This is a genomic window from Bacteroides sp. An322, assembly GCF_002161765.1.
Taxonomy (GTDB): domain Bacteria; phylum Bacteroidota; class Bacteroidia; order Bacteroidales; family Bacteroidaceae; genus Phocaeicola; species Phocaeicola merdavium.
Genome location: NZ_NFIN01000021.1, coordinates 1 through 57,671, shown reverse-complemented (window position 1 = coordinate 57,671; position 57,671 = coordinate 1). Strand labels below are relative to the sequence as shown.

Genomic DNA, 57,671 nt, shown 5'->3' with positions numbered 1-57,671 from the left:
CAAATGATTAAAACATTCCCCATTTGTATGTATGAATAACCGGTTTTTTGCACGTGTTATCCCCACGTAATAGCGACGCATTAAAGATGCATTTTTTTGATAATTATCTGCTATAAGCATATATACGTCATCAAATTCCTTCCCTTTAGCTTTGTGAATGGTCGATACCACCACATCTGTTCCTGATATATCACAGAAATCTTCTATCGATGATTCAAACACAAACTCCTTAAAATCACTGATGTACTTTATTTTATAGGTTTTCTCGAATTGTTCCACACAACGCTTCACATATACTAAACTTTGACTTCTATCATATATAGAAAAGGTTGTATGTTTTGCTTGTTCCCATACATTTTCCGGAATCAGAGGCGTATCCGTATTTTGGTCTATATATTTTAAGAAATATCTCATTTCAGCCAAATTCCAAAAGCGGAATCCATCCAATGATTGTATTAACTTAGTGTTGACACCACATTTCCTCAAAAGAGCCATTATAATAACAGCCTCTTCATTGGTTTGAGTAAGTACACAAGAAGTGCCTTTCTCTCGATAACGGAGTAATTCTTCAACAAGCGGCTGATACATATACACAGAATTATGCCGTATCACTTCAACCCATCCAGCTTCTTTCCTCATAGATCGGATAGGGTTGGTTTTCATTCTTTTACCGATATTTTTTACGAATCCATTAGCAAAATCTACGGGATGACGTGCACTACGATAATTCTCTATCATCTCTATAAACCGGCTTTCGGGTGCTTGTGCCAGTTGATACATATACGCTGAATCAGAACCACGGAATTCATAAATATTCTGGTCATCATCGCCCACCGCTATCACACGCATTTCTTCATTATTAGCCATAAGTGCTTTGACTAATGCATATTCTTCTGCGCTCATATCCTGAGCCTCGTCAATAACCAATACCGTTTTGCCTATTTTATTAGGCTCTACCTCTCCTCGATTTATTCTTTCAGCTGCATTCGCAACAACATTTTTAACCTCTTCAAGATTCCCAATCCGTCCCAAAAGGTCAAAACAATAAGAATGAAAGGTATTTATTTCAACAAAATGTGCAGCGTTGCCAATCAATGCCATTAGCCGTTGTTTAAATTCAGTAGCAGCAGCTCTTGAGAATGTCAACATTAATAGTTGTTCATGTTTTACATCTTCCAGCAGAAGGAGAGAAGCTAGTTTATGAACCAGTACACGTGTTTTTCCACTCCCTGGACCAGCTGCTACTACGATACAACGCGATTCCTTGTCTGAAATAATTTCCATCTGGCGTTTAGACAATTCCCCGAATAATTGCTTATATTTCTTAGGTGTCAAATTGCGCTGTATCTCACTTACCCTTTCTCCTTTAAAGTATTTTGCGATGAACTTCTTGTAATCCATTTGGAAATAGTCTTGAACATATTGCAACGCCGCATTATAATCCTTTACCATCAGATTGGCGTATTCACCCACAATGTGCACTTGTTGAATCTTCTGCTTGTAAAATTCGTTAAGCATTCGATAATCATCCTGTTTATACCTTGATTTGTTGTCTTTTATACGCTGGATATCCATTGCATTATAAAGGACTAAAAATCCGACTTCAAGTTTGAGCGCACCGATTTTCGACAAATATAAAAGTGCTTCTTCTACATCTTCTAATTGCAAATCGTTCAAGCCGCTGAAAAGTGATTGCGGATTAGCTTTGATTTGATTGAAAAGCTCTACTATGGAAAATTGGACAGCCTCATCCGGTTTATTTTCTTTTGTCGTTCCATTAATTGCTTTATACAACCATTCCACAGTAAAACGGCATATTTCCAATCGCTTTTCAAAACGCTTTATAACAGAATCCGAATTTACTAGACTAACAATTTCCATATTGTGTGCTGCATCTTCTTTTTTGCGGATATATCCTTTAACGACAAGAAAATACAGCAATGTCCGAATGTCTTTTTCACGGGATGTCTGGATGCCATTGTTCACAGCATCATCATTCAATTGCTTACAAGATATCCGTAATGGTCCGTCAGATATACGATGAAGAATATATTGTTCAAGTTTGACAAAACGGTCAAGAAGTATCCGTGACTTCCGTTCCGAATCCCCTGTATCCATCAAATAAGCAGAGATGTCTTTGCTATCAGCTAATATGCCTTCTTGGCGCATCCGTTCCACAACAGATATAACTTCACCTTTATTAAGTCCTAATATATCAGCTAAATAATCAATCCGCGACTCTGCCTCTGCATCTTGAGCCTTGACTATGTGTTTTTGGGAAATCAAAGATTTGATAATCCGTACAGCATTTTCAATTTCATCTTTATCAAATAAAACAGAAGCCGACAAGCGCATTCTCGCTTCATCCACATTCTTTACCGTAATGCCTGTAGCATAGACATGTGGAACATTATTGCCTCTTATCAAATATCCGCTTTGTTCCAATGTCGCTAAAGCAATCCGTACACGTGTTTCTATATCAGACACCGAATCATCCCATCCTGCTTGACGCGCAATTTCCAAAGCCGAACAATAGACCCGCTTACGCTGTATGGTCAAATCTTTTACAGCTTTCCATACTTGTTGTATTTCGCTGATACTTAACTTAGTTTGATTCAATAAAATAAAATGCTTATCCAAATCGTTATCACTATAAAGCACATAACAACGGGCACTAAGATTGGGGTCACGACCAGCTCTTCCCGCTTCTTGTACATAATTTTCCAACGAATCGGATATGTCATAATGCACTACAAGGCCTACATCTTTTTTATCGACTCCCATACCAAAAGCCGATGTCGCAACGATGATACGCACCTGATCATTCATAAAAGCATCTTGGTTGGAGATTTTCTCATCGGCATCCATTTTTCCATTGAAAGGCAATGCCTTATAACCGTCACGAGTCAATTTGCCAGCCAGTTCTTTTGTTCGTTTGGTACGCGAAACATAAACAATTGTCGGACAATCGAATTCAGCTACAAGTGCTCTCAATTTCAAATATTTATCATCATCCGTTTCGGTATGTATGACAGAATAACGTAAGTTTGTCCTCGAAGCCGCTGAAGCAAACAATTCTAAATCTATATCTAAAATCTGTTTAAAATAATCACAGATGTCTTGTATCACTTTTTGTTTTGCTGTAGCGGTAAAACAAGATACAGGTATCGGACGTTTACATCTTTTCTTTTGCTGATATTCCCGAATGAATTTACCAATGTAAAGATAATCAACCCTAAAATCCTGCCCCCATGAAGAAAAACAATGAGCTTCATCAATCACAAACCGAACGACATGACGCGCCAACAGGATTTTTTCAATAGTCTTAGACCGAAGCATTTCAGGAGCTATATACAAAAGGGACGCTTCTCCGTTTTGCACCCTTTCTATTGACAATGCCCTTGTAATCGGATCCAGCAATCCATTAATGGTCACTGCATCCGCAATACCTTTATCTGCAAGATTATCTACTTGGTCCTTCATTAGTGATTGCAAAGGAGATATTACAACAGTAAGTCCATGTACGGTATGTCCTTCCATAAGCGCAGGCAACTGGAAAGTAAGCGACTTTCCTCCTCCTGTAGGAAATATAGCCAGCAACGATTTCCCGTCTACCGCTGCTTGTGCAGCTTGTTCTTGAAGCGGCTCGCCTTCGTAGGTACGGAATCGGTCATACCCGAAAAAGGCTTTTAAATGATAATGCACATCCAATTGGGTATTGCAATAAACACACCCTTGACCACAACGAGTATGACGAAGAAGTTTTACAACATACTCTGTTTCAGGATAATTACGAAGCACCCATGCAGGAGTTATGGAACGATAATCGGTTGTGTCAACTAAAGCCAATGCGTATGCTAACTCACATGGATATCGCTCAATCAACATTTCGATGTCGGCATGCCAGCAGATTTTCTTCTCGTAAAAGTCCCTTATTTGTTTTGCCAATCCTTTATCAAAGCGTTCCGCTCCCATCATATCAAAGAAACCTTCGAACTCTTTCTTACCTCTCAGTAAGGAAGCAAATACCTTTCGCTTTTCATCCGGTAACGCACGCCAACACACTATCTCGTCTTGCAACAAATCTCTGGCTTTTTCACAATCATTCACCGGATTGTTCATTTGATCGCTTACCAACTTATCGTCTTTCACAAGTCTATGGTAAGGACGTTCTGGAAACAACAAAGGTGAAATGTAAAGCGTGTCGACTAACTTCCAACGACAAGTGTCATTAGCAAATAAATAATTGGCATCATGATGAATGATGTTGTGACCGCAGATATAATTTACATTCTTAAAAAACTCAAATAGTTCCGGCTTTGAAGTCTTATGAAAAACAGCACCATCGTCACGGAGTGCTCCGATGTCATGAATTTTATGGTCTTTAAAACCAACCTCCACATCTACCACGGCGTAATGCGGTACACAGTATGGAACAGGCGCAGCATTTCTGTCGATGGTATTATCTACACCTCCGGCGTTTCTGATTTTTTTTATTCTATCCCATATAAACATTTATCACAACTTTATTTGAGTTATTTTACTTCATTTGCAAAAATACAAATTTTGTAATTTATTCCAACTCCAATGCAGCCTCCCCCTTGCGTTCCGCCCGCAATAATTTGAGTTCCGTGCGGCGGTCTAAATTTTCTTCGAATGTGGCACCTTGACGGAGGTCTTTAAAGGTTTCGCCGGGAGTCCAATGCACCCGCAATTCCTTGATGTGCTTGTCCGGATTAAAGTCGTCCCTGCTTTCCGCACCTTCGCAACCCAATGTGACATAAAATTCACCCAATTCACCCAAATCTATACGATACCCCTCCTTCAGCAGGTCTGCCGTAGCTTGTGCAAGCATGTCGGTCATGGCTAAAAAATCGCCTACATTATACGCACAACCGTGTTGTTTGATGTACTTTGCCACCTCTTCCAGCGACATTTTCTTGATACTTTGCGCCGAGGCGAAAACCTGTTTCGGTTCTTCCGGTTTGCCCGGTTTGCCACGCATCACTAAACTGTATTTTATCATAATCTATCTGATTTAAAGTTCAACACATCTATCCCCTGTTTATAATGAATTTAGCCGCTTCGCCAATACGATTAGTAATCGTCACGCGATACGATTAGTAATCGTACCGGTGTAGCAGCCGTATTGGTTTGGAAACGCAACTATATGCCTGACGCTTCCCTATTGTCTGCGTTGACAGGTTGAAGGGAATAAAAAAACCGGCACTGCATAGAGAGCCGGTTTCTTTATGTAAGGAAATAATAGAATCAGTATTAGTTAGCACGCTTTTCCTGAATTCTAGCTTTCTTACCGGTAAGTTTACGCAAGTAGTACAATTTAGCACGGCGTACTTTACCAATTTTGTTTACGGTAATGCTGTCGATAGCCGGAGATTCCAAGGGGAAGATACGTTCTACACCTACAGTTCCAGACATCTTACGTACAGTGAAACGTTTCTTTTCGCCATGTCCGCAGATTTTAATCACTACACCACGGTACATCTGAACACGTTCTTTGTTACCTTCAACGATACGGTATGCTACTGTAATCGTATCACCTGCTTTGAATGAAGGATGCTGTTTGCCAGTAGCAAATGCTTCTTCTGCAATTTTAATTAAATCCATTGTTTTTTTTGAAATTAAATTGTTTGATCGTACCCAACGCAACATACCAAGTAACTCTTCTTGACAGCGATTGCGCGGAAGCGGTGCAAAGTAAGTGATTTTTCGTGACATAGCAAAGCCTTTGCTCTTTATTTTGATTAAAATCTTGGCATCATGGGCTTTTTTACCTACCTTTGAACGGATTTTATCAAACATGAACATGAAGAAAACGATTTTATATAGCGTATGTGCCGGAATGCTTGCCTTATCGGCATGTCGTTCAGGCTATTCTTTAGCATCGGTAGAAGGCGAACGGATACCGATGACCAATAGATATGATACAGACCAGGACATGAAGGCATGGCGTCTTTTGCAACCTTACCAGGCGCAAGTGGACAGCATCATGAAGCCGGTCATCGGACATGCAGGACGGAAACTGGAAGCATATCGTCCGGAGTCTCCTTTATCAAACCTGCTTGCCGATATTTTGCGGATAAGTGCCCAAGAGAAAGCAGGCATTAAGGCAGATGTCGGAGTGATGAACATGGGAGGCATCCGGAATCTGCTGAACGAGGGAGAAATAACAATTGAGTCGGTGTATGAAATCACTCCTTTTGAGAATAAACTGGCTATTGTAGCTTTGAAAGGAAGCGATTTGCTGGAATTGTTTTCCCAAATGGCTGCTGTCCATGGCGAAGGAATAAGCGGAGCCAAGCTGATTATCTCGGAAGAAGGAGAGCTGCTGGATGCTAAAGTAGGCGGCAAAAACATTGAGCCGGAAAAAGAATACCAGATAGCTACGATTGATTATCTGGCAGAGGGGAATGACCGTCTGGAAGCATTCAAACGTGCTACGGCTAAGATTGAGCCTGAAAATGCCACTTTGCGTGACTTGTTTATCGAATACGTAAAGCGGTGTGAAGCGAAAGGGAAAGCGGTTGACGCCCAAACGGAAGGGCGTATTGTAGAACGATAAAGGGAGGAATCGGATATGAAAAGAATCTATTTCATCTTATGGCTATGCCTGGTTTCGGGAATTATAGCCGCCCAATCAACGAAAGAATTGCATTTGTTCCATACCAACGACATGCATAGCCGGATAGAGCCTTTCCCGGAAGAATATCAAGACACGTTGTTGGCTGGGAAAGCCGGAATGATACGACGGGCTACGTTCATCCGCCAGCAACGCGAATTGCATCCCGACCTGTTGTTGTTCGATTGCGGAGATTTCTCGCAGGGTACACCTTATTATAATATATTCAAGGGGGAAGTGGAAATCAAGTTAATGAACGAAATGCGCTATGATACCGGCACTATCGGAAATCATGAATTCGATTTCGGCTTGGATAATTTAGCACGCTTGTGTAAGTTAGCGGAATTTCCTATCGTTTGTGCCAATTACGATGTCGCTGGCACTGTATTGGAAGGTTTGGTAAAAGAATATACCGTGCTAAACAGAGACGGGATAAAGATTGGCGTATTCGGATTAGGGGCGCAACTGGAAGGGCTGGTGGCTAAAGAGTCGTATGGAGACGTGAAGTTTGAAGACCCGGTATCTGAAGCACAACGGATTGCCGACCTGCTGAAGACGCAAGAGAAGTGCGACTTGGTCATTTGCCTGTCCCATTTAGGCTGGCAAGGAGAGCCTTATTCCGATGTGGAATTGATAGAAAATACGCGCAATATCGATGTGGTATTGGGCGGCCATTCGCATTCTTATTTCAATGCGCCTAAGTATTACAAGAATCTGGACGGGGAAGAAATCCCTCTCCAGCAGATGGGCAAACACGCCGCGTTTGTTGGGAAAATGGTATTGCATTTGACGAAAGATTAAGCCATGAAAAAGACAATCATTCTATGCGTCACAATGCTTATATCGGTTTCGATGTTCGCGCAAACCGCTATATTCAGCCAGATAAAGGATACGGCAGATTGCCGGAAATGGGTAGAAAGTCAATTGGCAACTATGACCTTAAAACAAAAGATAGGCCAGTTATTCATTCATACCGTCGAGCCGAGCTTGATGCAACGGAACAAGACGAATATCCAAAAAGCCATTGAAGAATACGGACTGGGCGGACTTCTTTTCTCGAAAGGGAGAACAGAAGACCAAGTGAAGCTGACTAACTTGGCGCAACAATGGAGCAAAGTGCCTTTGCTTATCACGTTCGATGGCGAATGGGGCTTGGCGATGCGCTTGGCGGGCACTCCCGACTTTCCGAAGAACCGGATATTGGGATGCATTGAAGATGATTCGTTAATCTATCGGTACGGAAGGGAAGTGGCACGCCAATTGCACGAAATCGGAGCACAAGTCAACTTCGCTCCCGTGGCAGATATCGACAATAATCCGGACAATCCGGTGATAAATATCCGCTCTTTCGGAAGCAATCCGAAAGAAGTGGCTCGGAAAGTAATAGCATACGCCCGCGGGCTGGAAGACGGAGGCATTTTAGCCGTATGCAAGCATTTTCCGGGACATGGCGATACGGAAACCGATTCTCATGTATCTACTCCGGTATTGAATTTCGACCGTGCGCGTTTGGACTCTATCGAATTATATCCCTTCCGTGAAGCGATAGAAGCGGGCATCGGAGGGATGATGGTAGGACATCTGCAAGTGCCGGAAATAGAGGACAAACCGGCTTCCATCTCTCCCGAAGTCATCACTTCGATTTTACGTAACGAATTCGGATTCTCCGGATTGGTCTTTACCGATGCGCTCGAAATGAAGGGCATACGTCATGCCGAACATGTATGTGCACAAGCCTTGATAGCCGGAAACGACATGGTGCTGGCTCCACGTAGTTTGAAACGGGAAATGTCGGGGGTATTGAATGCCGTCAAGAAAGGATTGCTAAGTGAAGACGCGATAACGGAAAAATGCCGGAAAGTGCTGACTTATAAATATGCGCTTGGATTGAAAGAACGTCCTTCGGTAAATGAGAATGGGATTGCCCAACGGATTTCCACGTCCGAAACGGAACGTTTATTGGCAACATTGAACAAGGCTGCGGTAACGGTATTAAAGGATTCCATCGAAATGCTTCCTTTGGAACTCTCTTTGTCTGGTAATGTCTTGCTTAGCATTTCTCCGACACTGACCGAAGCTTATCCGTTCTATAAGGAATTGAAAGCATCCGCATCGGTTAGCTGGATTCATGCAAAAGTTGATTCTTTGGCATTTATCCGCGAGCGGCTCCGTACGGCACAACAAATCATCGTAGCCCTGCATCAGAAGGATTGTAAGGCTTATCTTCCTTTGATTCAAGAATTTGCTGAAGATAAGCCCTTGGCTATCGTGTGTTTCCAATCTCAAGATGTATTGGCGGATATGGCACAAGAGCTTCAAAAAGTTTCCGCTATTGTCCTTGCCCATACGAATGAAGACTATATTCAACGGTATGTAGCCGATGTTATGACGGGCAAAGCCAAAGTCACGGGCAAAGCATCGGTAGGTATTGCCGGCTTATGCCCGGCAGGTACAGGCATTGTGATTGATCCGGATCATCCGCATTTGTATACTCCCGAAGACTTCGGAATGGACTCACGCACATTGGCACGCATCGACTCGATAGCCGAAGAAGGCATTGCAGCACAGGCATACCCGGGATGTCACGTCTTGATTCTAAAAGAAGGGTATCCCGTTTATAATAAATGTTTCGGAAGATATACGTATGATGCTGGCTCTCCCGAAATAAAGGAGAATAGCTTGTACGATTTAGCTTCGCTAAGCAAGGCGACCGGAACCTTACTTGCCGTAATGAAATTGTATGATGAAGGCAAGTTCGGGCTTACTGACCCGATAAGCAAGTTTTTGCCTTGGCTGAAAGATACGGATAAGGAAGACATTACCATACAAGACTTGTTGTTTCATGAGTCGGGATTGCCCGCTTATTGGCCCTTCTATGAAGAAGCTATCGACAAGAAGACTTGCAAAGGGGGATTGTTCCGGAAACGGAAAGACAAACATCATCAATTGCAAGTGGACGAACATTTGTATGCTTGCACCGATTTCGCTTACAATGCGGAATGGGTTTCTGGCACTCCTTCGGCTAAATATAATCTTCCGTTATCGGATAGCCTGTATCTGAATGGCGGCTTTCGGGAAGAGATGCGGAAGCAATTGGCGGAAGTTCCTTTAAAGGGACATTCTTATCGGTATAGTTGCTTGAACTTCATGCTCTTGGAAGCAATGATAGAAGAATTGGCTCAGATGCCTATGGATGTTTACTTGGATAGCGTGTTTTATAAACCCATGGGGCTGATGCATACGGCTTATAATCCTTTACGGCATTTCCCGAAAGAGCAAATTGTGCCAACGGTAGAAGAAGATTTCTTACGCAAAGGGCGGGTACAAGGCTTCGTACACGATGAGATAGCCGCTTTTATGGGAGGCGTTTCGGGCAATGCCGGGCTTTTCTCTACGGCTCATGATGTCGGCATTATTTTCCAAATGCTATTAGATAAAGGAGTGTGCGGAGACCGCCGGTACTTGACACGTGCCACTTGTGATTTGTTCTTGAATATGCAATCGAATATCAGCCGGCGAGGATTAGGATTCGATAAACCGGATGCCGATGACACATCTAAAAGCCCTTGTGCCCGCGAAGCGCCTCGAAGCGTGTTCGGACATACCGGCTTTACAGGGACATGCGCATGGGCAGACCCCGATAACGGATTGGTATTCGTATTCTTGAGCAACCGCATCTATCCACGTGCGTTCGACCATAAAAACCTGATGAAGCTGGATATACGTCCACGTATGCAACAAGCAATGTATCAATCAATAAAGCCATGAACCTATTTAGACTATGTACAAATTATGCAAATATTGCTATGTAGACGTTACAACTTAACATAAAAACCTTACCTTTGCAATATCAAAATTAGTACTAATAATAACTTTAACTTTTACAACAATGGCTTACGTAATTAGTGACGATTGTATCGCTTGCGGTACTTGTATCGATGAATGCCCGGTTGGCGCAATTTCTGAAGGTGACAAATATTCTATCAACCCGGATATGTGTACAGAATGCGGTACTTGCGCAGATGTATGTCCTTCTGAAGCAATCCACCAAGGATAATCGATTCAATCGTCTATTTTAAGATTTATAGAGGATGTTCTTTCAGGAGCATCCTCTTTTTTTACCCTCCCCCATACACAAATTACGCTATTTTGATTATTTTTGCAACCAAAATAAACTTACATGACAAAACTGAACCATAAGTTGACAGGCTATTGCCTTCTCATATTTTTCTTTTTGCTGGAAAGCCTGAATATTCAGGCACAAACATCGGAACGCTGGATTCCTTCAGACTCTGTTTTCGCCCGTTACCTGCAAAGTCAACATATTTCGATTATCAATAACAACAAGTTGACATTGCTACCCAGCGGAAAAGAGAAATTCACGCACCTTTTCTCTGAAATCAGAAAAGCAAAGCATCATGTACATTTAGAATATTTCAATTTCCGAAACGATTCAATTGCAAACGCTTTGTTCGACCTGCTTGCTCAAAAAGTCGATGAAGGAGTCGAAGTACGTGCCATGTTCGATGCTTTCGGCAACATGTCGAACAACCGCCCTTTACGGAAACGCCACCTTGAAAAACTAAGAAATGAAGGCATCGAAATCGTAACGTTCGACCCAATAACGTTCCCATACGTTAACCACGTAGCAAGCCGCGACCACCAGAAAATCGTAGTCATAGACGGAATAACCAGCTATACAGGCGGAATGAACATCGCCGACTATTACATCAACGGACTACCCAAAATCGGTCCGTGGCGCGACATGCACCTTTGCATCAAAGGACCCGCCAGCGAAGAATTGCAACGCGCTTTTCTAATCATGTGGGACAAAGAAACCAAGCAACACATCAGCGGGAAAGCATACTTCCCTTACGGAAAAGATTCACTAGAAGCCCTTCCTGCCCATTCTGGTGGACAAGTGGCTATTGTGCAGCGCGTCCCCAAAGTAAGCCCCAAAGCCATGCGCCGTGCTTACATTGCCGCTATTGATGCCGCCGAACACAAAATACAAATCATCAACCCCTACTTTGTACCTACCGTCAGCATCCGCCGGGCTATCGAACGGGCACTAGAACGAGGTGTAAAAGTGGAAATCATGATTCCGGGAAAATCGGACATCTCATTCACTCCCGATGCCGGTTTTTACTTTGCCAACAAATTACGCAAAAAAGGCGCACGCATCTATATCTACAACGGAGGCTTCCACCACTCGAAAGTCATGATGATAGATGACCGTTTCTGCACCGTAGGAAGCACCAACCTAAACAGCCGAAGCCTACGCTACGATTATGAGTTGAATGCTTTTCTATTTGATTTACCCATCACCGACCAACTAGCTACTATATTTGCCCAAGACAAGCAAAACAGCACCGTAATGACCAAAGACGTATATCGCGACCGCACTCCGTGGAAACGCTTCGTAGGCTGGTTTGCCCATTTGCTTACACCCGTATTATAAGAATACACTTACAAAGCTTTATCCCCTTAACATCCCTATGGCTTGTAAGAAATCATACGATAAAGATAATGCATCCTTTTCATACGGCAATGGATTCAAAACGGATGGTGTGAATATCTGTTAACAGATTGGACGTTGCATCAAGATATTGCATAATTCAAAAATTTTCCGTACCTTAGCAGAATAAATAACGATACCCCAGAAATAGCATGAGCGACCTCATGACTACAAAACACGATAACAGAGAAAAAAGAAATGAAAGTAATTGAATTAATCAAATCGTCGGAGAAAACCGCTTTTTCATTTGAAATCCTTCCTCCACTAAAGGGGACGGGCATCGAAAAAGTATATGAAACCATCGATCTCCTCCGCGAATTTGACCCGAAATACATCAACATCACCACCCACCGGAGCGAATATGTTTATACCGAACTGGGAAACGGACTGTTTGAACGGAAACGCATCCGCCGCCGTCCGGGAACAGTAGCCGTAGCCGCTGCTATTCAAAACAAATACGGCATCCCCGTAGTGCCCCACGTATTGTGTAGTGGATTCACGCGCGAAGACATCGAATATATGTTGCTCGACCTGCAATTCTTGGGCATCACTGACCTGCTGGTGCTCCGTGGCGATAAGGCGAAACACCAGTCTGTCTTTACCCCCGAAGAAGGCGGATACAGCCATGCTATCGAACTGGAAGAGCAGATAAACGACTTTAATCAAGGTATTTTCGTGGACGGTTCGCCTATCAAACAACCGGTACATCCTTTCGGGTACGGTGTTGCATGCTATCCTGAAAAGCACGAAGAATCCCCTAATATAGAACAGGATATTTATTGGCTGAAGAAAAAGATAGAAAAGGGAGCACAATATGCTGTAACCCAACTCTTCTATGACAACCAAAAATATTTTACCTTCGTAGACCGCCTCCGCTCGGAAGGCATTAATGTACCTATTATCCCCGGCATCAAGCCTTTTGGCAAGCTTTCACAACTCTCGGTGATACCGAAAACTTTCAAAGTTGACTTGCCCCAAGAACTGGTTTCAGAAGCCATGAAGTGTAAAACCGATGCCGAAGCCGCCGAAGTAGGTGTGGAATGGTGTGTCAACCAATGCCGCGAACTGATGTCACATGGCGTACCCAGCATTCATTTTTATACCGTAGGAGCGGCACAAAGCGTAAGCCGTGTAGCTAAAGCTATCTATTGACATGTATATGAAGGACATCATAGGGCAAAACGAAGCAAAGCAGCACCTTCTGACCCTCGTACACGAAAGGCGCGTGCCTCATGCTATGCTTTTTTGCGGACCTTCGGGATGTGGAAAACTCCCCCTGGCATTGGCATTGGCAAGATACTTGACGTGCGAAAACCCTGGTGAAGAAGATGCGTGCGGCAAGTGTCCTTCATGCCAAATGATGAATAAATACGCCCACCCCGATGTGCATTTCGCTTTCCCCGTCATCAAGCGCAAAAGCGGGCGCGATACGGTTTCGGCTGACTTTCTGAACGAATGGAGGCAACAACTGCTGGACACGCCTTACTTTACGCTTCCCGAATGGTTGGCACGCATGGGTACAGAAAACCAGCAAGCCCAAATATTCGTGAGTGAAAGCGATGAAATCCAGCGTGCCCTTTCGCTGAAATCATCCCGCGGAGGATATAAAATCATGATTGTCTGGCTTCCGGAAAAGATGAACGCCGAATGTGGAAACAAGTTGCTCAAGCTTTTGGAAGAGCCTCCTGCTCAAACAGTATTCCTGCTGGTAAGTGAAGCGCCTGACACATTGATGCCCACCCTAACAAGCCGTATGCAACGGTTTCATCTTCCTCCCCTGCACGAAGCGGACATCGCCTCTATGCTTGCCACTCGCTATATGCTCTCGCCAGAAGATAGCAACGAAATAGCCCACCTTTCGAAAGGAAGCGTTATCACTGCTATTGAAAATATACATCTAGGCGAAGAACACCGGATGTATTTCGACCTGTTTACCTCCCTCATGCGCTTGGCATACGCACGGAAACTAAAAGAGTTGAAAGCATGGAGCGAACAAGTCGCAGGCATGGGACGCGAACGCCAGAAGAATTTCTTGAACTATTGCGAACACATGGTGCGTGAGAATTTCATTTATAATTTCCATTATCCGGAAATGAACTACATGGCACGCGAAGAAAAGCAATTCGCCACACGGTTTGCTCCGTTCATTAATGAACGCAATGTTATAGGCATCAACGAGGAATTGCAAGAAGCTGCCCGGCATATCGAGCAAAACGCAAACCCTAAATTCGTATTCTTCGACTTTGTGCTGAAAATTATTGTGCTGTTAGTTAAAAAATGAAAGCAAACGAAAGAACTGAATACATATATGGAGAATAAATTTATACTAAAAAACGGAAGCGGCTCCCTTTGTTGTGAGGGCTGCGGAAAACAAGATAACAAGCTGAACACCTATGATTGGCTGGCAGATGTGCCGGGCAATGCCGAAACAGAAGATATGGTAGAAGTGCAGTTCAAGAACACCCGCAAAGGATATTACAAGAACAGCAATCACCTAAAGCTGGAAAAAGGAGACATCGTAGCGGTAGAAGCCAGTCCAGGACACGACATCGGCATCGTAACACTTACCGGACGGCTGGTTCCTTTGCAAATGCGCAAAGCCAATATCAAGCCCGATGCCGAAATCCGGCGCGTGTACCGGAAAGCCAAAGCTGTGGATATGGAGAAATACCGTGAAGCTAAAAGCCGTGAACACGACACAATGATACGTTCACGACAAATTGCTCTGCAACTGGGTTTGCAAATGAAAATCGGTGACGTAGAATACCAAGGAGACGGAAACAAAGCTATCTTCTACTACATTGCCGACGAGCGCGTGGATTTCCGCCAACTGATAAAAGTATTGGCAGAAGTATTCCGTGTCCGCATCGAAATGAAACAAATCGGAGCACGCCAGGAAGCCGGACGCATTGGCGGTATCGGACCATGCGGACGTGAATTGTGTTGTGCTACATGGATGACCAATTTCGTGTCAGTATCTACCAGTGCTGCACGTTATCAAGACATTTCGCTCAATCCGCAAAAATTAGCCGGCCAATGCGCCAAGTTGAAATGTTGCCTCAACTACGAAGTAGATGCTTATGTAGAATGCCAAAAACGTTTGCCCAGCAAGGAAATCACATTGGAAACGGCAGACTCCACCTATTATTATTTTAAGGCAGATATTCTGGAAGGCACTATCACATATTCGACCGACAAGAATTTCCTTGCCAATGAAGTGACCATCCCCGCAAGACGCGCTTTTGAAATCATTAACATGAACAAGCAAGGAGAAAAGCCTGCCAAACTTTCCGATGGAAGAAGCAGCGATTCGCCCAAATCGAAAGACCTGCTGGAACAAGAAAGCGTGACTCGTTTCGATAAAAGCAAAAATAAGAAAAAGAAGAAAAAAGGAGGGGAAAACCGGAATAATAATCAGGAAGCTAAAAATAACATCGAACCCAAATCCAGTGCAAATGGAGATGTGGCAACTCCTCAAGCTTCTGCCCAGCCTAATAAAAAGGCAAAAAACAATAAAGGCGAACGCCCGGAACGTAAAGGAAATGAAGCTCCCAAGCAAGCTAACGCCAAACTTCCGGCAACCATTGCCCATCAACCTGCATCCAAAAAACTTCCGATGGAAATAAAAGCTACAGCCCAGAACCAACCTTCGGGCAAAACAGAAAATAACGGGAACCGACACGGAAACAATCGGAACCGGAATAACCGACGCCCCAAAGGTAAAGAAAATGCAGGAGAAGGAGGAGGAACGCCCCAACAACCGCAAATGTAAAAACAAGCTTATAAAACATAAGGATGTGCCGAAATAAAAGAATGACATGACTTTTTGACAAGCAATTTCTATTTCGGCACACCTTCTACTCTTAACAGCCAAGAATCATGAGACATTTCAAATCCTTTTTCATTACGGCAATGCTTTTTCTTTTAATCGGATGCAAAAACGAGGCGACTGTCTATCATCAATACCGTACCGTATCATCTCAAGGTTGGGAACGGGAAGACACCCTTTCGTTTGCACTCCCCGATTCAACTCTCGCAGGACACTACTATCAATTGGAAATCGGATTGCGACATACTGAAAACTATGCTTTTCGTGATATATGGATAGCTGTCCTCCGACCACATTCTTCTTCTACAGCCTATGATACTATCCATTTAGAACTTGCTGATACAGAAGGAAAATGGTATGGAGAAGGAAATGCAAGCACATTTTATCAGTTTCAAGCTCCAGCAGGAACAATCTATCTTGCCTATACAGACACTCTTTTGCAATTGGTACATCTCATGAAAACTCCTTGCCTAAAAGGCATTACCGATGCCGGTATCCGCTTATCGCTCACGGGAAGCATCGATGCGCAAAAAGACAAATAGCAGAATCGTAAATCCCCACAACGAGGAACCTCCATAACTGAAGAAAGGCAAAGGAATGCCAATAACCGGAGTCAGCCCCAGCACCATGCCGATATTGACGAATAAATGAAAAAAGAAAATACTCAACACACTATATCCATACACCCGTCCAAAGCGCGTAGATTGCCGCTCCGCCAAATGAATCAACCTCCAAATAAATACAGCAAAAAGAATAATCACTGCTGATGCTCCCACAAAACCCTGCTCCTCGCCCACGGTACAAAAAATAAAGTCGGTATCTTGTTCGGGCACATATTTCAACTTAGTCTGTGTCCCGTTTAAGAATCCTTTTCCAAAGAATCCGCCTGAACCAATCGCAATCTTGCTCTGATTCACATTATATCCAGATCCCGTAGGGTCGTCCTCCATACCTAGCAAAACCTTAATACGAATTTGCTGATGCGCTTCCAATACATTATTAAATACATAATCTGCCGAAAAAAAGAAACCTACTGACCCTACAGCAAAAAGGAAAATATAAAAATAATTACGGATACGCTCGTGCAAAGCCTGATAAATCAGATAAATACCCAAAGCTACACACAAACCTCCTTGCACGTATGCCACATTGAATGGAATGACATAAAGTGAAAAAAGCAAACTCAAGAATGTCACTCCCAAGCCAATAGAAAGAATGTATTTGACCGGTTTCCCGCTTCCTTTGCAATACGAATTGACCAACAAGCCCGAAAAGACCAATATCAACCCCAATACAGAAAACTCACCCCATGAAGTAAGCTCGTCCGACATCATATCACCTCCGAAACGGATGCCCACAATAAAATAAATAATCGAACATACCCCCGCAAAAAGTATCGAACCGGTCATCCCTTCACGATACAGCACCAAGAAAAAAGCAAGGTACACCAATGCCGAACCAGTCTCCTTTTGACAAATAATCAATACCATAGGTACTAAAATAATAGCTAAAGAAACCAGCATATCACGCCCTCGCTCGATAGAATAAGTATATTCTCCCATAAACTTAGCAAGTGCAAGTGCCGTGGCAAACTTTGCAAACTCAGCAGGTTGCAAACTGACTGGACCTAATACAATCCACGAACGCGAGCCTTTGATTTCATGTGGGTTGAAAATCGTTCCGAAAAGCAACAAAAGCAAAACGCCATAAACCAAGTAAGCATAAGTATCGTAAAACCGCTCTTCCAGCATCAGCAAGACAAATCCCAACACCAACGAACATCCAATCCACATCAATTGCTTTCCGGCACGAGTGCCTAAATCGAAAAAATCAGGATTGCCATAATCATAGCTTGCTCCGCACACGCTGAACCAACCGCAAATCACGAGCACTAAGTAAAGCACAACGGTCCACCAGTCCACCGATTTCCATACACTATCTTTCTTGTAAGCCATAATCAATCCTTCTATGTTGAATATCGGAAGCCAATGCCTCGTCCGCTTCCGTTAAGGTTCCTGTCAAATATTTCTCTATCATCAACCTGCCAATAGGAACTCCGTAAGTAGCTCCCCACCCTCCGTTTTCCACATAAACGGCTATGGCTATCTTCGGATTATTCATCGGAGCGAAGCCCATAAAAGCCGAGTGGTCTTTTCCGTGGTTTTGTGCCGTACCGGTCTTTCCGCAAACCTCTATATCCGGAAGGTTCGCCATCCGGCACGTTCCGCCCAGTACTGCCGCACGCATACCTTGTACGACTTCTTCGTAATGCACTTTGTCTACCTTCGTATATCGCTTGGTACGATAAATTGAATCAAGTTCCTCACCTTCTATCTTTTTTACGACATGCGGTGTAACGAAATATCCCCGATTGGCAATTGTAGCACCTAGATTAGCAATCTGTAAAGGAGTAGCCGTTACTTCTCCTTGCCCAATTGAAATACTGATAATAGTCAACCCGTTCCATGAGCCTCGATAGGCTTTATCATAGAACTGTGCATTCGGTATCATACCCCGCTTTTCTCCCGGCAAATCAATGCCCAACGTATATCCGAATCCCATCGAAACCATATAATCGCGCCACGTATTCATCGCCTTTTGTACCGACCCATACTTTTGGCGTGCTCCAATCATGTGATACAATCCCCAACAAAAATAACCGTTACACGAAGTCGCTATCGCCGGAATCAAAGACAAAGGAGATGGATGCCCGTGACACCCTACATGAAGTCCTCGGAAAGAAAACCCGCCCACACAAGGATACATTGTACTTGTAGAAATAATTCCTTCTTGCAGATAAGTAAGCGCCTGTGTGGTTTTAAATGTAGAGCCAGGCGGATAAGTTCCCATAATCGCACGGTTCAGCAAAGGTTTCCAAGGATCTCGTGCCATCATCTGATGATTCTTTCCCCGGTTTCGCCCAATCATCATACTAGGGTCATAAGTTGGAGAAGAAACTAAGCACAACACCTCCCCCGTAGAAGGTTCTATCGCTACAATACTTCCGATTTTACCTTCCAGTAAACGCTCGCCCAACATCTGAAGCTCAATATCCAGACTTAATGTCAAGTTCTTTCCAGGCACAGGAGCTTTATCAAACTTCCCGTCCATATAATTCCCTTGAATACGCCCGTGCGCATCGCGTAACAAGATTTCTACGCCTTTCTCGCCCCGCAATTGCTTTTCATACGAACGTTCCACACCTAAGCTTCCGATAAAGTCGCCCGGTTCATAATACTCATCCTTTTCGATATCCCCTTTAGAGACTTCCGAGATATCACCTAAAATATGAGCACCCGCATGATAACTATATTGCCGGATGGTACGGCGTTGGATATAAAAACCAGGAAACATGAACATCTTTTCTTGAAAGACGCCACAATCTTCAGCAGAAAGCTGGGTAAGAAACACTTGATGTGTATAAGGTGAATATCCGGGATTCAAACGACGGTTCTTCAAATCCTGAAACCGGCGTCTTACAAATTCTGGAGTAAGTTTCAAAGTACGGCATAAATCGGCAGTATCAAGTTGATTTATCTCTCTCATAATCACCGTAATGTCGTATGCAGGCTGATTATAGACCAACAACTTACCCGTTCGGTCGTACATAACTCCCCGGCTAGGATATTGCACCCTTTTCAGCAACGCATTGCTATCGGCATTTTTCTTATAATCATCATTCAAGATTTGCAAGGCAAACAAACGCATGATAAAAAGAAGAACCACCGCCAGTACCGCTCCGCCAATCACATATTTCCGCTTAACCAACTGATAATTCCGGTCCACTATTTCCTCCTCCTTATTACATCTATACACATGATACAAACCACCGTCACCAGCGTATCGGTCACAATCCGAAGCAATAATTCAATAAAATGGAAGAAATTAAAAGCATCAATCACTCTTACCACAACCACAAATGCAAGTACCGCACTCGTTACATAACGCAAGAAAGGCCCAAGCCCCATACTCCGGACACTCGGTTCATAATCATCTGTAGTCTCACGCAACATCTGTGCCTGCAATAAGGGACGCCGAAGAAATGCCAAAAAAGTGCTTGCAGCCGCATGCATACCCGGCGTATTGCTGAAGATATCCACACATAGCCCTAAAAAGAAAGCCTGCAACAACAAAGACTTACGGGAAATCTCGGAATTAAGAGCTAAAATATAATAAATGAAAACTATTGGAGTTGCATATCCCATGATGTGTACATGATTCAATATCTCTACCTGAACCAAAACCAATACCACAAACCACACAATACGATGTAAAGTCTGAACCATAGGATAATATACCTTTTCTTTATTTATTTTACATGAATACTCTCTTCCAATGCAGCCTGCTCTTCCCTTCCGCTATATCGGATAACACTCACATCAGCCAATCGTGCAAAATCAGTAAACAAACGGACTTTCAACAAATAAGACAATCCGTCCTGACTATCTTCCCGATCATCCACCGTACCTACCGGAATACCTTCTGGGAATACCGCACTATGCCCGCTTGTCACAATCGTATCTCCTAACGAAAATTCCGAATGACGGGGAATATCCTTCAGCCATGCATAACGTGAAGAGCCTCCCTCCCATTTCAAGACTCCGAAATAATCGGTCCGCCGTATCTTACAACTGATACTGCTTTTTGAGTTCAATATAGGAAGCACTAAAGCATAATGTGCCGAAGCCTGATAAACAATGCCTACGATACTATTGCCGCTTAATACGCCCATTTCTGCATATACACTATCCACCCGTCCCTTATCAATCGTAATGAAATTATCACTTCGGGTTACGCTGTTATTCACCACACGGGCTGGCACTACGGTATACATTCCCGAAGCCTCATGTTGTAATTGCCTCTGAACAAGCGTATCTTTTTCATAAGCCTTCAAAGCATCGTTCAAACGTTTTACTTCCAACTCCAATTCTACATTCCGATTGACCAAATCCCGGTTTATGCTCTTCAAACCAAAATAAGAAGTAATTCCGTTCACGGTTTCATCTACACGTCCTACCACCCGATTGGCGGAAGTAAAAAACACACTTCCCTGATAGCTGTTAAAGCGGAACAATAAAGTGAAACTGACTGCTTCTAAAAGAATAAAAAGCAGCCAGTAATCATATTTCATTAAAAAATTCAGCAAGTTCCGCATAAGCCTATCACCGCATCAGGAAAGAAAAACGGTCTACATTCTTCAACGCGATTCCTGTACCTTTCGCCACACTCAACAGAGGGTCTTCGGCAATATGGAACGGAATATTGATTTTATCCGTCAAACGCTTGTCCAACCCGCGGAGTAAAGCTCCTCCCCCTGCCAGATAAATACCATTGCTCACAATATCCGCATAAAGTTCAGGCGGCGTATTCTCCAAAGCATTCAATACAGCTGTCTCAATCTTAGCAATGCTCTTTTCCAAACAATGAGCAATTTCCTGATAACATACAGGCACCTCCATAGGCAACGCTGTGATACGGTTTGGACCACGCACAATATAATCTTCAGGAGCATCATCGCCCAAGTCGGTCAATGCTGCACCTACATGAATCTTGATACGTTCTGCCATACGCTCACTGACCTTCACATTGTGCTGCCGGCTCATATATTCTTGAATATCAGCCGTCAAATCATCACCCGCAATACGGATAGAGTTGTTCGATACGATACCGCCCAATGAAATAACCGCAATTTCGGTCGAACCTCCACCTATATCCACAATCATATTTCCTTCGGGGGCTTCCACATCCAATCCAATACCGATAGCAGCTGCCATTGGTTCGAATATCAAATACACATCGCGTCCTCCGGCATGTTCAGCACTATCACGAACCGCACGCAATTCCACTTCGGTTGAACCCGAAGGCACACCAATCACCATACGGAGCGAAGGCGTAAACAAACGGCGTCCCGGATTTACCTTTTTAATCAGCCCGCGCATCATCTGCTCACAAGCGTTAAAGTCGGCAATCACTCCGTCACGCAACGGACGTACAGTACGGATATTCGGATTCTCCTTTTCGTACATCATTTTAGCCCGTTCGCCTACCGCAATCATCTTATCCGTGCGACGATCCAAGGCTACAACCGAAGGCTCGTCTACGACAATCTTATCATTGCTCAGGATAATGGTATTTGCAGTACCAAGGTCCATCGCTATTTCTTGTGTAAAAGAGAACAATCCCATAATTGAAATTCAAAATTGAAAATTGACAATTGAAAATGAAGCGTTATTTGCCTTCGAACCAATTATGGATAGCCGTATCGTATGAAGAAGATACGCCAAATGCCTCGCAAGCCAACTGGCGGCGTTCGTCACGGGTAGTAGCTGCACCTCTCTCCTTCAAGATATTCAACAATGTACCATATTGAGCCTTGCTCGCTACAATTACCACATCATTGAAATTCTTAGCCGCAGCACGGATCAACGAAATGCCGCCTATATCAATTTTTTCGATAATATCCTGTTCGCCTGCACCCGATGCTACCGTATCTTCAAACGGATACAAGTCAACTATCACCAAGTCGATTTCCGGAATCTCGTATTGTTTTACCTGGTTTTGGTCTTCTTCCAAGGCACGGCGGCAAAGGATACCACCGAACACTTTCGGATGAAGCGTCTTCACACGGCCACCCAAAATAGAAGGATAACCGGTCAAATCTTCTACTGCATGGCATTTATAGCCCAAATCTTCTATAAAGTGACGCGTACCGCCGGTTGACAGGAATTCTACTCCATCTTCCGCCAATAAGCGAATAATCTCATCCAAACCGTCTTTGTGGTAAACGGAAACCAATGCTGTCTTTATTTTCTTCGTTTCTGACATAGCTATATGGCTTTTAAAAGTTAATAATGTGTATTCGGGTGCAAAGTTACAAAATATCTGTTTATAAACATACTAACACGACGTGAAATTATCTTTCTTTTAATTTGTAACAGCTTTGTAATATGTATTAAGCGAAATTTCCCTACTTTTGTACCCGAAATATTAAAACAACTTTATGGAAACTGTTTATTTAGGAATTGTAATATTCCTCTTTATGCTGGCAGTGTTCGACTTGCTGGTGGGCGTCAGTAACGACGCGGTGAACTTCATGAACTCGGCTGTAGGAGCGAAAGTAGCCAAATTCCGCACTATCGTCATTGTAGCAGCCGTGGGAGTCTTTGTAGGAGCCATTATGAGTAATGGCATGATGGATATCGCCCGGCACGGCATATTCCAGCCCTCCAATTTCAGCTTCTATGAAATCATGTGTATCCTGTTGGCGGTCATGGTGACCGATGTGGTGCTGCTTGATGTATTCAACACCCTCGGGCTTCCAACCTCTACCACGGTCTCGATGGTCTTCGAGCTTTTAGGAGGTACATTCATCTTGGCAATCCTGAAAATCTTAGGCGACGAGACAGGCATGTATTCGTTAGGAGACATGATGAATACCGAAAAAGCGTTCTCGGTGATTATGGCAATCTTCCTCTCAGTGGCTATCGCATTTATAGCCGGTACAGTGGTACAATACATTTCCCGCTTGATTTTCAGTTTCAATTATAAGAAAAACCTCTCGTGGACAATCGGTATTTTCGGGGGAATCTCCATTACGGCACTTGGCTATTTCATCTTGTTGCAAGGAGTGCAAAGCTCACCTTATATATCTCCCGAAACGTTGGAATGGATTAACTCTCACAACGCGATGCTGATTTTAGGATGTTTCGTCTTCTTCACCGTCCTGATGCAAATCCTGCACTGGTGCAAGGTAAACGTTTTCCGTATCATTGTTTTATTAGGTACTTTCTCGTTAGCTTTGGCTTTCGCCGGAAACGACTTGGTGAACTTCATCGGTGTGCCTTTGGCAGGTTACTCTTCTTATATGGACTATGTAGCAAACTCGAACGGCGTAGGCATCCACGACTTCACGATGGATTCATTGATGTCATCCGCCCATACCCCGATGATATTCCTCTTCTTGTCGGGCTTGGTAATGGTATATGCTTTAGCTACCTCAAAAAAAGCGCAAAACGTAATCAAGACTTCAGTCGACCTTTCGCGTCAGGAAGAAGGAGACGAGATGTTCGGTTCGTCCGCTTTGGCAAGAACTATCGTGCGCCGTGCTACGGCTACCAATGAATTTTTGATTAAAGTCATCCCTGCGGGCTTGCGCAAATGGATAGATAACCGTTTTAACAAAGACGAAGTGATTCTGGAGAACGGAGCCGCTTTCGATATGGTGCGTGCTTCGGTCAACCTCGTACTTTCAGGTTTGCTGATTATCATCGGTACCACGATGAAATTACCCCTTTCTACTACGTATGTGACTTTCATCGTTGCGATGGGTTCATCACTTGCCGACCGCGCTTGGGGACGTGAAAGCGCCGTTTACCGCATCACGGGTATGTTCTCCGTTATCGGCGGATGGTTCATCACGGCATTTGTAGCGTTCACGGTATGTGCCCTTGTCACTATCGTTATGTATTACACCAGCTTCGTAGGCATGTTCATCTTCATCTGCGTAGCCGTATTCCTATTAGTGAGAAGCAACATCAAGTTCAGCGAAAAGCAAAAAGCCGAGAAACAAGACGACGATATATTCAAGCGCATGATGTCTACCAAAGACAAGGCGGAAATACTCACCTTGCTCCGCCAGCACGTGCGTGAAACATTGGCAGACTATATCGACTACACCGAAAAGAGCTATATGCAAGTGACCGACGGCTTCATCAACCAAGACTTGAAGCCCTTGAAGAAAGGCTTAAGCTCGGCGGAAGACAAACGCAAGATGCTGAAGAAACGCCGCCGCAAGGAAATCCTCGGCTTGCGCCGCATTCCTATTGCCGTTGCCATCGAGAAGAATACGTGGTTCCACTTGGGAAGTAATAGTTGCGAACAGATGCTATACTGTCTGAAACGTATCTGCGAACCGTGTAAGGAACACGTAGACAACAACTTCAACCCGATTGCCAAGGAAAGTGTGAAAGACTTCCTTCCCATCCGCGAAGAGCTCTGCAAGCTGATGGAAAGCACACGCGCCGCTATCGAAAACAACAATTATGCCGATGCGGACGAAATCCTAAAAAAAGGCGATGAGTTGAAGAACAAGATTTCCGCCTTACGTAAGGAACAGATGAACCGCTTGCAGGAAACGGACAACAACGCCCTGAAAGCCGCGCTGGTTTACCTGAATATCTTGCAGGAAACGCAAGAATTGGTAAGTATCTGGCGTCACTTGCTCCGTGCAAGCCGCTTCTTCCAAGCCGACTATGTACCGGCTGAAGCACAGATTTTGAGCTTGGCTGACTAATCAAGTACACTAAATACAATTCAAAAAGCGGATGTGCTGAAATAGATATTAACTATCATTTCAACACATCCGCTTTTATTTCATAGCCATTTACATAAGGTAAGAAGCACAACAGATTTCAATGGCAAGCAAATATAACCCTGATAAGATTGCTGTCCTAGCAGGGTGAAATTACAGTTTCATTAGGCTAGGATCGCCGATGAAGCCTAATGCATCAATCAATGCATATAGGTTCTATTATTCTCCTTCAAATTCAGCTTCCGTAATTCCACCCAAACATCATCTCCCCGCAATTTATTTGCCACAATGGTTCCGTCAGGAGCGAAAAGCATAATCCGCGGAATACCTCGAAAACCATATAGTTTCGCCGGCACTTCTCCAGCATTAAGCATCGTATTCCAATTTACCCCACAATCATGGAACATCTTGCGTGAAGCCTCCGAATCATTCTCTACGGCAACGGTCAGTATATCAAATTTTTCACCTTCATACGCTTCGTATACTTCTTTCAAATTAGCCATTTCCTCACGGCACGGTCCGCACCAACTAGCGGCAAAATCTACCAGCACATATTTCCCCTTCCCTACAAAATCAGAGAAATGAATTTTCTTACCTTGCAAATCTTCCGCCTCAAAATCAATGAAAGGCTTTCCGGGAGCCATGTTACGCGAAGCTTCGACAAAGGCTATACTGGTCTGAATATACGGACGAGACAAAATCCATTCACCCAAATGCGGATAAAGGTCATCCAACATTTCAGGAGTCGCGCCTAACATCAGAAGATTCTCAACCGCCACTGCCCCTACTTCATCATTTGTATGTTTTAAAATAAATGGTTTATACATACGGTAATGTATCCGTTCGCCCTCAAACGTATGCGTACTCAAAGCCTCAATACGTTCTTCACGACTCATCCCTTCGTGAATGACCGAACGGTAAATGGAATCAGTTATCGCATACGCACGGTCCTGAAGACGATTATATTCCCCTAATGCTTCATTCAACGATGTACCGGTCGGGAAACGATGCGTTTTCATATCCAGCCATATAGTCCCCGGTTCCAAAATAAACTCGCCATATTCACGTCCCGCCCAAACATAGCAATATCTCACACTATCCTCTGCACCGCTAAACTCGAAATTACATCCATTAACGACTGTTTTTGCCATTTCACGTCTATCATCACCACAGATAATAGCTATTTCCTTCCCGTGAAAAGCAGAATCAGATAATTCTCCTTTCACAGTATATGCAAATGGAATCTGTGCCAACAAACTTCCTGCCAACAGCAGAAAGGTTCCCAAACTTATAATCCGTTTTTTCATTTTGTTTCTATTTTATACCGCAATATTAAAGAAAAAATCAATAATGTAACGCCGAAACCTCCTAAATAATATAAACCTCCAAAGAATATATGGAAGAAAATCGCTACCTTTGCACGATAAATCATCCCAGACATGAAGAAAACAATTATTTTATTAACCCTGATAGCTTGTTGCATCGCCTGCACAGGCAATCGTAAAAAGAATTACTCTATGACAAACGAAACATTGGTGCGCCTGGAAACGACCATGGGCGACATTACCGTAAAATTATACGATGAAACCCCGAAACATCGGGACAATTTCATTAAATTGGTGAAAGAAGGAGTATATGACAGCACATTGTTCCATCGCGTCATCCAAAATTTCATGATTCAAGCAGGCGACCCTACCAGCAAGACCGCCAACGATACTGCAAAATTGGGAAGCGGAGATGTAGGATATACAATCCCAGCCGAATTTGTCCCGACGCTCTATCACAAACGTGGCGCATTAGCAGCAGCACGCCAACCGGACAATGTCAACCCCGAACGGGCTTCATCGGGATGCCAATTCTATATTGTGACAGGACAAGTGTTCAACGAAGACCAGCTTATCGCCATGGAAAAGAACATGAACCAAGCACGCCTCGACACCATATTCCAAAACTTGGCACGCAAGCACATGAAAGAAATCTTCAAGATGCGCAAAGCCGATGATACAGCAGGACTTCTTGCCCTGCAAGACACATTAGAAAGACAAGCCAAAGCACAACAAAAAGAAGAAGGCGTACGCAAGTTCACTCCCGAACAAATCAAAATTTATACGTCAAAAGGCGGAGCACCCCACTTAGACGGCGATTATACTGTATTTGGCGAAGTAATAGAAGGCATGGATGCCGTTTCACGCATCGAAGCCGTAAAGACCAACAAGGCAGATCGCCCTATAGAGAACATACGCATTTTGAAAGCAACCATCATAAACGAAAAATGATAAAAGTTAATCATCATACGCTGGACAATGGGCTGCGCATCGTGCACAACGAAGATAATTCCACCCAAATGGTGGCACTCAATATCTTATATAATGTAGGCGCGCGCGACGAATCGCCCGAACATACAGGCTTCGCTCATTTATTCGAGCACCTGATGTTCGGCGGCTCGGTAAACATCCCCGATTACGACACTCCCGTTCAAAATGCCGGAGGAGAAAATAACGCATGGACCAATAATGACATCACCAATTATTACATCACCCTCCCCTATCAGAACGTAGAAACCGGCTTTTGGCTGGAGAGCGACCGCATGTTGAGCCTCGACTTCAGTCCGCAAAGCCTGGAAGTGCAGCGTCAGGTGGTTATCGAAGAATTCAAGCAACGCAACCTGAACCAGCCCTACGGAGACGCATCCCACTTATTGCGCGAAATGGCTTACCAACACCACCCGTATCGCTGGCCTACTATCGGAAAGGAAATCAACCATATCGCCAATGCCACGCTGGAAGAAGTAAAAGACTTCTTCTACCATTTCTATGCGCCCAACAATGCCATCCTTTCCGTAACAGGACATATCTCATTCGAAGAAACGGTCCGCTTGGCAGAGAAGTGGTTCGGTCCGATTCCGGTACGCCAAATACCTGAACGCAACTTGCCGCAGGAAAAACCGCAGACACAAATCCGGCGAAAGAGTGTGGAACGGAAAGTACCGCTCGACGCATTGTATATGGCTTTCCACATGTGCAACCGCTTTTCACCGGAATATCATGTGTTTGATGTCATCACCGACCTGCTTTCCAACGGACGTTCCTCGCGCTTTATCCAAACCTTGGTACAGCAAAAGAAACAATTCGCTTCGATAGACGCTTATATCTCAGGAAGCCTGGACGAAGGATTGCTGCACATTACGGGCAAACCCGCACCAGGCATATCGCTGGAAGAAGCGGAACAAGCCATTTGGGAAGAATTGGATAAGCTGAAAACCGTCCCCGTATCCGCCGAAGAATTGGAAAAGGTAAAAAACCGCTACGAGAGCGAACAGATATTCAACAATATCAATTACCTAAACGTAGCCACCAACCTCGCCTTTTACGAGCTGATAGGCAAAGCGGAAGACATTAATGACGAAGTAGGCAAATACCGCTCCGTCACTTCCACACAAATACAGGAAACGGCACAACGGACATTTGTACCCGAAAATTGCAGCATCCTTTATTATAAAGCGAAAAACGATTGAAAATAGATGGAACACAGAGACACAAAGGCACGGAGATTATTTTTTAATTGCTTAAAAACTCGGTGTCTCTGTGCCTCTGTGTTCAAATAAAAAGCAAACCGACATGAAGCAATCACATTACCGTGCACTACTCACTTTAGGGCTCCCTATCGTTATCGGACAAATAGGCGTTATCGTATTGGGATTTGCCGATACCCTCATGGTAGGGCATCATAGCTCTACAGAACTGGCTGCAGCCAGTTTCGTAAACAACATGTTCAATCTCGCCATTATCTTCAGCACCGGATTCGCATACGGATTAACCCCCGTAGTAGGACGCCTGTTCGGAGAAGGAAAAACAGACAAGACCGGAGAAGTATTGAAAAACAGCATTTCAGCCAATACCCTGCTTGCCCTTATCGTGTGCGGCATTATGCTTGCCCTCTACCTGAACCTGCACCGTTTAGGCCAGCCTGAAGAGCTGATACCCTACATGCGTCCGTATTTTATCGTGTTGCTTCTGTCCCTCCCCTTTGTGCTTTGGTTTAATGCCTTCAAGCAATTCACCGATGGAATTACCGACACCAAAGTTTCCATGTGGATTCTTTTATGCGGAAACGTTTTAAATATCATCGGAAATTACATCCTTATCTATGGCAAACTGGGATTGCCCGAATTAGGTTTGTTAGGTGCGGGAATCTCGACATTGGTATCCCGCATCCTCATGGTGCTCGCTTATTTGGTCTTGTTTTTCCTTACCGCCCGTTACAAACAATTCCGCAGGGGATTCATGCAAGGGAAAACCAACAAAGCAGACTTTACCTTGCTCAATAAGTTAGGATGGCCCATTGCCGCCCAAATGGGAATGGAAACCGCCTCATTCAGCCTCAGTGCCATCATGGTCGGTTGGCTGGGAAGCACCGAACTTGCCACTTACCAAATCATGATAGCCGTTTCCCAAGTCTGCTTCATGATGTATTACGGCATGGGAGCCGCTGTATCGGTCCGCGTCAGCAACTTCCTTGGGCTGAGGGATTTCGAGAATATCCGCCGGATAGCCAATTGTGGATTCCACATCATCTTGGTGATGGCGGTCTGCACATGTGTTCCTATCTACCTTTTACGGAACTACATCGGAGGCTGGTTTACCGATGACGCTGCGGTCAGCCTTATGGTGACCCAAGTGATTATCCCCTTCCTGCTCTACCAGTTCGGAGACGGGCTTCAAATCAATTTCGCCAATGCACTTCGCGGAATAGCCGACGTGCGCCCGATGATGATTTTCTCGTTCATCGCCTATTTCATTATCTCCTTGCCCTTAGGATATATCTTCGGCTTCACCCTCGGATGGGGGATTACAGGCATCTGGATGGCATTCCCCTTCGGACTGACCAGTGCAGGCATCATGTATTACCTCCGTTTCCGGTATAAAGTCCGCTATAAATTAAGTGTACAAATAATCAAGTGATACGATGAAGAAACGCAGATTTTCGCAGATTAACGCCAAATGGATTAAAATTAAATTATTATCTACGTTAATCCGCGTGAATCTGCGTTTCCAAACAAACACATTAAACAGATAACAAACCATGCTTTCCACTCCAGTCAAAATAGCGTTCGGATATATCCTGCTCATAGCCCTCCTTTTCGGAGCTATCGGGTACATCTACCGACAAATGACTTTGCTGACCGCTCCATCGGGTACGGAAGAAACGATTAGCTTACGCCGGAAAACGACCCATCAGATTATCACCCAACTCTATGACGCCGAAATCATCGGGCAAACCTTACGTACGGGGAAACTGGACGAATACCCAAAGTATAAACGCGCGATGAGAGAAGCAGGAATCTTGATAGACTCCCTCCAGCAACAACTGACCGACACCCTGCAACAAGCTAGGTTGGACACCGTGCGCATGTTGTTGAAACAAAAAGAACAAAACATGCTGAGGGTATTGGAAGCTATCAAGGAAAACCCGACCGATGAACTCTACCGCCAACAACTGGATAGCCTTATCCTCCAGCAAGATTCATTACTAAACAATACTCATGTGCGCCGACGTGTCGTCACGCATCACAATTCATACACCATCCATCATAAACCGAAGAAATTCTTCCGGCGCCTTGCCGACCTTTTCTCTCCGGGTAAGCCCGACTCGACCCAAGTGGACAACATCATACAAGAAGAATATACCGATACCATCGACGAGACGTATAATCCGGTAGATACCATAGCCAGCATGCTGACCTCTATCCAACATAAGGTTTTCCAAAACCGGCAAGAACAACAACGCACTTTAGAAATACAGATAAACCAACTCCGCATAGCCGGAAGCATGCTCAGCCAAAGGGTAAACCAATTGTTGGAAAGCATTGAAACAGATGAGCAAGCTGCTATGGAAGAAAGAATCATACACGAACAGGAAATCAGGGGGCAAGCTGCCCAAACCATGGCCGTCATAGCTACCTTAGCCATATTGCTCGTACTGATATTCTTCATTATTATATGGCGAGATCTTACCCGAAGCAACCATTACCGAAAAGAACTGGAAAAATCGAAACAATATGCCGAAAACCTGCTCGTGGCACGCGAAAAGCTGATGCTTACCATCACACACGACATCAAAGCTCCAGCCGGCTCCATCATCGGCTACATCGACCTATTAATCAGACTGGTACACGACCAACGCCAGCAATTCTACTTGCGCAACATGCAAAGCTCGGCACGCCATCTGCTAGATTTAGTGACTTCCTTGCTCGATTATCACCGGCTGGAAGCAGGAAAAATGGATTTAAATTCCGTGTCTTTCAACCCGTATGAACTATTCGAACATATTTATACCAGTTTTTTGCCTACAGCCGAAAAGAAACAACTGAAACTGGCATTTAAAACAGACCTCCTTCCTCATCTAACTTTAGAAGGAGACCCGTTCCGTATTCGGCAGATTGCCGAAAATCTTCTATCGAACGCCTTGAAATTTACCGAAAAAGGAAATATTACACTCAATGTCACATATAAAGAAAATCAACTCCAATTTTATGTAAGTGACACAGGATGTGGCATGAATGCGCAAGAACAAGCACATGTATTCCAAGCATTTACCCGATTAAGGAGTGCACAAGGGCAAGAAGGTTTCGGCTTAGGACTTTCCATAACCCAAAAGCTGATCGAACTCTTACAAGGAACTATCCGTATAGAAAGCACTCCCGGAAACGGAAGCACTTTCTATGTATCTTTACCGCTCCGGCATGCCAAAGAAACACAAAACGTAATACAAGAAACATCATTCTTACCTAATAAACAATGGCACATCCTGCTTATTGATGATGACCGTATCCAATTGGCTCTGAACGAAGCTATGTTACGCGACTTATTCGCCTATCTGCCAGCTAAACAAACTCCCGTAATCCGTTGTTGTACCCAGCCGGAAGAATTGTTCAAACTCATCCAAACTGAGTCTGTAGACTTAATTCTGACTGATATACAAATGCCTGCTATGAATGGCTTTAATTTATTAAAAGCCATTCGGAAGCTCAACACGCCACAAGCAAAGACCGTTCCGATCATAGCCATTACCGCACGGAGCGATATGAACGAAGCAGACTTCCGAAAACAAGGTTTTGCCGGATGCCTCTACAAACCGTTCAACTGGGAAGAGCTACGCAAAGTATGCGGACAAACCCTGCAAGTGAAATGGGAATCTATAGAGCCAGCCAAAGAACCGGAAATATCTTCCGACGGGGCATCCCATAAATTCAATTTCGCTCCCTTGACCGCTTTCTCCGAAGACGATGAAGAAGCCGCACGCCAAATTATCCGGACATTCATCGAAGAGACCCGAAAAAACCAAAACCGGATAACGCAAGCGATAAACACAAAATCGATGCAAGAATTAGGGGAAATCGCACACAAAATGCTCCCCACTTTCACCATGATAGAAGCCCAAGAAGCACTTCCTTCCCTTCAATGGCTAGAAACCCACCGTAAGAATGCCGAATGGATTGATAAAGCACAATACCATGCGGAAATTGTTCTACAGTGTATAGAGAAAGTGATAAAAGAAGCAAAATGCGTATAACATTTGCCCCTTTATCACACCATATCATCATCTGCCTTGGCGAAGGTAACCCGGATGGTCTTATGGAACGGGATGAAGCGAGACACAACGGCTATTACTAATGTTACGATGAACAGCCAGCCCAAGATGTCTTTCAACGCCAACAGAAGGCTTTGCTGCTGAAGGGTGGAATAAAGCGAGGTAGTCGCCATTTGGGTAGCCTCGGCATACCCGTGACCCTGCCCGATTCCGCTGCTCAACGACTGGGAGAACTTCGAGGCAGCCAATGGATCGACCATTGTTATGGTTTCCGACAAGGAGTGTATGTACTTCTGCTGCAAGTGATAAAGCGTATTGCTATAAAACGAAGTCGCCATCAGCGGTGCTAATACCGAACGGCACAAAATCAAAAAGAAAGCGTTCGACAAGAGGAACTTCGGATTCAGATCTTCCACCGCAAACAGACCGAAGGCGATAATCAGCACCAACATCCCTACCCCACGGATGAAGATAGGGAAGAACAACATCTCATACGTGCTTTCGGGCGAAATGGTGAAATAGAGAATGCCGAAGAACACGGCAAAACACCCCATTGCTCCTGCTACCAAAAAGCGAAAACGCCACCTCTGCCAACGGAACCACCAAAAGCAAATGAACGCACCCAATGCATAACCCGGAAGTGCCCATATATAAACAAGGTAGGTACGTGTGGAATCTACCTGCAAGATAGTGGTCATGTAATTAGTGAGCAACGTAGTGGAGGTACTGAAGAACATCGTCAGCATCATATAGAAATAACCCACCACGGCTTTCGGCTGATACAGAGGAGCCAAACTGACGAAAGGCTTCTCCGCCGTCTTCTGCAACCAAATGAAGAAAGCTAACAGGATAGGCCCGATAACAATGTAAGCGCATATCTTAAACGAAGCCATCCAGTCGAGCATCTTGCCATAATCAGCCACGTACATCAGCATCAGCACGCCTACAGCCGCCACCATCATCTCGCGGAAATGGAATTCGGAGAGCGGAATCTTCTCTGCCTTCTTATCTTGACGATAACAGACAATAACCGTCAGGATGCTGATGAGCATCAGAATCATCATGAAGTAATACATATACTTCCAGTTATAATGGTAGGCAAGCTCTGCCGTAAGTACCATCGAAAGCTGGCCGAAGCCGAAAGCCAAAGGGAAGAAATACGAATAGAACTCGCTACGCACATCCTTCGGGCTAAAGATAAAGCGAGCCATACGGATGAACCACAGCATCATGAATCCTTTGAGGAAACCAATGACGAAACTTGCCACAATCAATATGTCAACGTTTTGCGAACGGGCGCACACCCAACTCAGCAGGAACTGCAAAGTGAGGTTGACCACTAACATCATTTTTTCGGGAATAGCCGACAAGACCTTGGGCACAATGGGATAACCGATGGCGAATCCTGCCGATGTGGCATAATAGCCCATCGTGATGTCTTCGGTATTCGTACCTAATGTGTTCGACACTTCGAGCATACTGCCCGTATACGAACCATTTACCATCAGCACCGGCAAGATAACGATGAACACACTTGCCAAAGCCAGCCAATCGGGCACCCATCGGCGGACGGGCAGCCCCAAACTTCTAACGTCCGTCATTTCCGCAATGCCTCCGTCTCTACCATCATGCCGGCACGCAAATGCCGCATATCTTCATCGGATACATTCTTCAGGTCGATGCGTACCGGGATGCGTTGCTGCACTTTCACGAAGTTTCCCGCCGAATTATCGGTAGGCACCAACGAATATTTCGAACCGGTAGCCTCGGAGATAGCAGTCACTTCCCCTTCGAATACCCTGCCAGGCAAAGCGTCTACCTTGATACGTACGGGCTGTCCGATATAGATACTCGTTATCTGTGTCTCCTTATAATTTGCCGTCACCCATTTGTCATCTCCCCGGACCAAATACGAAATGGTCTGACCTGCCTGCACATACTGTCCGGGTTCCAACGTACGCCGTCCCATATAGCCATCGTAAGGAGCTATCAGGATAGTATAAGACAAGTTCAGCTTTGCCAAGTCGAGGTCGGCTTCCTGACGCAAAATAGTAGCCTGTGCACTGGTGGTACGCTTGTTAGCCTCGGTATATTGCGACTGGGCGGCACGCTTTTGTTCCAACAAGGCTTGATAACGCGCTTGGGCAGCCTCGTAAGAAGCCTTTGCTTGTTCGAACTGTTGTTCGGGAATGGATTCTTCCTTCAGCAGCCGCTCGAAACGGTGGTAATCTTGTTCCAATTGCCATAGCTTGGCTTTCGCCTCGGCAATATTGGCTTCCTGTACAGCTATGTTGGCGTGCGATGTCTCAATACCCGAATGAAGCACATCCTGTGCACCACGTGCATCAAGCAAGGCAGCTTCGGCTTCCTTTACCTTAATCAAGTATTCGCTATTGTCCAACACCAACAACGTATCGCCCTTCTTCACATATTGGTGTTCCTTGAAGCGCACCTCCTTGATATACCCCGACGCACGGACATTCAAGGGTGCCACATATTGGTCAATAAACGCATCGTTGGTCACTTCGTAATTGAAATAACGCCAGAAATAAGTAGCGGTCCACCACAGTCCCGACCCTGCCAAGATAATGCAGACCGTATTCAAGATACGGTTACGCATCCGTAATTTCTTCAATCTGTCTCGTTTTATTTTCAGTTCTGCCATAGTTTTTGTTTTTTACAATCTTCCGCACGCCCGTTCCAGTTGATAATAGGTGAAAATCACCTGCGTGCGTGCCGAAGTCAGTTGCAATTCGGCGTTCAGCCTCACCGTATTCGCATCCAATAAATCGGTCAGGATAGCCAGTTGGTTCAAATAGCGGTTCTGCATGATGCGGTAATTCTCTTCGGCTTGTTTCACCGAAAGCTTCAACGCCTCTACCTGACGCAACGCCTCCCGATGACGAAGAAATGCCGTACGTACCGTCACCCGCACTTGCTGCATCTTCTGTTCTTCCGCATTTTGGTTCATCAATACAGCCAATTTGGTTTCCTTTACCCGATGGTTATTCTTATACAACGAAGAAAGCGGATAGGAAACCGACAAGCCAATGTTCCAATTGTTGTTATACAAATCTGCCATGGTCCGCGAAACGGGACGCGCCAAGGTGTTCGATGCATAAAGCGAAACATGAGGCAAGGACTCGGCTTTTACCAACCGCACTTCATTCTTCGCCTGTTCGGTCTGCTTACGAAGCAATTTCATGGCTGGGTCATTATCGAAAGCCTCAGCCACGTAAGCATCATACGGTTCCAATGCCACGGCACGGTAAAGCAAAGACGTATCAGGCAAAAGCAAACGGTCTTCATCGATACCCAACAAGATATCCAATTGTTGTGATACCAATGCCAAGCTGTTCTCGGTCTCGGTCAATGAAAGCCGGTCATTCGTAAGCTGCATTTCGCTCCGCAACACATCGTTGTTCGTAATCAGCCCCTCCTTCTTCATCTGCCGGATGTCTTTCAGACGCAACTCCGACTCTTCGATGTTCCGCATCAAGACCTCACGCTGTTTGTACAGGCTGAACAGGCTCATGTATTGTTCTAAAAGGCTGAGCTTTACGTCAGCACGGTCGGTTGCGGTACGGAGTTGTGCCACACGCTTTTCCAAATCGGCTTTCCGGATGGTATAACGGATTCGCCCGCCTTCATAAAGAGGTTGGGTAAAATCAATCGCATAATTCTGCGACCAATCGGGCGTATCGGGATACGTAGCAGCCGACAAACCACGTTGGAACACAATGGGCTGGCCTATCACTCCCCCGTTCAATCCGATTTGCAAATCGGGCAAACGCGAAGCACGTGCCGTGCGGCTCCGCTCGTGCGCCATAGCCTCATCCAAGGCATCTGCCTGCAATTTCAAACTATTATCCACACCTAAGCGGAACAGTTCGTCTACGGTGAGCAACATTGAATCGGCAGACAAGGCACACTCACTCTCTACATCCATTGCCCCTTGCGCTTCGAGCGACACAAACGCCAAGCCCGCCCAAAGCCACCGGTCAAATCTCCTCCAACGCATCACGAGTCAGTTTTAAGTCAGCCAATAGGGTTTTCATCTTCTCCATTCCCACCGTTATCCCCGCAGAGGCATAGATATCATCCAGTGACGAACGGAGCTGTCCGTAAAACAAAGCCCCTTCCTCACTCAAATACACCCGTTTGTTCCTCCGGTCGGAAGCGTCTTCCAGCCGGTACACATATTTCTTTTTCTCTAAATTCGCAATCAGATTGGACAAGGCAGCCTTCCCCTTGGCGATGCGCTCCGCCAATACTTGCTGGGTAATCCCCTGCTCTTCCCCTAAACATCTTAATACTTGAAGCATCTCGAACGTTATCCCTGCTTCCACTTTCCGTAGAGCACGTTGCACCAAACGCCTGAAAGCCATCCGCGTACGGAACACCTGCAACATCAGCTCCCTGAATGCAGCACTTTCTTTTCCCATAAAAACAATCTTTTTCCTTTCGGGGCGCAAAGATACACATTCTTTCGGAATTAGTCAACTGTTTAACTATTGGATTTAAATAAACGCAGAGACGCAAAAGCGCAGAGAATATAATTAGAGAAAGCAAAGGGCACGGAGTAGTTAAAAATTAAAAGTTACTTGTCACTACTCGGAGGGCGTATCAAGAAATTGTTGCTCAGCGCTTTTGCGTCTCTGCGTTTAAATTCAAACACCCACTTACAACGCTTTCAACTCTTGATAAAGCCGCTGGACGGGAAGCCCCATCACATTATAGAAAGAACCTTTCATTCCCGTAACGCCTACATAGCCAATCCATTCCTGCACTCCGTATGCACCCGCCTTATCAAAGGGACGGTAATGAGAAACATAATACCGGATTTCTTCTTCACTCAACGACGCGAAAGTCACTTCCGTCACCGAAGCAAAAGCTTTCTGGAAAGCAGATGTCGTCAGACACACTCCCGTAATGACCTGATGCGTCCTTCCCGATAACTTGCGAAGCATCCGGCACGCATCTTCCTCGTCTTCCGGCTTTCCCAACACTTCCCCGTCGATATACACAATGGTATCTGCCGTGATAATCAGTTCATCCTCCTTCATGTCTTTCCGGTATGCATCTGCCTTCTCACGGGCGATGTAAACCGGAATCTCTTCACCGCTCAAGGTGTCGGGATAAGTCTCGTCAATGCCCGGCAATACCTTTATTTCATAATCAATGCCCAACCCCGAAAGCAATTCCCTGCGACGGGGCGAATTGGAAGCAAGCTTCACTTTGTATTTTTGCAAATTCTCTAATACCATTATTTTTATATTTTATTGTAATTAAGGAGTTACCATCCGAACGCATCGGCATGCGACATCCATTTACCTTGTGCCCGCAAGACCTGCTCTATCACATCACGTCCGCATCCGTATCCTCCGTTCCGATGAGAAATATACTTGCACACCGCCTTGATTTCGGGAGCGGCATCGGCAGGGCAACAAGGCAAGCCGGTCAAACGCAAGACATCATAGTCGGGTATATCATCGCCCATATACAACACTTCTTCCGGCTTCAAATCGTACCGGGCAAGCAGGTCAGCATATTCTTTCGTCTTGACCGAAGCGCCCATGTAGATGTCTTTCACTCCCAACGCTTCGTAACGCTTCCGAATAGCGTCTGAACGTCCTCCGGTAATAATCGCTACATGCAATCCGCATTTTACGGCAAGTTGCAGGGCATATCCGTCCTTGATGTTCACCGTCCGCATAGGCTCCCCTTCCGCACTCATCGGAACGGTCTCGGCACTCAATACTCCGTCTACATCGAATACCAGTGCCCGTATCTTCGTTAAATCATAATTTATCATTTGAGTTCTAATATTAAAAAACGCAGAGACGCAAAAGCGCAGAGAATCTATTTTTGAGAAAGCAAAGGTCGCAGAACCAATGCATCTATCTGTGTGTTTACTCTCAAAAATGAAAGACTTTGCGCTTTTGCGTCTTTGCGTTTTAACAATATCCAGCGCAAAGTATAAGCCTAAGCCAACCGATGAATGCTTTGGCTAATTTTTTCATACAATTCTGCCAAACGAGGTTCATCGGCAAGCATTTCCAGATGTTTTCCGATTACATTCTCATCATACCGCCTTGCCGGTCCAGTCTGAGCTTCAAGCGGAGGCAATTCGTGTACTTTCCGTGCCGTTTCGTCGATTAAAGGCAACATCACTTCGAAAGGCAAACCGTGGGAATCCAGCAGGCGGTGCGCCAAAGCATACATGTGATTCGTGAAATTACAAGCGAATACCGCCGCGATATGCAAGTACCGGCGTTGCTCGGAAGTAGCTTCGTATACCTTCCCTCCTATCCGCTCCGCCACGGCTTTCAATGCCTCTGCCTCTTCTCTTCCCGAACCTTCTATAAAAAAAGGAACCGTAGAGAAGTCTACCGCACGGCTTTTGCTAAAGGTCTGCATCGGATAAAGCACCCCGTAACGGACGGCTTCGCCTTTCCATACATCCATCGGCATACTTCCTGCCGTATGCACGAACAAGGCTTTCGGATTACGGCGCACCAAAGGCGGAATGACCTCTGCCAACACCGCGTCTTTAACAGATACGACATAAAGCTCCGCATCGGGCACTACCTGATTGATATCCGTCGTATAAGGGCAATTCAATTTCCCAGCTAACGCCGAAGCCGATTCTTCCGTCCGGCTAAACACTTGAAGTACCGCATATCCGGCACCACGCAATGCCGTTCCCAAATGGGTCGCCACATTTCCGGCACCAACCAACACTATCTTTTCAGTTGATAATAATCCCTTTGCCGTCATTCTCCCTTATTATATTTATTAAGGTGTACCTTTTCCCACAACAATTTGCTCTCGTCAAACGGTTTCCGTTCCATGCCTTTATGACCTAAGGCAATAATAGAAAGCACCTGAAGTTGCAAAGGGATATCCAACACATCGTGTATATACTCATCGGCAGGCATGCCCGTGGCGGTATAGCGTTCCCGGACCTGAATCCAACAACTTCCCAGTCCCAAATCTTCTGCCTGAAGCTGGATGAGAATCGACGCGATAGAAGCGTCTTCAATCCATACATCGCTCGCCAACGGATCTGCCAATACCACAATGGCAAGCGGGGCATCTTTCAAGAAATCGGCTCCCGATGCCTTGCATTTCGACAACAATTCAAGCGTATGCTTATCGTCTACCACAATAAATTGCCAACAATTACTCCGCTTCGAAGAAGGCGACATCAGAGCAGCCCTAAGCAAAGCCACCACTTCATCCTGTGTCAATTCTTCCTCGGTAAACTTGCGCATGCTGCGCCGTTGCTTAATCAAATCACTGAAGTTTTCCATAAACTCTTATCTATTAGTCCGACAAAGATACTCGTAAAAAACGAGAAGGTCAAATTTACCGGCACTATTTCAAATCCATTTCAAATTTATTCGGTTTCGTTCGGAAAATCCTTTTTATTGGCATGTTTTTCCCGATTAGATATACTGTCTCAAAAAAATTTTTATCTTTGCAGTACCATGACTATTCGAATAAGCACATACGAACATTCGAAAGACATTCCGGACCTTCCCGGAACAAATATCTTTCATTCCACCGATTTGTTTCAAGTACTGGAACAAACTCCCGGCTATCGTCCTGTATTGTTGGTAGCATGGGAAAACGATACGCCTATCGGAAAGCTGCTCTGCATCACGCGCCGCAATGCACGGCTCACCGGACTCCGAAAAAAGACATACGCATACGGAACAGGTGAATATTTCAACACCTCACGCAAAGCCGATGAAATCTTTGGAAATTTTCTTTCCTATTTTACAATCATATTCCAAGACCAATCCTTCTTTTTGGAATTCAGGAACTTAGAAGAACCACTTTTCGGTTATCGCTATTTCCGGCAAAACGGATATTTCCCTATCCGATGGCTTCGGGTACGCAACTCCATTCATCATCAAACCCTCGATAAATGGATTAGCGCATCACGCAAAAGGCAAATAGCACGTGGATTGAAAAATGGCGCGACAATGGACATCGCACGCACTCAAGAAGACATCGAAGCCTTTTTCAATATGCTACGGAAATATTATGCAGCCAAGATACACCGTTACCTGCCCGACCTGCGTTTCTTCCTTTCCTTGCTGAAACGTCCTTCTGAACACGAATTAGGGAAAATCTTTCTCATCCGCTACAAAAATAAAATCATCGGAGGCTCGGTATGCCTATTCTCACAAAATACAGCCTATTTACTTTTCTCTTCCGGCATGCGCAAGACTTATCCGCTTCTCTATCCGGGCGTCCTTGCCGTATGGAACGCCATGACCTACTCCCGCCAGCAAGGTTACAGACATTTCGAGTTCATCGAAGCAGGGCTTCCTTTCAAGAAATATACCTACCGCGACTTCATCCTCCGTTTCGGAGGCAGGCAATTAAGCACCCGCCGCTGGTTCCGCATCCGCTGGAAATGGCTCAACCGGCTGCTTATTCATTTCTATATTTAATGCGAATCAGAAATGGAGGGAGTTATGCTTCGCTCCACTCAGCATCAATAAAAAACGCACTTAGCTTCATAAGCCAACGAACCTAAGTGCATCAGCCAATGAAGCCTGCTTCGATGGCTGATGAACCCGTATGCATTTTTGGCATAAGGAAAGTGACATCTTGACAGACTAAAAAAGCAATCACTATAACAGTAACAATGCGCTACAAAACCAATAAAGACATGCTTTCCATGAAATAAAATAGGGAAAAAATTTCATATATCGCACATTTTTCTTTTCTTTGTGCAATCAATGCAAATGACTTAAGAATTTAATACCCTATAAAAAACAACAAATATGAAAATTTCTCACATTGAACACTTGGGCATTGCCGTTAAGAGCATCGAAGAAGCCCTTCCGTATTATGAAAAAGTTCTCGGACTGACTTGCTATAACATAGAGACAGTAGAAGACCAAAAGGTAAAGACCGCTTTCCTGAAATGCGGAGATACCAAAATCGAATTATTGGAGCCGACCAGCCCGGACAGTACCATTGCCGGCTTTATCGAAAAACGCGGCATGGGCATCCACCACCTCGCTTTTGCCATTGAAGACGGAGTAGCCAACGCATTAGCTGAAGCCGAAGGAGCAGGCATCCAGCTGATAGACAAGGCTCCACGTAAAGGTGCGGAGAATTTGCAAATCGCTTTCCTGCATCCGAAATCAACAATGGGCGTATTGACTGAATTGTGTGAAAAGTAAAAATCTATAAAACGAAAATACCATGAGTAACCAACTTGAAAAAGTAAAAGAACTGATTGAATTGCGTGCCAAAGCCCGCTTGGGAGGTGGAGAAAAAGCCATCGAGAAACAACACGCAAAAGGGAAATATACAGCACGCGAACGCATCTCCATGCTGCTCGATGAAGGCAGTTTCGAAGAAATGGATATGTTCGTGAAACACCGTTGCACCAATTTCGGTATGGAGAAGAAACAATATCTGGGCGACGGGGTCGTAACCGGATATGGAACCATTGAAGGAAGACTGGTTTATGTCTTTGCACAAGACTTTACTGTATCGGCTGGTTCTTTGTCGGAAACCATGTCGCAAAAGATATGCAAGGTGATGGATATGGCAATGCGGATGGGAGCACCCGTCATTGGGCTGAACGACTCGGGAGGAGCACGCATCCAGGAAGGCATCAACGCATTGGCTGGCTATGCCGAAATATTCCAGCGCAACATCTTGGCATCGGGCGTAATCCCGCAAATCTCCGGCATCTTCGGACCTTGTGCGGGAGGAGCCGTTTATTCTCCGGCACTGACCGACTTCACCTTGATGATGGAAGGCACTTCGTACATGTTCCTCACCGGGCCGAAAGTGGTAAAGACCGTGACCGGCGAAGACGTGACACAAGAAAACTTAGGAGGCGCAAGCGTGCACTCCACCCGCTCGGGAGTAACCCATTTCACGGCATCTACCGAAGAAGAAGGATTGGCGCTTATCCGCAAACTCTTGAGCTACATCCCTCAAAACAACCTCGAAGAACCACCTTATATAGATTGTACCGACCCGATAGACCGGTTGGAAGACTCGCTGAACGAAATTGTTCCCGACAGCCCGAACAAGCCTTACGATATGTATGAGGTAATCGGCGCTATCGTAGACAACGGCGAATTCCTGGAAGTGCAACAAGACTTTGCGAAGAACATCATCGTCGGTTTTGCCCGTTTCAACGGACAATCGGTAGGTATTGTAGCCAACCAGCCGAAATTCTTGGCGGGCGTACTCGACTGCAATTCTTCACGCAAAGGTGCCCGTTTCGTCCGTTTCTGCGATGCATTCAACATTCCTATCGTATCGTTGGTAGACGTTCCGGGATTCCTTCCGGGCACGGGACAAGAATACAACGCCGTTATCCTGCACGGAGCCAAATTACTTTATGCATACGGAGAAGCCACCGTACCTAAAGTGACCGTCACCTTGCGCAAATCCTACGGAGGTTCGCACATTGTGATGAGTTGCAAGCAATTGCGCGGTGATATGAACTACGCATGGCCTACCGCCGAAATCGCCGTAATGGGCGGTGCGGGAGCCGTAGAAGTGCTCTATGCCAAAGAAGCGAAAGAAGCCGAAGACCCGAAAGCGTTCATGGCTGAGAAGGAAGCCGAATATACCAAATTGTTCGCCAATCCGTATAATGCGGCGAAATACGGCTACATTGATGACGTGATTGAACCGCGCAACACCCGCTTCCGCATCATCCGCGCCCTGCAACAATTGCAGACCAAGAAACAAACCAATCCGGCAAAGAAGCACGGAAATATTCCTTTGTAATTAACCCCTTTAACGCGTTTAGTTATGAACAAATACATAGCCGGAATATTCTTCGCATCTGCTATGGCGGGCGCACTCAGCTCGTGCACCACACCGGAGACGGGCAGCAAAATCGTCATCAACGAAGTATTGGTGGATAACCAAAGCAACTTTCAGGACGATTACGGCGTACATAGCGGATGGGTGGAAATATTCAACACATCTTATAATAGTGTCAACTTGGCGGGATGCTACCTGAAAGTGAGCAGCGAGCCGGGCGACACCGTATCTTATTTCATTCCGAAAGGAGATGTACTGACCGCTATCAGCCCCCGCCAGCACGCCCTCTTCTGGGCAGACGGAGCGCCGCGCCGAGGCACCTTCCATACCAATTTCGTATTAAGCAAGACCAATGACAACTGGGTAGGACTGTACGATTCGGGACGGAAACTTTTAGACGAAGTGGTTGTGCCCGCCGGCATCCTGAAGACAGACCAATCGTATGCACGCATCAGCGACGGCTCGGACGAATGGGAAGTAAAGGATGATAGCGAGACCAAATACGTCACTCCAAGCACGAATAACCAGACATTGGAAGGAAATCCCAAAATGGATAAATTCGAGCTGCACGACTCGGCGGGCTTCGGCATGACCCTTACCGCCATGACCGTAGTGTTTACCGGACTTATCCTCTTATACATCTGCTTCCGCGTCATCGGCAAGATTGCCGTCAAGCTCCGCAAGCGTAATGCCATGAAGGTACATAACATCACCGACAAGCAAGAAGCCAAGGAACGGAGATTGGGCGAAGCGCCGGGCGATGTAATAGCCGCCATTGCCATGGCACTGCACGAGGCTCAGGGAAGCGACCACGATGTAGAAGAAACCATCCTCACCATCAGCCGCGTAAAGAGAAGCTACTCGCCATGGAGCTCGAAGATTTATACCCTGCGCGAAAATCCTCATAAGAAATAACCCTCTAACGTAATGAATGACCATGAAAGAATATAGATATAAAATCAACGGGAACTTATACAAAGTGACCGTAGGAGACATAGAAGACAACAACGTACACGTAGAAGTAAACGGTACGCCCTACACCGTAGAATTAGAGAAGCACGTAAGCCCGAAAATCAAGCCGGTTGTCCGTACCGCCGCGACCACTCCGGCCGCTCCTCCTCCGGCTATATCCCGCCCCACCGTATCACAAGGCAAGTCGGGCATCAAATCACCGCTGCCCGGAGTCATCCTCGACATCAAGGTGAAAGAAGGCGATACGGTGAAACGCGGACAGACCTTATTAATATTGGAAGCCATGAAAATGGAAAACGACATCAAGTCCGACCGCGACGGCAAAGTGACCGCTATCCAAGTGAGCAAAGGAGAATCTATTCTTGAAGGTACAGACCTTATAATCATCGAATAACTATGGGAGAATTTATCAATTTCTTACAGAGCAACCTGGCGGATTTCTGGACGTATACCGGCTTCTACAATGCGACTTACCAGCATTTCATCATGATAGCCGTCGGTATATTCTTCATTTATCTTGCCGTGGCAAAGGAATTCGAGCCGATGCTGCTGATTCCTATCGGATTCGGTATGCTGGTGGGCAACATTCCTTTTAATATGGAAGCCGGTCTGCAGGTCGGCATCTACGAACAGGGTTCGGTACTCAACATCTTATACCAAGGGGTGACGTCGGGCTGGTATCCGCCTCTCATCTTCCTCGGCATCGGAGCCATGACCGACTTCTCGGCATTGATTTCCAATCCGAAGCTGATGCTCATCGGCGCGGCAGCCCAGTTCGGTATCTTCGGTGCCTACATGATTGCACTCAAATGGGGATTCGACCCCATGCAGGCAGCCGCTATCGGCATCATCGGCGGTGCGGACGGTCCGACCGCTATCTTCCTTTCATCGAAATTGGCGCCTAACCTGATGGGAGCCATCGCCGTGTCCGCTTATTCGTACATGGCATTGGTGCCGGTTATCCAGCCGCCTATCATGCGTTTGCTGACCACCAAGAAAGAACGCCTCATCCGCATGAAAGCCCCGCGTGCCGTGTCGCATACCGAAAAGGTATTGTTCCCCATTATGGGTCTGTTGCTCACCTGCTTCTTAGTACCCTCAGGCTTACCTCTATTAGGAATGCTGTTCTTCGGTAATCTGTTAAAAGAAAGCGGCGTGACCCGCCGGTTGGCAGAGACAGCCCGTGGCCCGCTGATTGACACCATCACCATTTTGTTGGGACTGACCGTAGGCGCGTCTACCCAAGCTTCGGAATTCATCACATGGGATTCGTTGAAGATATTCGGCTTGGGTGCCTTGTCGTTCGTGATAGCCACCGCATCGGGCGTGCTCTTCGTGAAGATATTCAATCTCGTATTGAAGAAAGACAACAAGATCAACCCGCTTATCGGTAATGCAGGCGTATCTGCCGTGCCCGACTCTGCCCGCATCTCGCAAATCGTCGGTGCGGAATACGACCCGACCAACTACTTGCTGATGCATGCCATGGGTCCGAATGTAGCCGGAGTCATCGGTTCCGCCGTAGCCGCAGGTATCCTGTTAGGATTCTTGATTTGATATTTTATAAACGCAGAGACGCAAAAGCGCGGAGAATATATTTTTTAGAGAAAGCAAAAGACACGGAAGAGTTAAAAATTAGAACTTATTTAAAAATGCTCAATTTTTAATTCTTTGCGCTCTTTTGCTCTCTAAATAAAGACTTTGCGTTTTTGCGTCTCTGCGTTTATAAAACTAACATTTCTTGATTTATATCATAAAAACCGTATAAGGACTGCAATTTTAACCGTTTTCTTTCCGCTTGTTTAGAATGAAAGCCCTATTTTTGAAGCGCAAAACTAAAACTAAACAAGAAAATGTCAGAAAACAAAACTGTAAAGTATCACATTCCTGAGCAAGGAATCTACTTGTATGCCCGCACGAGTGATGGTAAAACAGAAATGATTGTCTTAAACAGCACTGACAAAGAACAAGTTCTGCCAAGCCAACACTACAACGCTCTAACTCAAGACTCTAAAGAAGGTACAATCATTACAACCGGCAAAAAGGTTAATTTCACTCAAAACCTGACTATTCCTGCCAACCGTTCTTTGATTATCGAGTTCTAAAGAGCGTTTCTGTATAACAAAAGATACAAGAACCACAGAGTTTACTAGTTTTATGCGAATCGGGAGTTGAATCAACAAGCCAATTCCTGATTCGCATAAATTTATTAAATCCATGCAATCTATTATGAAAAACACATTTTTTATTTGTACCTTTGTTCTCAAAACCGAATCTTATAGTTAAAACAATGAAAAACTCGTCGGACATATCGTTCACGTTTATTTATACCAGGTACTACAAACAGGCTTTCAGATTTGCAAAATCATACGTCCACGATGAAGCTGTGGCAGAGGATATTGCTTCTGAAGCATTGATAGCCTTGTGGGAAAAAGTGGAAATAACGTCCGTTGAAGAGATTACTCCCCTTTTGTTTACTATATGGAATGATGAATAAGTTAGCAATTAGTATTATATTTTTAATAGCAAGCATCTACGCTTCAGCCCAACCGGCTTGTCAGCGTAGTCTACAATGGTTTGCCGACAATAAGTTCGGTATGTTTATTCATTGGGGGCTTTATTCGGAAGCCGGAGGCGAATGGAATGGAAAAAAGACAAGAGGCGGAGAGCATTTTATGCTTTACGAGCGGATTCCGTTAAAAGAATACGCTAAACTTGCCGAGGAATTTAATCCCGTTGAATTTAATGCGGAGCAATGGGTCAGAACAGCTAAAGAAGGAGGAATGAAATACATCGTTATCACAACAAAGCACCACGAGGGATTTGCCATGTACGATTCTCAATGCAGTGATTACAATATCGTGGATGCAACTCCTTTTAAAAGAGACCCGATAAAAGAAATTGTAGATGCCTGCCGGAAAGAGAATTTGAAGATTGGTTTTTATTATTCTTTAGGACGTGACTGGGAAGATCCGGATGTCCCGACTAATTGGCCGCAAAAGGGAGGCAGAAGCAATACGTGGGATTATCCGGATGAAGACGGGAAATCATTGCCGGCTTATTTGAAGCGTAAAGCTATTCCACAAATCAAAGAATTGCTGACCAATTACGGGAAAATTGATTTCATGTGGTTTGATACTCCTGAACTGGTGACAAAAGAACAGAGTAAAACTATCAGAGAGTTGATTTACAAATTACAACCCGAATGTCTGATTAATGACAGAATAGGCAATGGGGAAGGTGATTTTAAAACGGTTGAACAGAAACTTACAGACAATACCAGTCATGAACCCTGGGAAGTAAATCTGACCATGGGACGGAATTGGGGATATAACCGTTATGATACCTTATATAAAAAACCAGATATGATTATACGCTATTTAACAGATGTAGTTAGCAAAGGAGGAAATATGTTATTAAATGTAGCTCCTAATGGTAAAGGAGCTTTCCCTATACAGACATTTCCGATTATAAAAGAGTTGCACGCTTTGATGCAAACGAATGGAGAAGCTATTTATGGAACGAGACCTTGGCGTATTTATGGAGAAAAAATAGACCCGAACCAGCCCGATGAAGAGATAAAGGCGGAATTTGACGATGCTGTATTTAACGGATTCCCCCAACAACGTACTCCAGACGTACGCTATACGAGTAAAGGGAACAAGGTATATATAATCGTCCGTCATGTGCAAGACAAAGTCTTTAAACTAAGAGCCTTTACAAAGTTGGATAAAATAAATACGGTAAAAAGTTTATCTGGAATACAAAATGTGAATTGGGAATTAGTTAAAGACGGGTTAATCATTCACACAGACAATTCGGCGGATTCATATCCTATTTACGTATTAGAAGTTTCATAAAAAAATACTTAAAAGAAAAAGTTAGTAATGTTATCAACTCTATTAATTCGTATATTCGTATCAAAATCAGTAACTATTATGAAACATCTATTCATCATTCTATTTCTCCTATGCGGATTATCCGCTTTCGCCCAGCCGAAAGTGAACGATAAGCCTGCGACATCAACAGATTTCCCTTTGTGTGCCAACGGAAAGCCGTGTGATATTTATATCAGTTCGGAAGACTTCGAAGTGGTAAAGAAAACGGCGGCTTTGTTTGCGGAAGACATCGCTCGTGTGACGGGTGTAAAGAGGCCGGTTTCGGTGAAAAATCCAACGGAAGGGAAAAACATCGTTGTGATTGGTACCTTAGGACATAATCGGTTTATCGATGAAATGGTCAAGCAGAAGAAGCTGGATGTGTCCGCTATCCGCCACGGTTGGGAGCAATATGTGCTGAAAACAATAAACCAGCCTACCGAAAATATTGACCGGGTCTTAATCATTGCCGGATGCGACCGGCGGGGAACGGCATACGGAACGTTTGCCTTATCGGAAGCAATGGGAATGTCTCCGCTTTATTGGTGGTCGGATGTCCCCGTAAAGCGTCATGACGCACTGTATGTGGAAGCCATTGATTATGCATCGAAGGCTCCCAGCATCAAATACCGGGGCATCTTTATCAACGATGAAGGTTGGGGCATCACGCCGTGGGCTTCGAAAACATTCGATAAGGAATTGGGAGATATCGGTCCGAAAACCTATGCCAAGGTATGCGAGTTGATACTCCGTATGCGGGGCAATATGCTGGCTCCTGCCATGCACCCCAGTTCGGGAGCGTTTAACAAGTATCCCGACAATAAATTGGTGGCAGATAGTTTTGCCATTGTCATGACTTCTTCGCATTGCGAGCCGTTGCTTTTCAATAATGTGACAGAATGGGATAAGGAGACAATGGGCGACTGGAATTACCTTACCAATAAGGACGGCATTAACAAGGTGCTCGATAAGCGTATTTCGGAGAACGGACCTTACGAAAACTTCTATACCCTTGCCATGCGGGGCATTCACGATGCGGGATTGGTGGGCGTACCCAAAGAACGTGAAGTGAGCCTGATAGAAGAGGTATTAACAGACCAACGGAATATCTTGTCGAAATACATTCCGCATCCTATCGACTCCATTCCGCAACAATTCGTGCCTTACAAAGAAGTACTAGACATTTACGAACGCGGGTTGAAGGTGCCCGATGACGTGACTTTGGTATGGGTAGATGATAATTACGGCTATATGAAACGTTTGAGCAATCCGCAAGAACAACAACGCAGCGGACGGGCGGGCGTTTATTACCACACTTCTTATCTGGGTGCTCCGCACGATTATCTTTGGATATGCACCACTCCCCCCGTGTTGATGTACGAAGAATTGAAGAAGGCTTACGATACAGGGGCAGACCGTTATTAGCTTTTGAATGTAGGCGACATCAAGCCGGCAGAGCTTGCTATCAAGACGTATTTTGACATGGCATGGGATATTGACAAATACGATATTCATTCCATCAACGGGCATCAGGCTTCATTCATGGCTGGATTGTTCGGCGATGCATATAACGCCCGTTTCCAACGGATGTTGGACGAATATTACCGGTTGGCATGGAGCCGTAAGCCGGAGTTCATGGGCTGGGAACGCGAATGGGATGCACCCGAATATACGGAATTAGCTTCTACCGATTATTCTTTCCAAAACTATAATGACGCGCTCCGCCGTTTAGACGATTATCAGCGTTTGTCCGACGAAGCGGTTCGCCTCTATAACGAACTCCCGGAAAATTATCGTCCGGCATTCTTCGAACTGATAGGCTATCAGGCTTTGGCTTCGTATCAGATGAACCGCAAGTTTTTAATGGCTCAATTGAACCGTGAACTGCTTGCCGAGGGAAAGGTTGAGCAAGCTAATTGGGCAGCCCGCCAATCAGAATTGGCATACGATAGTATTGCTTCACTGAATCATCGTTACAATACGCAACTCGATGGAAAATGGAACCACATGATGACACTGGCGCCGGGATGGGTTGCCAAATACCAGAACATGCCAGAGGTGACCTACACAAAAGGAAAAGGAGAAACACCGGTAGACTTGTCTCTCCGTCCCGAACAAGATAAGCTGGAACGCTGTACTTTGGTAGATTTGACACGTTATCACATTAAATCTGCTTCTGGGCATACCTTACGCTTGGTAAAAGGATTGGGTTACGATTGGAATATCCTCCAATTAGGTGAGGCTACAGAGTCATTGGCTGACCCGACTTCTCCTTCGGCTCCTCAAATCGAGTATGAATTGCCACAGATAGATGCAGATTCGGTAACCGTGCATGTTTATTCGTTGCCGGTATTCCCTATTTATAAAGGCAGGGGCACACGTTTCGGCATATCGATAGACGGGCAACCCGTGCAGGTGACGAATAATGTTCCGGTAGAATACTCCAAATCGTGGAAAGACCATGTGCATCAGAATATTACATTAATCTATAAATATGAACATACGTAAAGCTACACCAGTTGATTTAAACCGCCTCATGGAAATATTCGATGCGGCACGCCGTTTTATGGCAAAGACCGGAAATCCGAACCAGTGGATAAACGGTTATCCGCAACGTGAACTGATTGCGGACGAAATAAGCCGAGGGGATTGTTATGTTTGCGAAAACAAAGAAGGGAAAGCCATAGGGACATTCTGTTTCGTCCCCAGTCCCGACCCGAATTACGCACGTATCGAAAACGGAGCGTGGCTGAACGACGAACCTTATCATGTCATTCATCGGATTGCCTCAGACGGAAGCGAAAAAGGAATTTTTCAAGCATGTGTCAACTGGTGTGCTTTACATGATTCGAATCTGCGGGCAGACACTCATGCCGATAATAAAGTGATGCAACACCTGTTGGAGAAGAACGGCTTTACCCCTTGCGGCATCATCTACGTAGCCAACGGCACACCGCGCATTGCTTACCAACGAGTGATTTAATTTTTCACCACAGAGTACACAGAGGCACACAGAGTTTTTATAATTATCCTCCGTGTGCCTCTGTGTACTCTGTGGTGAAAACAAAATTACTTCTGAATCAGGTAACGGATGAAGGCATAGCCGCCGAATATTTGGAGCAACATGCCGGGGATGCCCATACGGAAATCCTGAACGGCTGCATGGAAGCTATCGGCAAAGAATGCCCATTCGCCCAAAGTACCGACGCATTGATAAAATAACACGACAGCCAACAGAGCCAATACCGATACCTTTTGGAAACGATGAGCCACGAACCCGGCACCAGCAGCCAGCAGGACGGACTTCAACAAGATAACCGGAAGCACCTCCGGAGCAGGCATGCCGAACAATGCCGAATTTATCAACGGAGAAGCGATAGCGGTAAGCAAACCAACCTTCCAACCGTACTTGTAAGCGCCTACCAGGGTGAAGAAATAAATGGGAAGCCACGTCATCCCGCCTTGGGGAATCAAATGGAACAATTGAGGCAAAGCAATATTGCCAATCACGAACAACAAAGCCGCTCCGTAGGTTTTCACATTGGAGTACGGCAATGAATAAAGTTTTACAGCTGATTCCATAATACTATCTTATTTAATTATTAATGTTCATTTATGAATATTCGCAAACAGCCATGTAGGGGCGTATTGCATACGCCCGAATACACACACTTATCCATGCGGATGTTTTCAGGGCGTATGCGATACGCCCCTACAACTAATTTGGGAAAATGCGGACATTCATTTTTAGAAGGAGTTAACTTCTTCTTCCATTCACAAACCGGAGGAAGCGGTTCAATCCTTCCTCTACATTCTTTCGCGGGCAAGCTAAGTTCCAGCGCATAAAGCCTTCACCTTCCGCGCCGTACATCGTTCCGGCATTCAGCCACAACTTAGCCTTACCGACCAGTTCTTCTTCCAGTTCTTCCGACTTCATGCCAAGCGCCGAGCAATCCATCCATGCCAGATAAGTCCCTTCCAGCTTTATCAAAGGGAACTCGGGAAGATGTTCCTTGCAAAACGCTTGCATGTAGCGATAGTTCCCGGCAATGTATGCGTTCAATTGCTTCAGCCATTCGCTGCCCTCCTCGCTATAAGCGGCAATTAAAGCCTCGACGCCGAAAGGATTCACGTCGCACACCTCGTTGACATTGATAGCACGGTCTATCTTCTTCCGAATCTCTTCATCGGCGGTCACGATGTTCGCTATCTGAAGCCCGGCGATATTGAACGCCTTGCTGGGAGAAATGCATACGGACGAATGTTTCACGTATTCCCCGCCCAACGAAGCGAAAGGCGTATAGGCATATCCGGGCTGTATCAGCTCGCAATGGATTTCATCGGATATGATGAACACACCGTGGCGGATGCAAATGTCTCCCATCCGGCGTAATTCTTCGGGAGTCCATACACGCCCTGCCGGATTATGAGGATTGCAGAGCAAGAACACTTTCGCCTTCGGACTGGAAGCCTTTGCCTCTAAATCGTCGAAATCAACCGCATACGTATCGTCCTTACGCACCAACGGGCTGGACACAATTTCACATCCGTTGTTCCGGATGGAAGAAAAGAAGCAGTTATACACCGGAGTCTGCACAATCACCTGATCGCCCGGCTGGGTCATCGCCTTGATGATAGCCGATACGGCAGGGACCACCCCAATGGTATAAATAATCCATTCGCGGTTCATCGTCCAGCCGTGCCGGGCAGAGAACCAGTTGACAATAGCTTCATAATAAGCATCGGGCACTTTGGTATAACCGAATATGCCGTGTGCCACTCTTCGTTGCAAAGTCTCTACAATGGCAGGCAAGGTACGGAAATCCATATCTGCCACCCACATCGGGAGCACGTCCGCATCTGCCGCTGAATCCCATTTATACGAACGGGTGCCACGGCGGGGCACTATTTCATCAAAATTATAATCCATGTCTTTCTATCGTTTTTTTACGGTCACAAAGATAAAAAGTTACATTCATATCTGTATGACCTGAATCCCGATAATCCTACCCATTTTACAGAAATTTATCATTCGGTCAAGCGAATGGCAATAGAACCATTCAAGTTTAAGCTTTCATCCGAACGTTATGTATCATATTCCTTGTTTCACATATGCAAAAAAATTTCTAATTCCATGATTTTTTATCAGACAGCAAAATTAAAAGATGTCGAAGATTGTCCCTATTTCGTTTCATGCAGTGTTTCAATTCCACTATGGTACGATTAAAAGTCTTTGAAGGCAAGCAACGGCGTAGGCTTCAACTATTTCAATTCCACTATGGTACGATTAAAAGATTTGGATATCGCCCAGATGTCTAATGATTATAACAATTTCAATTCCACTATGGTACGATTATTTCAAAACATCAAATCTTTTATTTTCCATTTTATTATATTCAGTGAAGAAGTCTATTACATTCGGATAGAAATTCTCAAAATTTCCATACTTAAATTGTTTCTTTTCGTATTTTCTCAGTAGGGTAACCAGTTCGGGCATCCATCTAAAATTACGCTGTACCTGTTCCAACAGTTCATTTCTTATTTCTTCAGGTTTGTACTCTTTGTCCAGCATATAACAGATAACAGCCGCACGGACAAGTGATTCGTTTATGACGGTTTTCCAATTACCATACGCCTGTTTCGCCATACTCCAACGAGAGGACATGAATAAGTCTGTGGCAGTCGGTTCCAGTTCTTTTGCAAAATCAGGATATTTATTTTCATCCAGATAATGATTGATGAAAGAATGGTTAAACTCATGTATTAAAGTAGGGAGATATTCTTTGTTGTACGTAGGTGTATCTTCTTCATCCACGTAATAACCAACAATGGCAAATACTTCCTTCATTTTGCCTGTTAGCTGTCTGTTTACGCCATAGTTACCACCGCCATTACAGAATCCGATTATTACAGAGAAAGTTTCCTGAGGTTCGTTACCATAGAAATCGGCATACCAGTCTATATCAAAATGTTTAATGACATTATCCTGATAAGATTTAAGTCCTCTATCATAAAGGTCTTTATGGGCTTTGAAAAATTCATTGAAGTTTGTGTCCTTATAAAAGCTGTTGAGATAAGACAAAAACTCATCCTTATCCACATTCTTCCATCTTTTTTCTAAGGAAGGAATATCTTTTTGGCACAAAGATAAAGTACCGTTCCGGTTGTCCAGATGTATTGCCATTGACATGACAGCATCGAAGGAGATTCCATACTTGCTTCTAAGTCCTTTCATATACTGAACTGCCGGATGATCTGTATTATCCTTAAAATAGCTGTCCATGTCCTTTATGTATTGTCCTGCCATATCCATGTGGTATTCAGGGAAACCTGCCATACGGGACAAGATACTCATAAGTTCTACATTTTCATTGACCTGTGGAATAATAGATTGTGCCTTTGCACAAAGACATGCTATGAACAAGGCGAAAATTAAAATAATCTTTTTCATTTTATCAATTGTTTTTACTCATAAAACTTAGAGAAACTGATATAATAATCTATCTTGGAATTTGGCAATGTAAAATGCAGATAATTACCGAAATATACATCAGGGCATCCTGTTTCTCCTTTCACTCTCGCGATACCTAACCTCTTCATCGTATGGGCCAAAGTGGATGCACCAGAGTAAGTCTTGTTATTCACAAGAATAGTTGTTTTACCATGATATAGATTAGCTTCTTTCAAATTACTCTTGACGGGAGTAGCTTCTATAACAAAAAGTCCTCCATCCGGCAAATTGCAGATTTGACTGTATATTTCCGGATGCCTGTCTTTATTATAGGCTTTGGAATATGCACTGACCTTCAACTGACTCTTAGAATATAGCGAATAGTCCGGATGTGGAAAATAGGAAATAAGCCTATCCACACACTTGCTTGAACCCCCTGTGTTATTTCGTAAGTCAATAATTATATCCTTTATTTTTCTCCGGTTTATTTCCTTAAAGACTGAATCACAAAATACCTTTAGTTCAGTTTCCTGAAATACATTGCGAATGGTGAGAGTTGCCTTTGTGAAATCGGAAGAGAAACAACAACTGAAACTTTCAGGCTTTTTCTGGGATTGTCTTTCTTTGATGACCTTTATAGCCACACTTTGCGGAACTCCTTCCAAACGTATCTCTTCCATTTTATCACCACGTTTTATCGTAAACTCATACGACTCGCCCCATCTGTACATGTACCACAACAATGGAGACCAATAGGCGTTTACACTGCCTTCCTTAATGCCATTACCTTTCTCCGAACCCCAAAGGCTATACATCCGTCCAAGTATATCTTTTGAATGGATTCCGTTAATTCCGAGAATCGTATCACCTTCACAAACCATGGAATTATCAATCACCGGATAATCTACAATAAAGAAATCTCCGGATACTTTTATTCTCAATGGCATTGTCTTGCCATCTTTCTTTGCAATCGCTATCAGGTCGTTGGTAATAGGCGGCAGCATCATACTATGACCATCCTTTATATTAGCCATAAAAGGGGCTATTTTCAGATAGAAGTCGGATATGCTGATAGAATCAGTCATGGAGGACTTAATCTTGATTTTGTTGTTTTCATACTCTTCTCTTGACTGATAGAGATAAAGGTCGGGGTGTACATATTCTAATTTTGTACATAAAGTGTCAAAATCGGCCATTTGCTGGGCAGGACTTAATTTTTGCCCAAAAGAAACACTACAAAACAAAAGAAGTGAGCAATTTATTATAATTCTTTTATTCATTCTATGATTTGTTTGGTTGATACTAATTTTAACTTGCTAATATTATAATAGTCTACCCTTAAAAATCACTTTATAGGTTGATATTCAATCAATTTTATCCCACGGATGCGAAGCTGCATAACTGGTAGAGGTCATATACCTCCTGGTAGTTTACTTTTTCTTTTGCCATAATCATTGTTGTTAAAGGTTACGGCGCAAAGATAGGTTAGGCTATGATGTGTGTCAAGGCGGAAAATAGAATGCTTACAAGATAAATCAAGGAAGCGCATGTACGGCATCTTCCTTACTGCATATTGTATGTGTCTCGAGGTCGAACCATAGGATGCAAACTCACCGATTTTTGATTCGATAGTTTGGTTACCTATATAAATATGCTTGGTGTAGCGTTCAAATAGTCAACCTTTTTAAAGTTAAGACAATCTTTAATTTCTAGGAGGAAGGCGTATTGGTAACATTTTATTTTGTTGTTTATTATCTTTTATACTTCTTACAATTTCGTATAATATACCTCCAATATCAATTCCTAAATCAAACTTTTCAAATTTATAATAAGGTATGAAAATTGGAACTGTTTTCCAACCATTCTGAGCATCGTAATATCTTTGTACTCCAACTTCTATACCGACTCGCTCTGAAAATTCATAACCTATTGTAGTACCATAATATGAATTATTAAAATTGTATATATTGTTAGGAGTATAACAACCAAAAATACTGATGTGTAGTTTTTCTGTAGGTAAATATGTAGCAGATCCCAATAGGCCAAAAGATTGTCCGCTTTGTTTTAAGTTGGGTAAATGGTATTTTATAGCATTAATTCCTATCTTAATATCAAAATACGAATTAAAATTTTTCTGATATATTAATGATGCTTGATTAATAATGCCAATACCAGGAAGTGTATTTTGAGAACTTTGACCATACATGTAAGATGCAATTTTTCCCCATCTATTATAATCATAGAAAAAAGTATTGGAATGATTTATGAAATTTGGAAAGGCATCATACTTATAGCATTTCATATCAAATATTTTATTCATGTATGTATTCTTTCTTATTCCAAAATCTGTATGATTATTATAATGAATTAGGGAAATAGGACGTTTATAATAATTTTCAAAATAGTGAACATTATTATTTATCCTTAATTTAATAATACTATCATTTTGTGAATAGATATTTAATGTAAGTAAACATAAAATCAGTAATGTGATATTTTTATACATGTCACGATTGTTTTAATTTATGTGTCTAAAAATGTATTCTTTTATAAGAAACTGTTTTGAATTGATTCAAGAATAATGTTATAAGCATCTTCAGATCTCAAATCAGTCGGTCAATTGGAAAAATGTTATATCTTTAAAGGTACCAAACAATAA

The 57,671-nt window shown here is 44.3% G+C and carries 47 protein-coding genes and 2 pseudogenes (1 of these 49 running past the window's edge); 26 read left to right on the top strand and 23 right to left on the bottom strand.

Going from position 1 to position 57,671, the window contains the following annotated elements; all coding sequences use genetic code 11:
* The 3 genes from B5F91_RS11275 to rplS all read right to left on the bottom strand — a co-directional run.
* A protein-coding gene (locus B5F91_RS11275; protein WP_087429188.1) for a RecQ family ATP-dependent DNA helicase crosses the window boundary here: on the bottom strand, positions 1-4,515 show its 5' portion. 360 nt of this gene lie to the left of the window's left edge; only the first 4,515 of its 4,875 coding nucleotides appear in the window; the start codon lies at positions 4,513-4,515; the stop codon falls past the left edge of the window.
* A 58-nt stretch (positions 4,516-4,573) separates the two neighbouring features.
* Positions 4,574-5,026 carry a hypothetical protein gene (locus B5F91_RS11270; protein ID WP_087429187.1) on the bottom strand — a complete coding sequence of 151 codons (453 nt, stop codon included), beginning with the start codon at positions 5,024-5,026 and terminating at the stop codon, positions 4,574-4,576.
* Between the two features lie 251 nt (positions 5,027-5,277).
* Positions 5,278-5,628, bottom strand: a complete 351-nt coding sequence (gene rplS / locus B5F91_RS11265; RefSeq protein ID WP_087429201.1) for a 50S ribosomal protein L19 — start codon at positions 5,626-5,628, stop codon at positions 5,278-5,280.
* 199 nt (positions 5,629-5,827) lie between these two features.
* Here rplS and B5F91_RS11260 point away from each other — a divergent pair, with 199 nt between their 5' ends.
* The 9 genes from B5F91_RS11260 (at position 5,828) to B5F91_RS11220 (ending at position 16,529) form a co-directional block, all read left to right on the top strand.
* On the top strand, positions 5,828-6,583 hold the full coding sequence (locus B5F91_RS11260) for a 5'-nucleotidase C-terminal domain-containing protein (protein ID WP_087429200.1): 756 nt from the start codon (positions 5,828-5,830) through the stop codon (positions 6,581-6,583).
* Between the two features lie 15 nt (positions 6,584-6,598).
* The gene (locus B5F91_RS11255; RefSeq protein ID WP_087429186.1) at positions 6,599-7,441 is read left to right on the top strand and encodes a metallophosphatase; all 843 of its coding nucleotides are present in this window, start codon (positions 6,599-6,601) and stop codon (positions 7,439-7,441) included.
* 3 nt (positions 7,442-7,444) lie between these two features.
* Positions 7,445-10,408 carry a glycoside hydrolase family 3 N-terminal domain-containing protein gene (locus tag B5F91_RS11250; RefSeq protein ID WP_087429185.1) on the top strand — a complete coding sequence of 988 codons (2,964 nt, stop codon included), beginning with the start codon at positions 7,445-7,447 and terminating at the stop codon, positions 10,406-10,408.
* Between the two features lie 121 nt (positions 10,409-10,529).
* A complete protein-coding gene (locus tag B5F91_RS11245) occupies positions 10,530-10,697 on the top strand; it encodes a 4Fe-4S binding protein (protein WP_013618916.1) in 168 nt (55 codons plus the stop codon).
* 123 nt (positions 10,698-10,820) lie between these two features.
* Positions 10,821-12,101: a cardiolipin synthase gene (gene cls / locus B5F91_RS11240; protein WP_087429184.1), complete on the top strand. Its 1,281-nt coding sequence runs from the start codon at positions 10,821-10,823 to the stop codon at positions 12,099-12,101.
* A gap of 255 nt (positions 12,102-12,356) precedes the next feature.
* Positions 12,357-13,310: a methylenetetrahydrofolate reductase [NAD(P)H] gene (gene metF / locus B5F91_RS11235; RefSeq protein ID WP_087429183.1), complete on the top strand. Its 954-nt coding sequence runs from the start codon at positions 12,357-12,359 to the stop codon at positions 13,308-13,310.
* A 1-nt stretch (position 13,311) separates the two neighbouring features.
* A complete protein-coding gene (locus tag B5F91_RS11230; protein WP_087429182.1) occupies positions 13,312-14,439 on the top strand; it encodes a DNA polymerase III subunit delta in 1,128 nt (375 codons plus the stop codon).
* Between the two features lie 27 nt (positions 14,440-14,466).
* A complete protein-coding gene (gene ricT / locus B5F91_RS11225) occupies positions 14,467-15,930 on the top strand; it encodes a regulatory iron-sulfur-containing complex subunit RicT (protein WP_087429181.1) in 1,464 nt (487 codons plus the stop codon).
* Positions 15,931-16,037: 107 nt separating this feature from the next.
* Positions 16,038-16,529 carry a gliding motility lipoprotein GldH gene (locus tag B5F91_RS11220; protein ID WP_087429180.1) on the top strand — a complete coding sequence of 164 codons (492 nt, stop codon included), beginning with the start codon at positions 16,038-16,040 and terminating at the stop codon, positions 16,527-16,529.
* Here B5F91_RS11220 and rodA read toward each other — a convergent pair.
* The 6 genes and pseudogenes from rodA to B5F91_RS11190 form a co-directional block, all read right to left on the bottom strand.
* Positions 16,488-17,942 (bottom strand): rod shape-determining protein RodA, encoded by a 1,455-nt coding sequence (rodA, locus tag B5F91_RS11215; RefSeq protein ID WP_087429179.1) that lies wholly within the window; start codon positions 17,940-17,942, stop codon positions 16,488-16,490. The genes B5F91_RS11220 and rodA overlap by 42 nt on opposite strands.
* On the bottom strand, positions 17,923-19,773 hold the full coding sequence (gene mrdA, locus B5F91_RS11210; protein WP_087429178.1) for a penicillin-binding protein 2: 1,851 nt from the start codon (positions 19,771-19,773) through the stop codon (positions 17,923-17,925). Before mrdA ends, rodA begins: the two co-directional genes overlap by 20 nt.
* Positions 19,773-20,273, bottom strand: a complete 501-nt coding sequence (mreD, locus tag B5F91_RS11205; RefSeq protein ID WP_087429177.1) for a rod shape-determining protein MreD — start codon at positions 20,271-20,273, stop codon at positions 19,773-19,775. The genes mrdA and mreD overlap by 1 nt, the downstream gene beginning before the upstream one ends.
* 23 nt (positions 20,274-20,296) lie before the next feature.
* Complete coding sequence (gene mreC, locus B5F91_RS11200) at positions 20,297-21,142, bottom strand: rod shape-determining protein MreC (protein ID WP_087429176.1); 846 nt, start codon at positions 21,140-21,142, stop codon at positions 20,297-20,299.
* A gap of 7 nt (positions 21,143-21,149) precedes the next feature.
* A complete protein-coding gene (locus tag B5F91_RS11195) occupies positions 21,150-22,172 on the bottom strand; it encodes a rod shape-determining protein (protein ID WP_013617396.1) in 1,023 nt (340 codons plus the stop codon).
* Between the two features lie 52 nt (positions 22,173-22,224).
* A pseudogene (locus B5F91_RS11190) lies at positions 22,225-22,812 on the bottom strand (IMP cyclohydrolase); the annotation flags it as partial.
* Between the two features lie 175 nt (positions 22,813-22,987).
* Between B5F91_RS11190 and B5F91_RS11185 the strand changes: the two are divergent.
* Positions 22,988-25,279, top strand: coding sequence for an inorganic phosphate transporter (locus B5F91_RS11185; RefSeq protein WP_087429174.1), 2,292 nt, complete (start codon positions 22,988-22,990; stop codon positions 25,277-25,279).
* 218 nt (positions 25,280-25,497) lie between these two features.
* On the opposite strand, the gene B5F91_RS11180 is transcribed toward B5F91_RS11185, so the two are convergent.
* The gene (locus B5F91_RS11180; protein WP_087429173.1) at positions 25,498-26,604 is read right to left on the bottom strand and encodes a TlpA disulfide reductase family protein; all 1,107 of its coding nucleotides are present in this window, start codon (positions 26,602-26,604) and stop codon (positions 25,498-25,500) included.
* Positions 26,605-26,736: 132 nt separating this feature from the next.
* On the opposite strand from B5F91_RS11180, the gene B5F91_RS11175 reads away from it, so the two are divergent.
* From B5F91_RS11175 to B5F91_RS11160, 4 genes are all read left to right on the top strand, one after another.
* Positions 26,737-27,573 carry a peptidylprolyl isomerase gene (locus B5F91_RS11175; protein WP_087429172.1) on the top strand — a complete coding sequence of 279 codons (837 nt, stop codon included), beginning with the start codon at positions 26,737-26,739 and terminating at the stop codon, positions 27,571-27,573.
* On the top strand, positions 27,570-28,811 hold the full coding sequence (locus B5F91_RS11170) for a pitrilysin family protein (RefSeq protein WP_087429171.1): 1,242 nt from the start codon (positions 27,570-27,572) through the stop codon (positions 28,809-28,811). The genes B5F91_RS11175 and B5F91_RS11170 overlap by 4 nt, the downstream gene beginning before the upstream one ends.
* Positions 28,812-28,914: 103 nt before the next feature.
* Positions 28,915-30,258, top strand: a complete 1,344-nt coding sequence (locus B5F91_RS11165; protein WP_087429170.1) for an MATE family efflux transporter — start codon at positions 28,915-28,917, stop codon at positions 30,256-30,258.
* 121 nt (positions 30,259-30,379) lie between these two features.
* Positions 30,380-32,869 (top strand): hybrid sensor histidine kinase/response regulator, encoded by a 2,490-nt coding sequence (locus B5F91_RS11160; protein WP_087429169.1) that lies wholly within the window; start codon positions 30,380-30,382, stop codon positions 32,867-32,869.
* Positions 32,870-32,883: 14 nt separating this feature from the next.
* On the opposite strand, the gene B5F91_RS11155 is transcribed toward B5F91_RS11160, so the two are convergent.
* The 8 genes from B5F91_RS11155 to B5F91_RS11120 all read right to left on the bottom strand — a co-directional run bounded on the left by B5F91_RS11155 (position 32,884) and on the right by B5F91_RS11120 (position 40,203).
* Positions 32,884-34,488, bottom strand: coding sequence for an MFS transporter (locus tag B5F91_RS11155; protein WP_087429168.1), 1,605 nt, complete (start codon positions 34,486-34,488; stop codon positions 32,884-32,886).
* On the bottom strand, positions 34,485-35,552 hold the full coding sequence (locus B5F91_RS11150; protein ID WP_087429167.1) for an HlyD family secretion protein: 1,068 nt from the start codon (positions 35,550-35,552) through the stop codon (positions 34,485-34,487). Before B5F91_RS11150 ends, B5F91_RS11155 begins: the two co-directional genes overlap by 4 nt.
* Positions 35,553-35,564: 12 nt before the next feature.
* The gene (locus tag B5F91_RS11145) at positions 35,565-36,836 is read right to left on the bottom strand and encodes a TolC family protein (protein WP_087429166.1); all 1,272 of its coding nucleotides are present in this window, start codon (positions 36,834-36,836) and stop codon (positions 35,565-35,567) included.
* Between the two features lie 52 nt (positions 36,837-36,888).
* Positions 36,889-37,332 carry a MarR family transcriptional regulator gene (locus B5F91_RS11140; protein ID WP_087429165.1) on the bottom strand — a complete coding sequence of 148 codons (444 nt, stop codon included), beginning with the start codon at positions 37,330-37,332 and terminating at the stop codon, positions 36,889-36,891.
* 237 nt (positions 37,333-37,569) lie between these two features.
* On the bottom strand, positions 37,570-38,154 hold the full coding sequence (locus B5F91_RS11135) for a Maf-like protein (protein WP_087429164.1): 585 nt from the start codon (positions 38,152-38,154) through the stop codon (positions 37,570-37,572).
* Positions 38,155-38,183: 29 nt separating this feature from the next.
* Complete coding sequence (locus B5F91_RS11130) at positions 38,184-38,702, bottom strand: HAD-IIIA family hydrolase (protein ID WP_087429163.1); 519 nt, start codon at positions 38,700-38,702, stop codon at positions 38,184-38,186.
* A gap of 170 nt (positions 38,703-38,872) precedes the next feature.
* Positions 38,873-39,667: a Rossmann-like and DUF2520 domain-containing protein gene (locus B5F91_RS11125; RefSeq protein WP_087429162.1), complete on the bottom strand. Its 795-nt coding sequence runs from the start codon at positions 39,665-39,667 to the stop codon at positions 38,873-38,875.
* The gene (locus B5F91_RS11120; RefSeq protein WP_087429161.1) at positions 39,664-40,203 is read right to left on the bottom strand and encodes a nitroreductase family protein; all 540 of its coding nucleotides are present in this window, start codon (positions 40,201-40,203) and stop codon (positions 39,664-39,666) included. The genes B5F91_RS11125 and B5F91_RS11120 overlap by 4 nt, the downstream gene beginning before the upstream one ends.
* 177 nt (positions 40,204-40,380) lie before the next feature.
* Between B5F91_RS11120 and B5F91_RS11115 the strand changes: the two genes are divergently transcribed.
* The 12 genes and pseudogenes from B5F91_RS11115 (at position 40,381) to B5F91_RS11060 (ending at position 51,544) form a co-directional block, all read left to right on the top strand.
* Positions 40,381-41,355, top strand: coding sequence for a GNAT family N-acetyltransferase (locus tag B5F91_RS11115; RefSeq protein WP_087429160.1), 975 nt, complete (start codon positions 40,381-40,383; stop codon positions 41,353-41,355).
* Positions 41,356-41,691: 336 nt separating this feature from the next.
* Positions 41,692-42,096 carry a methylmalonyl-CoA epimerase gene (gene mce / locus B5F91_RS11110; RefSeq protein WP_087429159.1) on the top strand — a complete coding sequence of 135 codons (405 nt, stop codon included), beginning with the start codon at positions 41,692-41,694 and terminating at the stop codon, positions 42,094-42,096.
* A gap of 22 nt (positions 42,097-42,118) precedes the next feature.
* Complete coding sequence (locus B5F91_RS11105) at positions 42,119-43,672, top strand: acyl-CoA carboxylase subunit beta (protein WP_087429158.1); 1,554 nt, start codon at positions 42,119-42,121, stop codon at positions 43,670-43,672.
* Between the two features lie 24 nt (positions 43,673-43,696).
* Positions 43,697-44,626: an OadG family transporter subunit gene (locus B5F91_RS11100; RefSeq protein WP_087429157.1), complete on the top strand. Its 930-nt coding sequence runs from the start codon at positions 43,697-43,699 to the stop codon at positions 44,624-44,626.
* Between the two features lie 22 nt (positions 44,627-44,648).
* The gene (locus tag B5F91_RS11095; RefSeq protein ID WP_087429199.1) at positions 44,649-45,077 is read left to right on the top strand and encodes a biotin/lipoyl-containing protein; all 429 of its coding nucleotides are present in this window, start codon (positions 44,649-44,651) and stop codon (positions 45,075-45,077) included.
* Between the two features lie 2 nt (positions 45,078-45,079).
* Positions 45,080-46,240, top strand: coding sequence for a sodium ion-translocating decarboxylase subunit beta (locus tag B5F91_RS11090; protein ID WP_087429156.1), 1,161 nt, complete (start codon positions 45,080-45,082; stop codon positions 46,238-46,240).
* Positions 46,241-46,536: 296 nt separating this feature from the next.
* Positions 46,537-46,788 carry a cyclomaltodextrinase C-terminal domain-containing protein gene (locus B5F91_RS11085; RefSeq protein WP_087429155.1) on the top strand — a complete coding sequence of 84 codons (252 nt, stop codon included), beginning with the start codon at positions 46,537-46,539 and terminating at the stop codon, positions 46,786-46,788.
* A gap of 185 nt (positions 46,789-46,973) precedes the next feature.
* Positions 46,974-47,180: a sigma factor gene (locus tag B5F91_RS11080; protein ID WP_239416409.1), complete on the top strand. Its 207-nt coding sequence runs from the start codon at positions 46,974-46,976 to the stop codon at positions 47,178-47,180.
* Positions 47,170-48,543 carry an alpha-L-fucosidase gene (locus B5F91_RS11075; protein WP_239416408.1) on the top strand — a complete coding sequence of 458 codons (1,374 nt, stop codon included), beginning with the start codon at positions 47,170-47,172 and terminating at the stop codon, positions 48,541-48,543. The genes B5F91_RS11080 and B5F91_RS11075 overlap by 11 nt, the downstream gene beginning before the upstream one ends.
* A 27-nt stretch (positions 48,544-48,570) precedes the next feature.
* A pseudogene (locus B5F91_RS11070) lies at positions 48,571-50,184 on the top strand (glycosyl hydrolase 115 family protein); the annotation flags it as partial.
* Between the two features lie 12 nt (positions 50,185-50,196).
* Positions 50,197-51,069, top strand: a complete 873-nt coding sequence (locus B5F91_RS15570) for a hypothetical protein (protein ID WP_343210836.1) — start codon at positions 50,197-50,199, stop codon at positions 51,067-51,069.
* Positions 51,056-51,544, top strand: a complete 489-nt coding sequence (locus B5F91_RS11060; RefSeq protein WP_087429152.1) for a GNAT family N-acetyltransferase — start codon at positions 51,056-51,058, stop codon at positions 51,542-51,544. Before B5F91_RS15570 ends, B5F91_RS11060 begins: the two co-directional genes overlap by 14 nt.
* A gap of 86 nt (positions 51,545-51,630) precedes the next feature.
* Here B5F91_RS11060 and B5F91_RS11055 read toward each other — a convergent pair whose 3' ends face one another.
* From B5F91_RS11055 to B5F91_RS11030, 5 genes are all read right to left on the bottom strand, one after another.
* Positions 51,631-52,143, bottom strand: a complete 513-nt coding sequence (locus B5F91_RS11055; RefSeq protein WP_087429151.1) for an ECF transporter S component — start codon at positions 52,141-52,143, stop codon at positions 51,631-51,633.
* Between the two features lie 175 nt (positions 52,144-52,318).
* Entirely contained in the window at positions 52,319-53,491 is a 1,173-nt protein-coding gene (locus B5F91_RS11045) for a MalY/PatB family protein (protein WP_087429149.1), read from the bottom strand.
* Positions 53,492-53,914: 423 nt separating this feature from the next.
* Entirely contained in the window at positions 53,915-55,012 is a 1,098-nt protein-coding gene (locus tag B5F91_RS11040; protein ID WP_087429148.1) for a DUF4932 domain-containing protein, read from the bottom strand.
* Between the two features lie 14 nt (positions 55,013-55,026).
* Positions 55,027-56,292 carry a S41 family peptidase gene (locus B5F91_RS15280; RefSeq protein WP_162611707.1) on the bottom strand — a complete coding sequence of 422 codons (1,266 nt, stop codon included), beginning with the start codon at positions 56,290-56,292 and terminating at the stop codon, positions 55,027-55,029.
* A gap of 422 nt (positions 56,293-56,714) precedes the next feature.
* Entirely contained in the window at positions 56,715-57,518 is an 804-nt protein-coding gene (locus B5F91_RS11030; RefSeq protein ID WP_087251737.1) for a hypothetical protein, read from the bottom strand.
* Positions 57,519-57,671: the final 153 nt, after the last annotated feature.

Excerpts from the sequence above, each read along its gene's own strand:
- B5F91_RS11075 (WP_239416408.1), top strand. The coding sequence starts at position 47,170 with ATGATGAATAAGTTAGCAATTAGTATTATATTTTTAATAGCAAGCATC.
- B5F91_RS11140 (WP_087429165.1), bottom strand. The coding sequence starts at position 37,332 with ATGGGAAAAGAAAGTGCTGCATTCAGGGAGCTGATGTTGCAGGTGTTC.
- B5F91_RS11115 (WP_087429160.1), top strand. The coding sequence starts at position 40,381 with ATGACTATTCGAATAAGCACATACGAACATTCGAAAGACATTCCGGAC.
- B5F91_RS11270 (WP_087429187.1), bottom strand. The coding sequence starts at position 5,026 with ATGATAAAATACAGTTTAGTGATGCGTGGCAAACCGGGCAAACCGGAA.
- B5F91_RS11230 (WP_087429182.1), top strand. The coding sequence starts at position 13,312 with ATGTATATGAAGGACATCATAGGGCAAAACGAAGCAAAGCAGCACCTT.
- B5F91_RS11145 (WP_087429166.1), bottom strand. The coding sequence starts at position 36,836 with ATGGATGTAGAGAGTGAGTGTGCCTTGTCTGCCGATTCAATGTTGCTC.
- B5F91_RS11090 (WP_087429156.1), top strand. The coding sequence starts at position 45,080 with ATGGGAGAATTTATCAATTTCTTACAGAGCAACCTGGCGGATTTCTGG.
- B5F91_RS11045 (WP_087429149.1), bottom strand. The coding sequence starts at position 53,491 with ATGGATTATAATTTTGATGAAATAGTGCCCCGCCGTGGCACCCGTTCG.
- B5F91_RS11100 (WP_087429157.1), top strand. The coding sequence starts at position 43,697 with ATGAACAAATACATAGCCGGAATATTCTTCGCATCTGCTATGGCGGGC.
- B5F91_RS11185 (WP_087429174.1), top strand. The coding sequence starts at position 22,988 with ATGGAAACTGTTTATTTAGGAATTGTAATATTCCTCTTTATGCTGGCA.
- B5F91_RS11060 (WP_087429152.1), top strand. The coding sequence starts at position 51,056 with ATGAACATACGTAAAGCTACACCAGTTGATTTAAACCGCCTCATGGAA.
- B5F91_RS11255 (WP_087429186.1), top strand. The coding sequence starts at position 6,599 with ATGAAAAGAATCTATTTCATCTTATGGCTATGCCTGGTTTCGGGAATT.
- B5F91_RS11170 (WP_087429171.1), top strand. The coding sequence starts at position 27,570 with ATGATAAAAGTTAATCATCATACGCTGGACAATGGGCTGCGCATCGTG.
- B5F91_RS11085 (WP_087429155.1), top strand. The coding sequence starts at position 46,537 with ATGTCAGAAAACAAAACTGTAAAGTATCACATTCCTGAGCAAGGAATC.
- B5F91_RS15280 (WP_162611707.1), bottom strand. The coding sequence starts at position 56,292 with ATGAATAAAAGAATTATAATAAATTGCTCACTTCTTTTGTTTTGTAGT.
- B5F91_RS11120 (WP_087429161.1), bottom strand. The coding sequence starts at position 40,203 with ATGGAAAACTTCAGTGATTTGATTAAGCAACGGCGCAGCATGCGCAAG.
- B5F91_RS11135 (WP_087429164.1), bottom strand. The coding sequence starts at position 38,154 with ATGGTATTAGAGAATTTGCAAAAATACAAAGTGAAGCTTGCTTCCAAT.
- B5F91_RS11150 (WP_087429167.1), bottom strand. The coding sequence starts at position 35,552 with ATGGCAGAACTGAAAATAAAACGAGACAGATTGAAGAAATTACGGATG.
- B5F91_RS11105 (WP_087429158.1), top strand. The coding sequence starts at position 42,119 with ATGAGTAACCAACTTGAAAAAGTAAAAGAACTGATTGAATTGCGTGCC.
- rodA (WP_087429179.1), bottom strand. The coding sequence starts at position 17,942 with ATGGCTTACAAGAAAGATAGTGTATGGAAATCGGTGGACTGGTGGACC.
- mreD (WP_087429177.1), bottom strand. The coding sequence starts at position 20,273 with ATGGTTCAGACTTTACATCGTATTGTGTGGTTTGTGGTATTGGTTTTG.
- B5F91_RS11160 (WP_087429169.1), top strand. The coding sequence starts at position 30,380 with ATGCTTTCCACTCCAGTCAAAATAGCGTTCGGATATATCCTGCTCATA.
- B5F91_RS11180 (WP_087429173.1), bottom strand. The coding sequence starts at position 26,604 with ATGAAAAAACGGATTATAAGTTTGGGAACCTTTCTGCTGTTGGCAGGA.
- B5F91_RS11125 (WP_087429162.1), bottom strand. The coding sequence starts at position 39,667 with ATGACGGCAAAGGGATTATTATCAACTGAAAAGATAGTGTTGGTTGGT.
- mreC (WP_087429176.1), bottom strand. The coding sequence starts at position 21,142 with ATGCGGAACTTGCTGAATTTTTTAATGAAATATGATTACTGGCTGCTT.
- metF (WP_087429183.1), top strand. The coding sequence starts at position 12,357 with ATGAAAGTAATTGAATTAATCAAATCGTCGGAGAAAACCGCTTTTTCA.
- B5F91_RS11245 (WP_013618916.1), top strand. The coding sequence starts at position 10,530 with ATGGCTTACGTAATTAGTGACGATTGTATCGCTTGCGGTACTTGTATC.
- B5F91_RS11030 (WP_087251737.1), bottom strand. The coding sequence starts at position 57,518 with ATGTATAAAAATATCACATTACTGATTTTATGTTTACTTACATTAAAT.
- B5F91_RS11220 (WP_087429180.1), top strand. The coding sequence starts at position 16,038 with ATGAGACATTTCAAATCCTTTTTCATTACGGCAATGCTTTTTCTTTTA.
- B5F91_RS11095 (WP_087429199.1), top strand. The coding sequence starts at position 44,649 with ATGAAAGAATATAGATATAAAATCAACGGGAACTTATACAAAGTGACC.
- B5F91_RS11175 (WP_087429172.1), top strand. The coding sequence starts at position 26,737 with ATGAAGAAAACAATTATTTTATTAACCCTGATAGCTTGTTGCATCGCC.
- ricT (WP_087429181.1), top strand. The coding sequence starts at position 14,467 with ATGGAGAATAAATTTATACTAAAAAACGGAAGCGGCTCCCTTTGTTGT.
- B5F91_RS11250 (WP_087429185.1), top strand. The coding sequence starts at position 7,445 with ATGAAAAAGACAATCATTCTATGCGTCACAATGCTTATATCGGTTTCG.
- cls (WP_087429184.1), top strand. The coding sequence starts at position 10,821 with ATGACAAAACTGAACCATAAGTTGACAGGCTATTGCCTTCTCATATTT.
- B5F91_RS15570 (WP_343210836.1), top strand. The coding sequence starts at position 50,197 with ATGGGCTGGGAACGCGAATGGGATGCACCCGAATATACGGAATTAGCT.
- rplS (WP_087429201.1), bottom strand. The coding sequence starts at position 5,628 with ATGGATTTAATTAAAATTGCAGAAGAAGCATTTGCTACTGGCAAACAG.
- B5F91_RS11195 (WP_013617396.1), bottom strand. The coding sequence starts at position 22,172 with ATGGGATTGTTCTCTTTTACACAAGAAATAGCGATGGACCTTGGTACT.
- mce (WP_087429159.1), top strand. The coding sequence starts at position 41,692 with ATGAAAATTTCTCACATTGAACACTTGGGCATTGCCGTTAAGAGCATC.
- B5F91_RS11080 (WP_239416409.1), top strand. The coding sequence starts at position 46,974 with ATGAAAAACTCGTCGGACATATCGTTCACGTTTATTTATACCAGGTAC.
- B5F91_RS11260 (WP_087429200.1), top strand. The coding sequence starts at position 5,828 with ATGAAGAAAACGATTTTATATAGCGTATGTGCCGGAATGCTTGCCTTA.
- B5F91_RS11165 (WP_087429170.1), top strand. The coding sequence starts at position 28,915 with ATGAAGCAATCACATTACCGTGCACTACTCACTTTAGGGCTCCCTATC.
- B5F91_RS11155 (WP_087429168.1), bottom strand. The coding sequence starts at position 34,488 with ATGACGGACGTTAGAAGTTTGGGGCTGCCCGTCCGCCGATGGGTGCCC.
- B5F91_RS11055 (WP_087429151.1), bottom strand. The coding sequence starts at position 52,143 with ATGGAATCAGCTGTAAAACTTTATTCATTGCCGTACTCCAATGTGAAA.
- B5F91_RS11040 (WP_087429148.1), bottom strand. The coding sequence starts at position 55,012 with ATGAAAAAGATTATTTTAATTTTCGCCTTGTTCATAGCATGTCTTTGT.
- B5F91_RS11130 (WP_087429163.1), bottom strand. The coding sequence starts at position 38,702 with ATGATAAATTATGATTTAACGAAGATACGGGCACTGGTATTCGATGTA.